Source organism: Arthrobacter rhamnosi, from assembly GCF_054510975.1.
In genome coordinates, this window is record NZ_JBTNDN010000002.1 from 507779 (window position 1) to 564438 (window position 56660).

52 protein-coding genes and 1 riboswitch (2 of these 53 running past the window's edge) are annotated in these 56660 nt (G+C 68.3%); of the genes, 20 read left to right on the forward strand and 32 right to left on the reverse strand.

Going from position 1 to position 56660, the window contains the following annotated elements:
• Window positions 1–1255, reverse strand: the 5' portion of a protein-coding gene (locus ACX80J_RS06740) for a DUF445 domain-containing protein (protein ID WP_459347231.1). It extends 5 nt beyond the left edge of the window; the window shows 1255 of its 1260 coding nt (coding positions 1–1255); the start codon lies at window positions 1253–1255; the stop codon falls past the left edge of the window.
• A 108-nt stretch (window positions 1256–1363) separates the two neighbouring features.
• Between ACX80J_RS06740 and ACX80J_RS06745 the strand changes: the two genes are divergently transcribed.
• Both ACX80J_RS06745 and ACX80J_RS06750 read left to right on the forward strand, forming a co-directional pair.
• Window positions 1364–2236, forward strand: coding sequence for a glycerophosphodiester phosphodiesterase (locus ACX80J_RS06745; protein ID WP_459347232.1), 873 nt, complete (start codon window positions 1364–1366; stop codon window positions 2234–2236).
• Between the two features lie 20 nt (window positions 2237–2256).
• A complete protein-coding gene (locus ACX80J_RS06750; RefSeq protein WP_459347233.1) occupies window positions 2257–4089 on the forward strand; it encodes a glycoside hydrolase family 15 protein in 1833 nt (610 codons plus the stop codon).
• Window positions 4090–4123: 34 nt separating this feature from the next.
• On the opposite strand, the gene ACX80J_RS06755 is transcribed toward ACX80J_RS06750, so the two are convergent.
• Complete coding sequence (locus ACX80J_RS06755; RefSeq protein WP_459344275.1) at window positions 4124–5314, reverse strand: zinc-dependent alcohol dehydrogenase; 1191 nt, start codon at window positions 5312–5314, stop codon at window positions 4124–4126.
• 98 nt (window positions 5315–5412) lie between these two features.
• Between ACX80J_RS06755 and ACX80J_RS06760 the strand changes: the two genes are divergently transcribed.
• Window positions 5413–6153, forward strand: coding sequence for an AzlC family ABC transporter permease (locus ACX80J_RS06760; RefSeq protein WP_459347234.1), 741 nt, complete (start codon window positions 5413–5415; stop codon window positions 6151–6153).
• Window positions 6150–6461, forward strand: coding sequence for an AzlD domain-containing protein (locus tag ACX80J_RS06765; protein ID WP_301224338.1), 312 nt, complete (start codon window positions 6150–6152; stop codon window positions 6459–6461). Before ACX80J_RS06760 ends, ACX80J_RS06765 begins: the two co-directional genes overlap by 4 nt.
• 46 nt (window positions 6462–6507) lie before the next feature.
• Here ACX80J_RS06765 and ACX80J_RS06770 read toward each other — a convergent pair whose 3' ends face one another.
• From ACX80J_RS06770 to ACX80J_RS06785, 4 genes are all read right to left on the reverse strand, one after another.
• Entirely contained in the window at window positions 6508–6846 is a 339-nt protein-coding gene (locus ACX80J_RS06770) for a YnfA family protein (RefSeq protein ID WP_459344277.1), read from the reverse strand.
• A 77-nt stretch (window positions 6847–6923) separates the two neighbouring features.
• Complete coding sequence (locus ACX80J_RS06775; RefSeq protein WP_459347235.1) at window positions 6924–8039, reverse strand: acetate/propionate family kinase; 1116 nt, start codon at window positions 8037–8039, stop codon at window positions 6924–6926.
• 55 nt (window positions 8040–8094) lie between these two features.
• The gene (gene pta, locus ACX80J_RS06780; RefSeq protein WP_459344279.1) at window positions 8095–10173 is read right to left on the reverse strand and encodes a phosphate acetyltransferase; all 2079 of its coding nucleotides are present in this window, start codon (window positions 10171–10173) and stop codon (window positions 8095–8097) included.
• A 149-nt stretch (window positions 10174–10322) separates the two neighbouring features.
• Entirely contained in the window at window positions 10323–11582 is a 1260-nt protein-coding gene (locus ACX80J_RS06785) for an MFS transporter (RefSeq protein ID WP_459347236.1), read from the reverse strand.
• A gap of 27 nt (window positions 11583–11609) precedes the next feature.
• Window positions 11610–11717, reverse strand: a riboswitch (TPP riboswitch).
• A 69-nt stretch (window positions 11718–11786) separates the two neighbouring features.
• Here ACX80J_RS06785 and ACX80J_RS06790 point away from each other — a divergent pair.
• Window positions 11787–12119 carry an ArsR/SmtB family transcription factor gene (locus ACX80J_RS06790; RefSeq protein WP_459344281.1) on the forward strand — a complete coding sequence of 111 codons (333 nt, stop codon included), beginning with the start codon at window positions 11787–11789 and terminating at the stop codon, window positions 12117–12119.
• A 12-nt stretch (window positions 12120–12131) separates the two neighbouring features.
• Entirely contained in the window at window positions 12132–12629 is a 498-nt protein-coding gene (locus ACX80J_RS06795; protein WP_459347237.1) for an SRPBCC family protein, read from the forward strand.
• Window positions 12630–12739: 110 nt separating this feature from the next.
• On the opposite strand, the gene ACX80J_RS06800 is transcribed toward ACX80J_RS06795, so the two are convergent.
• On the reverse strand, window positions 12740–13879 hold the full coding sequence (locus ACX80J_RS06800) for a fatty acid desaturase family protein (RefSeq protein ID WP_459344283.1): 1140 nt from the start codon (window positions 13877–13879) through the stop codon (window positions 12740–12742).
• A gap of 20 nt (window positions 13880–13899) precedes the next feature.
• A complete protein-coding gene (locus tag ACX80J_RS06805) occupies window positions 13900–15009 on the reverse strand; it encodes a ferredoxin reductase (RefSeq protein WP_459313210.1) in 1110 nt (369 codons plus the stop codon).
• A 98-nt stretch (window positions 15010–15107) separates the two neighbouring features.
• Between ACX80J_RS06805 and ACX80J_RS06810 the strand changes: the two genes are divergently transcribed.
• A complete protein-coding gene (locus ACX80J_RS06810; protein ID WP_459347238.1) occupies window positions 15108–16307 on the forward strand; it encodes a PucR family transcriptional regulator in 1200 nt (399 codons plus the stop codon).
• On the opposite strand, the gene ACX80J_RS06815 is transcribed toward ACX80J_RS06810, so the two are convergent.
• On the reverse strand, window positions 16304–17167 hold the full coding sequence (locus ACX80J_RS06815; RefSeq protein WP_459347239.1) for a DNA-3-methyladenine glycosylase family protein: 864 nt from the start codon (window positions 17165–17167) through the stop codon (window positions 16304–16306). The genes ACX80J_RS06810 and ACX80J_RS06815 overlap by 4 nt on opposite strands.
• A 372-nt stretch (window positions 17168–17539) precedes the next feature.
• Between ACX80J_RS06815 and ACX80J_RS06820 the strand changes: the two genes are divergently transcribed.
• From ACX80J_RS06820 to ACX80J_RS06830, 3 genes are all read left to right on the forward strand, one after another.
• Window positions 17540–17845 (forward strand): DUF4193 domain-containing protein, encoded by a 306-nt coding sequence (locus tag ACX80J_RS06820; protein WP_087072246.1) that lies wholly within the window; start codon window positions 17540–17542, stop codon window positions 17843–17845.
• Between the two features lie 149 nt (window positions 17846–17994).
• Window positions 17995–18636: an alpha/beta hydrolase gene (locus ACX80J_RS06825; protein WP_459344287.1), complete on the forward strand. Its 642-nt coding sequence runs from the start codon at window positions 17995–17997 to the stop codon at window positions 18634–18636.
• A gap of 28 nt (window positions 18637–18664) precedes the next feature.
• On the forward strand, window positions 18665–19591 hold the full coding sequence (locus ACX80J_RS06830; RefSeq protein WP_459344288.1) for an AEC family transporter: 927 nt from the start codon (window positions 18665–18667) through the stop codon (window positions 19589–19591).
• A gap of 84 nt (window positions 19592–19675) precedes the next feature.
• Here the strand turns inward: ACX80J_RS06830 and ACX80J_RS06835 are convergent, their stop codons facing one another.
• Window positions 19676–20872 carry a low temperature requirement protein A gene (locus ACX80J_RS06835; protein ID WP_459344289.1) on the reverse strand — a complete coding sequence of 399 codons (1197 nt, stop codon included), beginning with the start codon at window positions 20870–20872 and terminating at the stop codon, window positions 19676–19678.
• 141 nt (window positions 20873–21013) lie between these two features.
• On the opposite strand from ACX80J_RS06835, the gene ACX80J_RS06840 reads away from it, so the two are divergent.
• The gene (locus ACX80J_RS06840) at window positions 21014–21826 is read left to right on the forward strand and encodes a YsnF/AvaK domain-containing protein (protein ID WP_459344290.1); all 813 of its coding nucleotides are present in this window, start codon (window positions 21014–21016) and stop codon (window positions 21824–21826) included.
• Window positions 21827–21923: 97 nt separating this feature from the next.
• Here the strand turns inward: ACX80J_RS06840 and ACX80J_RS06845 are convergent, their stop codons facing one another.
• From ACX80J_RS06845 to ACX80J_RS06875, 7 genes are all read right to left on the reverse strand, one after another.
• A complete protein-coding gene (locus ACX80J_RS06845) occupies window positions 21924–22322 on the reverse strand; it encodes a VOC family protein (protein WP_459344291.1) in 399 nt (132 codons plus the stop codon).
• Between the two features lie 127 nt (window positions 22323–22449).
• A complete protein-coding gene (locus ACX80J_RS06850) occupies window positions 22450–22635 on the reverse strand; it encodes a hypothetical protein (RefSeq protein ID WP_459344292.1) in 186 nt (61 codons plus the stop codon).
• A 2-nt stretch (window positions 22636–22637) separates the two neighbouring features.
• A complete protein-coding gene (gene atzF / locus ACX80J_RS06855) occupies window positions 22638–24488 on the reverse strand; it encodes an allophanate hydrolase (protein ID WP_459347240.1) in 1851 nt (616 codons plus the stop codon).
• Window positions 24485–28216: an urea carboxylase gene (gene uca, locus ACX80J_RS06860; protein WP_459347241.1), complete on the reverse strand. Its 3732-nt coding sequence runs from the start codon at window positions 28214–28216 to the stop codon at window positions 24485–24487. The genes atzF and uca overlap by 4 nt, the downstream gene beginning before the upstream one ends.
• Window positions 28213–28878, reverse strand: coding sequence for an urea amidolyase associated protein UAAP2 (locus tag ACX80J_RS06865; protein ID WP_459344295.1), 666 nt, complete (start codon window positions 28876–28878; stop codon window positions 28213–28215). Before ACX80J_RS06865 ends, uca begins: the two co-directional genes overlap by 4 nt.
• Complete coding sequence (locus ACX80J_RS06870; protein WP_459344296.1) at window positions 28875–29750, reverse strand: urea amidolyase associated protein UAAP1; 876 nt, start codon at window positions 29748–29750, stop codon at window positions 28875–28877. The genes ACX80J_RS06865 and ACX80J_RS06870 overlap by 4 nt, the downstream gene beginning before the upstream one ends.
• 60 nt (window positions 29751–29810) lie before the next feature.
• Entirely contained in the window at window positions 29811–31307 is a 1497-nt protein-coding gene (locus ACX80J_RS06875) for an amino acid permease (protein ID WP_459347242.1), read from the reverse strand.
• A gap of 211 nt (window positions 31308–31518) precedes the next feature.
• On the opposite strand from ACX80J_RS06875, the gene ACX80J_RS06880 reads away from it, so the two are divergent.
• The gene (locus ACX80J_RS06880) at window positions 31519–32223 is read left to right on the forward strand and encodes a TetR/AcrR family transcriptional regulator (protein ID WP_459347243.1); all 705 of its coding nucleotides are present in this window, start codon (window positions 31519–31521) and stop codon (window positions 32221–32223) included.
• A 67-nt stretch (window positions 32224–32290) separates the two neighbouring features.
• On the opposite strand, the gene ACX80J_RS06885 is transcribed toward ACX80J_RS06880, so the two are convergent.
• The gene (locus tag ACX80J_RS06885; protein ID WP_459347244.1) at window positions 32291–33904 is read right to left on the reverse strand and encodes a phospholipase D family protein; all 1614 of its coding nucleotides are present in this window, start codon (window positions 33902–33904) and stop codon (window positions 32291–32293) included.
• A gap of 297 nt (window positions 33905–34201) precedes the next feature.
• Complete coding sequence (locus tag ACX80J_RS06890; RefSeq protein WP_459347245.1) at window positions 34202–34396, reverse strand: helix-turn-helix domain-containing protein; 195 nt, start codon at window positions 34394–34396, stop codon at window positions 34202–34204.
• A 257-nt stretch (window positions 34397–34653) separates the two neighbouring features.
• Between ACX80J_RS06890 and ACX80J_RS06895 the strand changes: the two genes are divergently transcribed.
• Window positions 34654–35955, forward strand: coding sequence for a hypothetical protein (locus ACX80J_RS06895; protein WP_459347246.1), 1302 nt, complete (start codon window positions 34654–34656; stop codon window positions 35953–35955).
• A 55-nt stretch (window positions 35956–36010) separates the two neighbouring features.
• Here the strand turns inward: ACX80J_RS06895 and ACX80J_RS06900 are convergent, their stop codons facing one another.
• The 5 genes from ACX80J_RS06900 to ACX80J_RS06920 all read right to left on the reverse strand — a co-directional run bounded on the left by ACX80J_RS06900 (window position 36011) and on the right by ACX80J_RS06920 (window position 44730).
• Window positions 36011–39196, reverse strand: a complete 3186-nt coding sequence (locus ACX80J_RS06900) for a glycoside hydrolase (protein WP_459347247.1) — start codon at window positions 39194–39196, stop codon at window positions 36011–36013.
• Window positions 39197–39236: 40 nt separating this feature from the next.
• A complete protein-coding gene (locus ACX80J_RS06905; RefSeq protein WP_459347248.1) occupies window positions 39237–41276 on the reverse strand; it encodes a beta-galactosidase in 2040 nt (679 codons plus the stop codon).
• A 177-nt stretch (window positions 41277–41453) separates the two neighbouring features.
• Window positions 41454–42806: an ABC transporter substrate-binding protein gene (locus ACX80J_RS06910; RefSeq protein ID WP_459347249.1), complete on the reverse strand. Its 1353-nt coding sequence runs from the start codon at window positions 42804–42806 to the stop codon at window positions 41454–41456.
• 38 nt (window positions 42807–42844) lie between these two features.
• Window positions 42845–43714 carry a carbohydrate ABC transporter permease gene (locus tag ACX80J_RS06915; protein ID WP_459347451.1) on the reverse strand — a complete coding sequence of 290 codons (870 nt, stop codon included), beginning with the start codon at window positions 43712–43714 and terminating at the stop codon, window positions 42845–42847.
• Window positions 43715–43791: 77 nt separating this feature from the next.
• A complete protein-coding gene (locus ACX80J_RS06920) occupies window positions 43792–44730 on the reverse strand; it encodes a carbohydrate ABC transporter permease (protein WP_459347250.1) in 939 nt (312 codons plus the stop codon).
• Window positions 44731–44825: 95 nt separating this feature from the next.
• Between ACX80J_RS06920 and ACX80J_RS06925 the strand changes: the two genes are divergently transcribed.
• Window positions 44826–45860 carry a LacI family DNA-binding transcriptional regulator gene (locus ACX80J_RS06925; protein ID WP_459347251.1) on the forward strand — a complete coding sequence of 345 codons (1035 nt, stop codon included), beginning with the start codon at window positions 44826–44828 and terminating at the stop codon, window positions 45858–45860.
• Window positions 45861–45900: 40 nt separating this feature from the next.
• Here the strand turns inward: ACX80J_RS06925 and ACX80J_RS06930 are convergent, their stop codons facing one another.
• Complete coding sequence (locus tag ACX80J_RS06930; RefSeq protein WP_459347252.1) at window positions 45901–46197, reverse strand: hypothetical protein; 297 nt, start codon at window positions 46195–46197, stop codon at window positions 45901–45903.
• A 266-nt stretch (window positions 46198–46463) separates the two neighbouring features.
• On the opposite strand from ACX80J_RS06930, the gene ACX80J_RS06935 reads away from it, so the two are divergent.
• Window positions 46464–47027 (forward strand): helicase associated domain-containing protein, encoded by a 564-nt coding sequence (locus tag ACX80J_RS06935; protein WP_459347253.1) that lies wholly within the window; start codon window positions 46464–46466, stop codon window positions 47025–47027.
• A gap of 64 nt (window positions 47028–47091) precedes the next feature.
• Here the strand turns inward: ACX80J_RS06935 and ACX80J_RS06940 are convergent, their stop codons facing one another.
• Together ACX80J_RS06940 and ACX80J_RS06945 are read right to left on the reverse strand one after the other, a co-directional pair.
• Complete coding sequence (locus ACX80J_RS06940) at window positions 47092–47904, reverse strand: hypothetical protein (protein ID WP_459347254.1); 813 nt, start codon at window positions 47902–47904, stop codon at window positions 47092–47094.
• 378 nt (window positions 47905–48282) lie between these two features.
• On the reverse strand, window positions 48283–49239 hold the full coding sequence (locus ACX80J_RS06945) for a manganese catalase family protein (protein WP_459347255.1): 957 nt from the start codon (window positions 49237–49239) through the stop codon (window positions 48283–48285).
• Window positions 49240–49608: 369 nt separating this feature from the next.
• On the opposite strand from ACX80J_RS06945, the gene ACX80J_RS06950 reads away from it, so the two are divergent.
• From ACX80J_RS06950 to ACX80J_RS06965, 4 genes are all read left to right on the forward strand, one after another.
• Window positions 49609–50181 (forward strand): recombinase family protein, encoded by a 573-nt coding sequence (locus ACX80J_RS06950; protein ID WP_459347256.1) that lies wholly within the window; start codon window positions 49609–49611, stop codon window positions 50179–50181.
• Window positions 50182–50389: 208 nt separating this feature from the next.
• Window positions 50390–51532 (forward strand): PP2C family protein-serine/threonine phosphatase, encoded by a 1143-nt coding sequence (locus ACX80J_RS06955; protein ID WP_459347257.1) that lies wholly within the window; start codon window positions 50390–50392, stop codon window positions 51530–51532.
• Window positions 51533–52357: 825 nt separating this feature from the next.
• A complete protein-coding gene (locus tag ACX80J_RS06960; protein WP_459347258.1) occupies window positions 52358–52918 on the forward strand; it encodes a hypothetical protein in 561 nt (186 codons plus the stop codon).
• The gene (locus ACX80J_RS06965; protein WP_459346305.1) at window positions 52918–53139 is read left to right on the forward strand and encodes a helix-turn-helix domain-containing protein; all 222 of its coding nucleotides are present in this window, start codon (window positions 52918–52920) and stop codon (window positions 53137–53139) included. Before ACX80J_RS06960 ends, ACX80J_RS06965 begins: the two co-directional genes overlap by 1 nt.
• A gap of 131 nt (window positions 53140–53270) precedes the next feature.
• On the opposite strand, the gene ACX80J_RS06970 is transcribed toward ACX80J_RS06965, so the two are convergent.
• Window positions 53271–53669: a hypothetical protein gene (locus tag ACX80J_RS06970; RefSeq protein WP_459347259.1), complete on the reverse strand. Its 399-nt coding sequence runs from the start codon at window positions 53667–53669 to the stop codon at window positions 53271–53273.
• A 655-nt stretch (window positions 53670–54324) separates the two neighbouring features.
• Here ACX80J_RS06970 and ACX80J_RS06975 point away from each other — a divergent pair.
• Entirely contained in the window at window positions 54325–54795 is a 471-nt protein-coding gene (locus tag ACX80J_RS06975) for a DUF1801 domain-containing protein (protein ID WP_459347260.1), read from the forward strand.
• Window positions 54796–54937: 142 nt separating this feature from the next.
• Here ACX80J_RS06975 and ACX80J_RS06980 read toward each other — a convergent pair whose 3' ends face one another.
• The 4 genes from ACX80J_RS06980 to ACX80J_RS06995 form a co-directional block, all read right to left on the reverse strand.
• Window positions 54938–55363 (reverse strand): hypothetical protein, encoded by a 426-nt coding sequence (locus ACX80J_RS06980; protein WP_459347261.1) that lies wholly within the window; start codon window positions 55361–55363, stop codon window positions 54938–54940.
• On the reverse strand, window positions 55353–55544 hold the full coding sequence (locus ACX80J_RS06985; RefSeq protein ID WP_459347262.1) for a helix-turn-helix transcriptional regulator: 192 nt from the start codon (window positions 55542–55544) through the stop codon (window positions 55353–55355). Before ACX80J_RS06985 ends, ACX80J_RS06980 begins: the two co-directional genes overlap by 11 nt.
• A gap of 147 nt (window positions 55545–55691) precedes the next feature.
• Window positions 55692–56144 (reverse strand): VOC family protein, encoded by a 453-nt coding sequence (locus ACX80J_RS06990; protein WP_459347263.1) that lies wholly within the window; start codon window positions 56142–56144, stop codon window positions 55692–55694.
• A 194-nt stretch (window positions 56145–56338) separates the two neighbouring features.
• A protein-coding gene (locus tag ACX80J_RS06995; protein WP_459347264.1) for a glycoside hydrolase family 26 protein crosses the window boundary here: on the reverse strand, window positions 56339–56660 show its final stretch. 854 nt of this gene lie beyond the right edge of the window; only the last 322 of its 1176 coding nucleotides appear in the window; its start codon lies beyond the right edge, outside the window — the gene reads right to left on this strand; its stop codon occupies window positions 56339–56341.

Here is a 56660-nt window from a genome sequence, read left to right on the forward strand (position 1 = left end):
CGAAGATCGCGTGGGCCACGGCGAAGATGAGCAGGCCGGCCAGTGAGCCGACCACGGTGCCGTTGATCCGGATGAACTGGAGGTCCTTGCCGACCTGCAGCTCGATCTTCCGCGAGGTCTCCTCCGCGTCCCAGCGGCCCACCGTCTCGGAGATGACGCCCGCGATCTCGCTGCGGTAGGTGCGGACCGCGTAGGACGCGCCGTCGGCGATCCAGCGGTTCACCTTGCCGGCCAGTTCCGCGTCACTCGTCAGGCGGGAGCCGAAGTCGCGCACGGCTGCCTTGAAGTTCGAGGTCAGCTCGCTCTGCGGGTCATTGACCGCCTCGAGGAGGGCCGACTTGATCGTGGCCCACGTGCGGGCCGTGAGGTCGCGCACGCGGGGGTCGTCGAGCAGTTGCCCCTTGATCTCCTCGGCCTTCGCGATGGTCTCCGGCTTGTGCTGGAGATCCTGTGCGAGGTCGCGGAGGTACCTGTCGATGGCGAGACGGACGTCGTGCTGGGGATCGTCCTGCACGGCCCGGATGAACTTGGAGAGCTCGGCGTGCACCCGGTCGCCGACGACGCCGTCCACGAGCCGGGGGACCCAGGTGGGCGAGCGCTGCGCGACGACCCTCGTGACCACGGCGTAGTTCGCGTCGACCCAGTCACCCGCGCGGTCCACGAGCAGGTCCACGAGGCGGTGGTGGTGGCCCTCCGCGAAGATGCGCTCCGCGATGCCGCCGATGGGCGGGCCCCACGGCGGATCGAGCAGGTGCTTCCGGACCATGGACTCGATCACGCCCTGCACGGCGTCGTCGTTCAGGACGGTGAACATGCCCCGGATCAGCGCGGCGCCCTCCACGGCGACGCGGTCCGCGCTCTCGGGCTTCTCCAGCCAGGCGCCCGCCTTCTGCGCGATCCGTGCGGAATCCAGCTTGGCGCGCACCACGTCCTCGGACAGGAAGTTCTCCTCGACGAACTGGCCGAGGGACTCTCCGATCTGGTCCTTCTTGCGCGGGATGATCGCCGTGTGCGGGATCTTCAGGCCCATGGGGTGCTTGAACAGGGCCGTCACGGCGAACCAGTCGGCCAGCGCGCCGACCATCCCGCCTTCGGCCGCAGCCCGGACGTACTGGAGCCAGGGATAGGCGTCCTGCAGGGCGAAGGCCACCACGAAGATGACGGCCAGCACCGCCAGCAGCCCGGTCGCCAGCAGCTTCATGCGACGGAGGGCGGCCGCCCGCTCCGCGTCGGGGCTGGTCATCTGAACATTCATCTCCCCGAGTCTATCGAGGCTCCGGCCTGCACCGGCCGCCGGGGCGTCGATGGTGTGCGGATCACGCTCTCACGTACCGTGATAGGGACACCACCGACGACCGAAGGGATGCCCGTGCCTCCTGTGATCTTCGCTCATCGAGGCAGCAGCGGAACCTATGCCGAGCACACGCGGGCGGCCTATCTGCAGGCGCTCGCCGACGGCGCCGACGGCGTGGAGTGCGACGTGCACCTGAGCCGCGACGGTCAGCTGGTCTGCATCCACGACACCACACTCGAGCGCACCACCAACGGTTCGGGTGACGTCGCCGACCTGACGCTGGCCGAACTGCAGCAGCTCGACGTGTCGTCCTGGAAGCGGACCGGCCTCCCGTCGGAGTACGGGGACGTGTCGGACCAGTTCCTCTCCTTCGCCGACCTCCTGCTCCTCCTGCGCCGGGCGGGCCGGCCGATCCGGCTCGCCGTCGAGTTGAAGCACCCCAGCCCCTTCGGCCTGCGGCTGGAGGAGGCCCTGATCGCCTTCCTCATGGATGAGGGCTGGAACCCGGAGTCGTCGATGCTGGGCAGTATCGAGGTCAGCTTCATGAGCTTCAATCCCGACTCCATGCGGCAGCTCGCGGAGTCGGTGCCGCACCATCTGCTGTGCCAACTCGTCTCCGACGTCCGGCCGCAGGAGGTCCGGGACGCGCTGCGCCTCGGCTCGATCGCCGAAGGAGCCCTCATCAACGTCCTCCAGAGGGCGCTGAAGGAGGGTGAGGAACTGATCGACCACCAGGAGGTCGGGATGGCGGGCCCGGGCGTGCAGTACGTGCGGGACCACCCCGAGCGGATCCGGCGCTGGATCCGGGAAGGGACCCGCGTCCGCGTGTGGACGGTCAACACCGTCGAGGACGCCCTGTTCCTCGCGGAACTCGGCGTGCAGGAGCTGACGACGGACTACCCGGCGCGGATACGTCGAGCCTTCGAGGGCAACGGCGAGTAACCGCACGTGCACGCCGGTCGTTGTGGTTGAGTGGGAAAATGCAATCGCCGATCGAGGATTACGCGCTCATCTCCGACCTCCATACCGGCGCGCTCATCTCCCGGCGCGGCAGCGTCGACTGGCTCTGCTTCCCCCGGTTCGACTCGGAGTCGGTGTTCGGCGCGTTGCTCGGAACGCCGGACCACGGCCGGTGGCTCGTCGCCCCGTTGTCGGACGACGCCCAGATCGTCGAGCGGATCTACATCTCCTCGACCTTCGTCCTCCAGACGCACTGGAGGACCGCGGAGGGAGAGGTGCTGGTCACGGACTTCATGCCGGTCACGGACCGCAGGGCCAACGTCATACGGCGCATTCAGGGGCTGCGGGGCACGGTCAGCGTGCGCCAGGAACTCGAGATCCGCTTCGGCTACGGCGACATCGTCCCGTGGGTCAGCCAGGGCCTGGAGGACGGCGTCCCGGTCCTGCTGGCCATCGCGGGACCCGACGCGCTGCTGCTCCGCGGCCCGCGGCTGAAGGCCGCCAACCACCGCCATGAGGGCACGTTCGAGGTGTCCGAAGGCGACGTCGTCGACCTTGAACTCGTCTGGTACCCGTCCCACCGGGGAAAGCCGCCGGCCCAGGACGTCGATGAGGCCCTCGACGGGGCCATCAGCTACTGGCGGGCCTGGGCCGCCAGCTTCCGGAACGACGGCGAGTACGCCGAGGCGGTACAGCGCTCGCTGCTCGTCCTGCGCGCGCTGACGCACGAGGACACCGGCGGCATCGTCGCAGCTCCCACCACGTCGCTGCCCGAGCAGTTCGGCGGTGCCCGGAACTGGGACTACCGCTTCTGCTGGCTGCGGGACGCGGCGCTGACCCTCGAGGCCATGATGACGCACGGCTATGCGGACGAGGCCCAAAGGTGGCGCAACTGGCTGCTGAGGGCGGTCGCGGGAGATCCCGAAGACCTGCAGATCATGTACGGGCTGGGCGGGGAGCGGAACCTGCCGGAGCGGGAGCTCCCCCACCTGCCGGGGTATGCGGACTCGGTCCCCGTGCGGGTGGGTAACGGCGCCGTGGACCAGTACCAGGCCGACGTGGTCGGCGAGGTCATGGTGGCGCTCGAGAAGCTGCGCGGCCACGGCGTCACGGAGGACAACTTCTCCTGGCCGCTGCAGCGTGCACTGCTGGGCTTCGCCGAGAACCACCTGCAGGACCGTGACCAGGGCATCTGGGAGATGCGCGGCGAGCAGCAGTACTTCACGCACTCGCGGGTGATGATGTGGGCCGCGTTCGACTGCGCAGTGCGGGCTGTGCGCGACCACGGTCTGACGGGGCCGCAGGACCGGTGGACGAAGATCCGGGACGGGCTGCGCGCGGAGATCCTGGAGCACGGCTTCAACAGGGAGTTGAACTCGTTCACCCAGGCCTACGGGGGCACGGAGGTCGATGCCGCCCTGCTGCAGCTGCCCCAGGTGGGGTTCGTCGACTTCGACGATCCGATGATGCTGGGGACCCTGGAGCGCCTGGAGCAGGACCTGCTGACCGAGCAGGGACTGCTGCTGCGCTACCGCACGGACATTTCCGACGACGGACTGGAGCCGGGGGAGCACCCCTTCCTCGCGTGTTCCTTCTGGCTCGTCGAGCAGTATGCGCACAGCGGCCGGCTGGACGACGCGAAGCGGCTCATGGACCAGCTCGTGGGTTACTCCAATGAACTCGGTCTGCTGTCCGAGGAGTACGACGCCGTCGCAGGCCGGATGGCGGGGAACTTCCCGCAGGCGTTCTCGCACCTGGCCCTCGTCCGCGCGGCCGACGCCCTGCAGATGGCCCGCGGCGAGGCCGGGTCCCACGAGTCGATGGCCCGGGAATAGTCCCGGGCCATCGACTCCTGGCGGTCGGACCGGACTAGACCGTGACGCCCTGCGGCTTGAGGACCACCTTGATGGCGCCGTCCGTCTTCTTCTGGAAGTTCCGGTAGGCGGCCGGCGCCTCGTCGATCGAGACCTGGTGCGTCATGAGATCGGTGACGCCCAGCGGGTCGGAGGGCTCCTCGACGATGGGCAGGAGTTCATCCGTCCAGCGGCGCACGTTGCACTGCCCCATGCGGAGCTGGATCTGCTTGTCGAACATCGTGAGCATCGGCATCGGGGTGGCCGAACCCCCGTAGACGCCGCTCAGGGAGATGGTGCCACCACGGCGGACGGCGTCGATCGCCGAGTGCAGGACGGCCACGCGGTCGCTGCCCCCGGTCTCCATGACCTTCTGCGCGAGCCTGTCGGGCAGGAAGCCGACGGCGTTCTGGGCGAAGGCGCCGACCGGCGAGCCGTGTGCTTCCATCCCCACGGCGTCCACGACCGCGTCGGGCCCGCGGCCATTGGTCATGCTGCGCAGTTCCTCCGCCGTGTCCTTCGTGAAATCGATGGTCTCGATCCCGTGGCGCTTGGCCATGGCACGGCGCTCGGGTACCGGTTCGACAGCGATCACGCGGTGGCCGAGGTACTTGCCGATGCGGGCGGCGAACTGCCCCACCGGACCGAGGCCGTACACCGCCAGGACGCCGTCCTGCGGGACATCCGCGTACTTCACGCCCTGCCAGGCCGTGGGCAGGATGTCCGAGAGGTACAGGTAACGCTCGTCAGGCAGTTCCGACCCGACCTTGACGGGGCCGTAGTCTGCGAAGGGCACGCGCAGGTACTCCGCCTGGCCGCCGGGGACGGACCCGTACAGTTCGGAGAACCCGAACAGGGCCGCTCCCGAGCCTTTGTCGTGGACCTGCGTGGTCTCGCACTGCGACTGCAGGCCCCGCGTGCACATGTAGCAGTAGCCGCAGGAGATGTTGAACGGCACGACGACGCGGTCGCCGACCTTGAGGTTGGTGACTCCGGCCCCCACCTCCTCGACGATGCCCATCGGCTCGTGCCCGAGCACGTCGCCCTTGTGCATGTACGGGCCGAGGACCTCGTAGAGGTGCAGGTCCGAACCGCAGATCGCGGTCGAGGTGATGCGGATGATCGCGTCCGTCGGTTCCTGGATCGTGGGATCGGGGACATTCTCCACGCTGACGTTGCGCTTGCCCTGCCATGTCACTGCCTTCATGGGGCACTCCTCCGTTTAGTAAGTAGGCTTTCCTTTCCTACTATTCACCCCTTCGACACGAATGGGAAGCGGGGCGCCGGGTCACCTAGCCTTGAGGGGTGGTTCTCACCCAGTCCCCCGCAGTGCGCGTCGCCCTGTCCGTGGCCATCGCAACCGGGCTGTACGGGCTCTCCTTCGGCGCGCTGTCCGTCGCCGCCGGGCTCGACCTGGCGCAGACCATGGCGCTGAGCCTCCTGCTCTTCAGCGGCGGTTCCCAGTTCGCGTTCATCGGCGTGATCGCCGGTGGGGGCAGCGGGATCTCCGCGATGTCCGCGGCGGCCCTGCTCGGGATCCGCAACGGCGTGTACGGGATGCAGGTCAACGTACTGCTGCGTCCCTCGCGCTGGCGGAAACTGGCGACGGCGCACCTCACCATCGACGAGTCCGTGGCCACCGCCACGGGCCAGACCGATCCGGACGAGCAGCGCCGCGGCTTCTGGGCCGCCGGCATCGGCGTGTTCGTGCTGTGGAACCTCTTCACGCTCGTCGGCGCGCTCGCAGGCAACGCCATGGGCGATCCCGCGCGGTGGGGGCTCGACGGCGCCGCGGTCGCCGCGTTCCTCGGCCTGCTCTGGCCCCGGATCCGGGCGAAGGAGCCGGCGGCCATCGCCGTCGTGTGCGCCGTGGTGACACTGCTGGCGGTTCCCCTCGTGCCGCCGGGTGTCCCGATCCTCATCGCCGCCGTCGTGGCAGCCACCCTCGGGCTCGCAGGTGTCGGCCCTGCGACGGAGGGCCTCGAGCCCGACGTGGAGCCGTACCACGCGGAGGCCGAGCACCGCGGGACCAAGGGGGCCGCGTGACACTCTGGGGATGGATCCTGCTGGCGTGTGCGGTGTCGATCGCCACGAAGTTCCTCGGTTTCCTGGTGCCCGCGAAGCTGCTCGACAACCCCAGGATGCTCAGGGTGGCCGGGTCCCTGACGATCGGCCTGCTCGCCGCGCTGACTGCCGTGAACACGTTCGCGTCCGGTCAGTCGGTGGTGCTCGATGCGCGGCTGGCGGCCCTTGCCGCGGCCGCCGTCGCGCTCTGGCTGCGGGCGCCGTTCCTCCTGGTGGTCGCGATCGGTGCCCTGGCGGCCGGGCTCGCACGGCTGCTCGGCGCGGCGTAGGGCCTCCCGGCAGCGACCGGGGTAGGGGGCCTCCCGGAGGGCTGGATCAGGTGGTCGGGCGCGGCACGAACATGATCAGGGCGACGCCCACGAGGCAGACGGCCGAGCCGACGAGGTCCCAGCGGTCGGGGCGGAAGCCGTCGGCAAGGACGCCCCACGCCAGCGATCCGGCCACGAAGACGCCGCCGTAGGCAGCGAGGATCCGCCCGAAGTTCGGGTCCGGCTGCAGCGTCGCCACGAAACCGTACGCCCCGAGCGCCACGATGCCGAGACCGGCCCACCACCACGGCCTCCCTTCGCGGACGGCCTGCCAGATGAGCCAGGCACCACCGATCTCTGCCGCCGCAGCCAGCACGAACAGGAGGGTCATGCGCAGGATCGTCATGGCCCCAGTCTGCCCGAGGGCGCAGCAGGGGCTGCCCTCCGGCGGCACCGCCGGGGCAGGACGGGCGAGGGGACGCGCTAGGACGTCCCGACGACGCCGGCGGTCGCCTCGGCGATGGCCGCCTCCTCGTCGGTCGGCACCACGAGGACAGGGAAGGCCGACGACGGCGTGCTGATCGCCCGGGCTTCCCTGCTGCGTTCGCCGTTCCTTCCCTCGTCGAGTTCGAGGCCGAGGGCGCCGAGTTTCGTCACGACGGCGCTGCGGAAGGCTGCCGCGTTCTCGCCGATGCCCGCGGTGAAGACGAGTGCCTGCGCGCCGCCCACGGCCACGTGGTAGCCGCCGACGTACTTCGCGAGGCGGTAGGAGGCCACCTCGATGGCGAGCTTCGCGCGGTGCCCGCCGGACTCGGCGGCCTCGGTCACCGAGCGCATGTCATTGGTGCCCGTGAGGCCTTTCAGTCCGCTGTTGCGGTTGAGGAGTGCGTCGAGGTCCTGCTCCGAGTACCCCTCCCGCATCAGGAACAGCAGGATCGACGGATCGATGTCGCCGGAGCGCGTGCCCATCACGAGTCCTTCGAGGGGCGTGAAGCCCATCGACGTGTCGACGCTCCGGCCGTCGCGCACGGCCGTCACGGAGGCGCCGTTGCCGAGGTGCGCGATAACGCCCGTGAACGTGTCCGTGCCGAGGAGCTCCGCTGCGGCGCGGGCCACATAGGCGTGTGAGGTCCCGTGGAATCCGTAGCGCCGGATGCCGAACCGCCGGTACAGCTCGTCCGGCACGGCGTACCGCCATGCGTGCTCGGGCAGGGTGCGGTGGAATGCCGTGTCGAAGACGGCGACCTGCGGCATGTCCGGCCACTTCTCGGTGATGGCCCGGATTCCCGTGACCGCTGCGGGGTTGTGGAGGGGAGCGAGTGGGTTGAGTCGCTCGATGGCGCGGGTGATCTCGTTGTCGATGCGCACGGGCTCGCTGAAGCGCTCCCCGCCGTGCACCACACGATGGCCGACGGCGTCGATGCTCCGCCCCCCGAGCGCCGCGGTGACCTCGCTGTCCACCTGGTCGAGGGCGGCCGCGTGGTCGGGCACCTCGGCTTCGCCGATGCGCTCCACGAGGCCCTCCGCCAGGACGTCGTCGCCCTCGCGTACCTGGTACTTGAGCGAGGATGAGCCGGAATTGATGACGAGGATGATCATGGGGTCCTGTCCTGGAAGAGGGGCGGAAGAGGGGCGAGCGGGGCGGACGGGGGAGCTAGGCCGGCTGCTGCTGGGCCTGGACCGCGGTGATGGCGACGGTGTTGACGATGTCCTCCACAGTGCAGCCGCGGGAGAGGTCGTTGACCGGCTTGCGGAGGCCCTGCAGGACCGGTCCGACGGCGACGGCGCCCGCGGACTGCTGCACCGCCTTGTAGGTGTTGTTGCCGGTGTTGAGGTCCGGGAAGATGAACACCGTCGCCTGGCCGGCCACCGATGAGCCAGGGAGTTTCGACGCGGCGACCGACGCGTCCACGGCGGCGTCGTACTGGATGGGGCCCTCGACCGCGAGGTCGGGTCGCTTCTGCCGGACGAGTTCGGTGGCGCGCCGCACTTCGTCCACGGCTCCGCCGCTGCCGGATTCACCCGTGGAGTAGGAGAGCATCGCGACACGGGGCTCCACGCCGAACTGGGCTGCCGTCTCCGCAGAGGCCACTGCGATGTCGGCGAGCTGCTCCTCATTGGGGTCGGGATTCACCGCGCAGTCCCCGTAGACGAGGACGCGGTCCTGCAGGAGCATGAGGAACACCGAGGAGACGATCTTCACGCCGTCCTTGGTCTTCACGAATTCGAGCGCAGGGCGGATGGTGTTCGCCGTCGTATGGGCGGCACCGGACACCATGCCGTCCAGCTTGCCGAGCTGCACCATCATCGTCCCGAAATATGCCCCTTCCAGCATGCGTTCGCGGGCCTGGTCGAGAGACACGTTCTTGTGGGCCCGGACCCGCGCATACTCCGCGGCGAATTCATCCCGCAGCTCGGAGGTCGCGGGGTCGACCAGGGTGATGCCGGTCAGGTCCACGCCCTGGCCCGCCGCCAGCTCCCGCACCCGGGCCTCGGGTCCGAGAATCGTGAGGTCGCAGACATCGCGGCGGTGCAGGATCTCGGCGGCCTTCAGGACACGGATGTCCTCGCCCTCGGGCAGCACGATGTGCCGCCGCTCGGACCGCGCGCGCTGGATCAGCTCGTGCAGGAAGCGCAGGGGGGTCATGCTGACGGGCCGGGGGAGTTCGAGCCGCTCCAGCAGTTCGCTCTCGTCCACCTGCCGCGACCAGGCGCCGAGGGCTGCCGCGGCCTTGCGGCGCAGTCCGCTCGCGATCTCGCCCCGCACCTCGCTCACGCGCCGGGCGGCGGTATAGGTGTCGTCGTCGAGCGCGAAGACGGGGAACGGCGCCTGCGCGAGGAGGGCGAGGATGTTGGGGTCCGGTGCCAGACCGCCGGTCAGGAAGAGGGCCGACGGCACCGGGAATTCGGGGGAGAACGACGACGCCAGGGTCGCCACGAGGACGTCCGCCCGGTCGCCCGGCACGATCACCAGGGCGCCGTCCCTGAGCAGGTGCAGGAAGTTGCCGACGTTCATGGCGGCCACGCGCACGCTGGTGACGTCGCGCTCGAGGTTGGAGTTGCCGGCGATCTGGCGCGCGCCCAGTTCCGTGGCCACCTCGGAGACGGTGGGCTGGGAGATCTCGGCCAGTTCGGGGATCACGTAGACGGGGCGGCCGGAACGGCCGGGCCGTACATGCTCGCTGATGGCGGCGACGGCGTCATCGGCGGCCCGGTTGACCATGATCGCGAGGAGGGACACCTTGGCGGCGTCGAGTTCGCGGCGTGCCACGTCGACGGTGTCCGCCGCCTCGTCGACCGACATGTCCTTGGCGCTGATGACGGCGAGCACCATGGCGCCGAGGTTGTTGGCGAGGCGCGCGTTGAGGTCGAACTCGACGGCCGCGTCGTTCCCGGAGAGGTCCGTCCCCTCGACGATGACGACGTCGCACTCCGCGGCGATCTCGCTGTAGATCGCGACGCAACGGGCGTCGATCTCGGCGCGGTCGCCGGTGACCAGCAGGGCTCGGGCCTCGGCGCGGGTCAGGCCCCCGCGCGCACGGCTGTCCGGGAGGTCGAACGCGCGCTGCATGAGGCGCACCATCGGATCCGCATCGGGATCGTCACCCTCCACGATGGGCCGGAAGAATCCCACGCGGTCGGCGTGCCGGTACAGCATGTCCGCAAGCCCCAGGGAGATCAGGGACTTGCCGGAGCCGTTGGTCATGGCGCTCACATATATTCCGCGGGTCATGGGCCCAGTCTTGCAGGGTCGCCGGACCCCCGCCATAACGGGTGTCACGCCGTCGGGGCGGGTTCCGCGCCGTCGGAAAGGCAGGGATAACCGGTCCAGGGCGTACGGGGACGCCTGTTCTGCCGTCTCGGTAGGCGGCCTCCGCGCCCTCAGCCGAGGGGTGCGCGCGTGTCCGTCTCCGGGCCCCATAGTCCGCCCGCTGCCACCAGCAAGCCTGCGAGGACCAGCAGGGCGGCGATCGGGGCGCAGGTGCCGAAAGCAGCCTGGAGCGGAGGCAGATAGTAGGGGTAGAGCGCAGGCACCACGATGGACAGGCTGTACCCGAGGCCGTAGCCGCTGGAGCGGACGCCGCCGGCGAAACGTTCCGAGAGGTACGCGCCGACGGGCCCGTACACCGATACGGTCACCACCTGCAGGGCGGCGCAGAGCACGACGACGGCTACCGGACCCTCCACGGCGAAGATGGACAGGAAGCACACCGGGGCCAGAACGGCGGCCAGCACTCCGAAACCGACGAAGAAGCGCCGTCGTCCGAGAAAGGTGGACAGGTGTCCGCAGAGCGCCATGGCGACGGCGGAGACCGCGGTGGCGCAGAGCAGGGCGAAGGTGACGCCACGTCCGTCGAAGGTGCCGGCCCTGGTCAGTTCGGCCGTAAGGGTCGGGATCGCCATATAGGTCAGCAGCCAGAGTCCGGTCATCAGGGTGAAGGTCTGCAGGAACACCCGACGGTCGGGACCGACGAGGACATCCCGCAGGGGGAGCGGCACGGCGACCCGGGCGACCGGAGCGTCCGCCACCTGGCGCCGGTAGTACCCGAGCATGACGAGCGCCAGGATGCCGCCGACGACGAAGGGCACGCGCCAGCCCCAGGCCGCGTAGGACCCAGGACCGAGGACGGCCAACAGCACGAGGACCAGGGCCGCGATGGTCGCATTGGCCACGGGGGACATCGCCATGATCAGTCCGCTGGCAAGCCCTCGCCGTCGGGGTGCGGACCACTCCATGGCCAGCGGGACGGCAGAGGTGTACTCGCCGCCGAGGAAGACGCCCCCGAGGAACCGCAGTGCCAGGATGAGCGCCACCGTTCCCCAGCCCAGGACCTCGTGACCGGGGACGGCGGCGATCAGCAGGGTGGTGGCGGCGATACCGGCCAGGGCCACCTTCGTGACGGCGGTGCGTCCCACCCGGTCGGCGATGGGGCCGAAGACCGCAGCGCCGAGGGGGCGGCCGATGAGCGTCGCGGTGAAGACGAGCCCGGCGGCCGCGATGACATTCTCCGCACCCAGCAGGGTGCTCGCCGCGGGGGCGAGGGCGATGACCGGAAGGAAGATGTCGAACTGGTCGACGAAGTTCCCGAGGATCCCGCCCCGGACGGCGTGGCGCGCCCGCCGTTCGTCAGTGGTTCGCATCGTGGCCGGGGATGCCATGGAGGGATGGGGCATTGCATTCTCGCTTCCTTCGCCGGCATGATCCGGGGCAGGTTCGGCGGTCGAAGCTGCAGCAGCTTCCTCTCAGCCCTTGCCGGGGCTCCCGCGGGAATAGGTGGCTCCATCCTGCCATGCCGCGGTAAGAGCCCTTGACCTTCGTGCTCACCGGGCATAACGTACAACCACATGGTTGTAAATCAGATGAGTGAGGACGAGGTGGACCGCCTGTTCCAGGCGCTCGCCGACGCGACACGGCGGGATATCGTGGCGCGCGTCCTGGTCGCCGAGTATTCGGTATCCGGCCTGGCCGAGCAGTACGACATGAGTTTCGCAGCGGTACAGAAGCACGTCGCCGTGCTCGAGCGAGCCTTTCTCGTCACCAAGGAGAAACGCGGACGGGAGCAGATCGTGCGGGGACAGGTCGACGGCGTGCACAGGGCCCGCCGCCTGCTGGACGACTACGAAAGGATCTGGCGACAGCGGGTCGAACGGATCGAAGAGATTCTGGATGAGGACTAGGAAGGCATCATCATGACGGTCATCAGTACGGAGAAGGACACCGAGGCACTCAACTTCCGGCTGGTCGCGGAGTTCGACGCGGGGGTGGAACGCGTCTGGCGGATCTGGGAGGATCCGCGGCAGCTCGAGCGGTGGTGGGGACCGCCGACGTGGCCCGCGACCTTCGACTCCCTGGAGTTCGTCCCGGGCGGGCGCGCGGCCTACTACATGACCGGTCCCGACGGCGAGAAGGCGCGGGGCTGGTGGCGCATCACCGGCGTCGAGGCACCGCACCGCCTGACGTTCGACGACGGGTTCGCCGACGAGGACGGCGAGCCGGTGGCGGACATGGGCGAGACCCACGCCGAAGTCACCCTCGAGGACCTCGGCGGGCGGACGCGCATGACGATGACGACCTCGTTCGAGTCCCTCGAACAGCTCGACCAGATGGTCGCGATGGGCATGGAGGAGGGCCTCAGGCTCGCCCTCGGGCAGGTCGATGCGCTCCTCGCGGAGGACGCCTCCGTCTGATCCGGCCGGGCTGCCCGGTGCCTCCGGTAAGGCACCGGGAGAACAGGAAGGACCGCCGAAAAACGCTTTCGGCGGTCCTTCCTGTCGGCTCGGCGGAGTGCCAGGCGCCCTTACGCGGTCCGAGGCTTGCGGTTGGGCAGTGCGAGCTTGAAGATCTTTCCCCAGGTGGAGGCGACCTGCTTGGGCAGGGGGCCGGTGGTGTAGGGCAGGTTGTAGCGCGAGCAGATGTCGCGGACCTTCACGGCGACCTCGGCGTACCGGTTGGACGGCAGGTCGGGGAAGCAGTGGTGCTCGATCTGGTGCGACAGGTTGCCGGTCATCAGGTGCATGAACTTCGAGCCGGAGATGTTGGCGGAGCCGATCATCTGCCGGACGTACCAGTCGCCGCGGGTCTCCCCCTCGACCTCCTCCTCCGTGAACGTGTCCGTGCCCTCGGGGAAGTGGCCGCAGAAGATGACGGCGTGTGCCCAGAAGTTGCGGATGGCGTTGGCCGCGAGCGTCCCGTAGAGGGCCTGCTTGCCGGAACCCGTCAGCATGGCGACGGCCGGGGTGGCGGCGTAGTCCTTGGAGAACTGCGTGAGGACCTTCTTGCCGACGGCCTTGAGGTCGCGGTTCATGTCCTCCTTGGACTTCAGGCCTTCCTTGTACTCGGGGATCTCGAGGTCGTACAGGGCGATGCCCCACTCGAAGACCGGCGCCAGGATGGCGTTGTACAGGGGGTTGCCGAGGTTGAAGGGGCGCCACGGCTGGTCGGGGTCCATGCGGAGCAGGTTGTATCCGACGTCCCTGTCCTTGCCGATGACGTTGGTCCAGCGGTGGTGCAGGTCGTTGTGCGTGTGCTGCCAGGAGCGGGCAGGGGTCACGAAGTCCCACTCCCACGTGGTCGAGTGGATGTCCGGATCGCGCATCCAGTCCCACTGGCCATGGAGCACGTTGTGGCCGATCTCCATGTTCTCGAGGATCTTGGCGACGCTCAGCATGGCCGTGCCGGCGACCCAGGCGGCCTTGTACTTGCTGAAGAGGAGGGTACCGCGGCCTGCGAACTCGAGACTGCGCTGGACCTTGATGACGCGGCGGATGTATGCGGCGTCGGTCGCCCCCCGCTTGGCGAGGATCTCGTCACGCACGGCGTCGAGCTCGCGGCCGAGTTCCTCGACCTGCTCGTCCGTCAGGTGCTTGGCGGCGTCGGGGCGGACCAGGGGGTGGCCCGACGCCGCAAGGGCGCCCGGGCGGGTCAGCGTGGTGGTCATGGGGACTCCTCCGTTGGGGGTTAAAGGTCGAGGTTCACGGGCCCGGCGGCCGCCGAGACGCAGGTCTGGATGAGCTGGCCGGGTTCGTTGTGCAGTTCACCCGTCCGGAGGTCCCGGACCTGCCCGGCACGCAGCGGGATGAGGCAGCTGTGGCAGATGCCCATGCGGCAACCGCTCGGCATGAGGATGCCGGCATCCTCGCCGATGTCCAGCAGCGGGGTGTCGCCGTCGGCCTGTACCTCGCGGTCGGACTGCTCGAAGGTGACGAGGCCGCCGTCGTGCCCGGCGCCGGCGGTGAGGTCGGTGGTGAACCGCTCGATGGTGAGGGTGCCCGTGCTGGCCTGCGCCTCGGCTCCGGCCGTGATGCTCGGGGCGGTGCGGGCGGTCTCGAGGGCTGCCTCGCGGTTCCAGAGTTCCTCGGCCGAGTTGAGGAAGCCCTCTGGGCCGCAGGCGTAGGCGGCGCGGGACCGCCAGTCCGGGCAGAGGTCCGCGATGGTCTTGGCCGTGAACTCCAGCCTGCCACGGGCGCTCGTGAACCAGTGGCGGACCGTGAGGTTGGGGAACTGGTCGGCGAGCTCGTCCAGTTCCTCGCGGAACAGGCTCTTCTCCGGCGTGCTGTTCGAGTTGATGAGCACCACGTCGGCGTCCGGGCGTCGGGGGACCAGCGTGCGGATCATGGACATGACCGGAGTGATGCCGCTGCCCGCCGTGAGCATGAGCAGGGACCGCGGGTGCTCGGGAAGGACGAAGTCGCCCTGCGGCGGCGCGAGGAACAGGACGTCCCCGGGCTTGGTGTCCCGGACCAGGACGTGCGACACCGCGCCGGCGTCCTTGACCGTGATGGCTGGATCGTGCCCGGCGGCGTTGCTCAGCGAATAGGAGCGCCAGTGGCGGACGCCGTCCAGTTCGACGCCGATGCGCGCCCACTGCCCGGCCTGGTGGCCGTGCCAGCCGTGGCCGGGGCGGAAGTAGATCGTGGCGGAGTCCTCGGTTTCGCGCACCACGCGGGTGACGACGCCCCGGAGCTGGCGGGAGGAGTACACCGGATTGAACAGGGCGAGGAAGTCTTCCGGCGTGAGCGGGGTGATGAGCGCGGAGGCTACACGCGCCAGCTTCGTGAACCGGATCATTGCACCAACGATATAGCCTCTCCCGCTAAAATTCTTCACTCTTCGCATACAGTTGACGGAGTTGCATTGTCGTGGAGAGATAGATCGGGGCCGTCCGGATGAGTTCTGACGAGGTTGTGGGAACTCCTCCCGAGCCGCCCTGGCTCGCCCTCCCGCCCCAGGTGAGCGACCGCCTCCGGCCGCTCACGGGCGATCTGGTCGAGGCCATCATCCAGACCGTCCCCCAGCTGGTGCCGGCATATGCGCGTCCGATCGAAGGGGGCTTCGGCCACGCACTGCGCCTCGGGGTCGCCGTCGCCCTGGAGCGGTTCCTCGAGTTGCCGGGCACGAGCCTGCCCGCACTGTCCGACCAGAGCCGCCAGCTGGTGGCCGGCCTGGGCCGCGGCGAATTCCGCCAGGGACGCAGCATGGATTCGCTGCTCGGGGCCTATCGGATGGGTGCGCGCGTGACCTTCCGGGAGATGTCGCGCCGCTCGATGGAGGAGGGCCTGGGCTCCGCGGTGGTGGTGGACCTCGGGGAATCGATCATGGCCTACATCGACGAACTCTCCGCGGTCAGCGCCGAGGCCTACGCCTTCGAGCAGTCCGAACGGGCCGGGGCCGTCGACCGCCGTCGTGCGGAACTGCTGGAACTGCTGCTCCTCGGGCAGGCGGACGAGACGTCGCTGCGGCAGGCGGCGTCGCTCGCCGACTGGGCCGTGCCGGCCCAACTCGCCGTCGTGACGCTGCCGCTCGAGCGCGCGCAGGGACTGCGCCAGAGGCTTGCACCGGGTGGGATCGTCATCGAGCGTGAGACGGACGCCGTCGCCCTGGTCCCCGAGCGGGGGGTGGCGTCCCGCGCGGACCTGCAGCGGGTCCTGACCGGCAGGAGTGCGTCCATCGGACCGGCCGGCGGGCTCGAGCAGGTCGCCGATTCGTTGCGGCTGGCGGTCCTGGCGGCGTCCATGTTGCCGCCGCGCGAGGGCGAGGACGACCCTCCCGTCTGGGCCGACGAGCACCTGACCGAGGTGGTCCTGGCCGCGGAGCCGTCCGCCGTGGGGGAGCTCGCCCAGCGGAGGCTCGCACCGCTGGCCGGGCTGCCGGCCGGTCAGCGCGAGAAACTCGAGGAGACCCTGCTCGCCTGGCTGCGGCACTGGGGCCAGCGCGCCCCGATCGCGGACGAGCTCGGCATCCACCCGCAGACGGTGGGGTACCGGGTGCTCCAGCTGCGCGAGCTGTTCGGTGAGGACCTCAGGAACCCGAAGGTGCGTTTCGAGCTGGAGATCGCGCTGCGCAGCGGCCGGACAATTCCCGCCTAGGCCCCGCGGTAGGTCGCCGCCGTCCAGAGGTGGAAGAGGGCGTAGGCGCGGTAGGGGCGCCAGGCCCGGGACAACCGGTCCGCGTCCCGGATGCTCGGGTTGCCCATCGCGCGCCGGGCCACGAGGTCGCCGGGCGTAAAGGCGTCCGGGTCCCGCAGGACGCGCACTGCGAGGTAGTCGGCGGACCAAGGGCCGATACCCGGGATGGCGAGCAGTTCCTTCCGCAGCTGCACGTGGTCGCCTCCGGGGTCGAGGGACAGGCCGTCGACGACGGCGCGCGCGACGTTCTGCACGGTTGCGGCGCGTGCGCGGGTCACGCCGACGGCGGCGCGCAGTTCCTCCTGCGGAGCGTCGGCGATGGTGCCCGGCGCAGGGAAGACCGTGAGGCCGGAGGGCGACGCCGTGCCGTACGCGGCCGCGAGCCTGCCACCGAAGGTGCCGCCCGCGGCCACGGACACCTGCTGCCCGAGCACGGTCATGATCGCCGCCTCGAAGGCGTCCGGGTACCCGACGGCCCGGAGCCCGGGGCGACGGCGTACCAAGGGTCCGAGGACGGGATCTCCCCCGAACGCACGCGCGACGGCGTCGACGTCCGTGTCGAGGTCCAGCCAGCCGCGGGTCGTGTGTACGAGCTGGGCGAATTCGTCGTCGTCGTCCGTGTCTGCGGTGAGTCCGACGCCGTCGGGCCGTATGGTGACGGTGATCCGGCGCGATCCGCCCGGCGTCGCCAGCAGGCGCGAATGCGAGTGCCCGGTCCGGTCCGCCACCTCGCAGCCCGGGATGGCGTGGTTCGCGAGGATCGCCGCCATCGGGCCGGCGTCCAGCAGGCCGTTGGCGCGAAGGACCGCGGTGCGGCTCATGGGCGGACGGCGTCCGCCGCGGGCAGGACGCCGGTCGCCGTCGTGCCGCGGCGGCCGATAACGGGTGCCATGGAAGCTCCTCGGACGTCCGGACAGGTCGGACCAACCCTACGACGGCACCGTCCACGAACCGGGATTCGATGGTCAGGGGCAGGGGCGGCGTCGGGCGACGACCGGTCCACGCCATCGGACGAATGGGCGCCTACCATGCCGACGCCCCGCGTCACAAAGAGCGGGGCGCTCCGGAAGGATGCAGAAAAACATCCGTCGGACCGGGTATATTGCTCCCGGTATATGGAATACTTCCGCCTCTGCCGAGGTTGAGAGTGGCATCTGGGCGTAATACCCGCCCACAGAAGGAGATCTACCCCCATGGCAACCGACTACGACGAGCCACGCGTTCGCCCGGAAGACCAGCCGGCCAACGAGTCCCTCGAGGCAATTCAGGCACAGCGCAGCGCGACCACGCAGACTGCGCTGATCGACGTGGAGGACGGCGAAACCGCCGAAGGCATCGACCTTCCCGGGGCCGACCTCTCGCACGAGGAGCTGCTGATCCAGGTGATCCCGCAGCAGGAGGACGAGTTCACGTGCATGTCCTGCTTCCTGGTGCACCACCGCAGCCAGCTCGCGCGCGAGAAGAACGGTGACAAGTTCTGCACCGAGTGCGAGGGCTGACAGGCCCTCAGCACGACGACGCCCCTGGCCCCGCCGGGGGCGTCCTCGTTTAACCGGCGCGTGCCGGTTCTCCTGCACGCGTAGGCCAGGGCTTCTCCCCGTCCACAGTCCTGCAGCCCTGGCCGACGGCGCCACAGTACGGTGGTGACATGGAGTCCTCGCATGTCATCGTCCTGCCCGGAGGCGGCTACACCATGCTGTCCGACAACGAGGGCGAGGTCGTGGCCGCAAGGCTGCGCTCCTTGGGCCTGTCGGCCGGCGTCTTCTCCTACCCGGTGCAGACCCGGCATCCCGCGCCGCTCGACGCCGTACGCGCCGAGATCCGCCGCGTCCGGGCCGCCGGTGTCGAACGGCTGGCGGTCCTCGGTTTCTCGGCCGGAGGCCACCTCGCAGGGCACGCGGCACTTGCTCCGGGTGCCTCCGATGACGAGCGCGTCGACGCGGCCGTCCTCTGCTATCCCGTAGTGTCCATGGAACTCGCGACGCATCGCGGCTCACAGGACGAGCTGCTCGGGCCCGACGCCGGAGCGGAGATCCGCGCGGAAACCTCTTTGGACCGCCTCGTCTCGGCTGATGCTCCTCCGTTCTTCGTCTGGCACACCGCCGCGGACGAGGCTGTCCCCGTGGAACACGCGTACCTCCTCGGGCAGGCCCTCGCCGCGCAGGCGGTCCCCCACGCCCTGCATGTCTTCGCCGAGGGGGAGCACGGCCTCGGCCTGGCCGAGGGGAGCGGCGCCGCGGAACAGTGGAGCAGCCTGGCCGCCGAGTGGCTCCTGGCGCGGGGCTGGTGACCCGGCTCCTGCCCGCCGGCGCGGCCCGGTGATCGCCCAGACCCTCGTGGCGCTCGGCCCGGTGATCGGCCTGATCGCCCTCGGGTATGCACTCCGTGCCCGGAGCTTCCTGGTTCCGGCCTTCTGGCCGCCGGCCGAGCGGCTCTGCTACTTCATCCTCCTGCCGGCGCTGTTCATCCACGGCACGTCGACGGCGGACCTCGGGGGCCTGCCGATCGCGCTGATGGCACCGATCCTCGCCGGACCGGTCATCCTGACAGCTGCCGGGCTGGTGATCGCCCAGCGCTGGCTCGACCTCGACGGACCGGCCTTCACCTCCGTCCTGCAGGGCAGCATCCGTTTCAACAACTACCTCGGGCTGTCGATCGCCCTGGCCCTGTTCGGGTCCGACGGCGTCGCACTCGCCGCCATCGCGAACACGATCCTCGTCCCGCTCGTGAACGTTCTCTGCACGCTCGCCTTCGCGCGCTACGGGGCGGAGAGGCTGACGGCGGGTGGCACCATCCGGACCATCGTCACCAACCCGCTGATTCTCGGCTGCGTGGTCGGGATCCTCCTGAATGTCACGGGTGCGGGATTGCCGCCGGGCATCTCCGACTTCGTGCGGACGCTCGGCAGTGCGTCGCTGCCGCTCGGCCTCCTGTGCGTGGGAGCGGCACTGGACCTGCGGAGCATGGGCTCCAACCTGGGGGCCGTGCTGATCGCCACCGGAGTCAAGTTCGCGGTGATGCCCGCCCTGGGGATCGCCGGCTGCGTGCTGTTCGGCCTCACCGGCGAACCCGCCGGGACCGTGATCCTCTTCCTGTCCCTGCCCACGGCGTCCTCCGCCTATGTCATGGCCCGGGCGCTCGGCGGCGACTCGAGGCTGATGGCCTCCACGATCACCCTGCAGACCGTGGCCGGGGTCCTCTACCTGCCGGTGGTGCTCCTCGTCATCCAGGTGCTCACCGGCTGACGGGCCGAGTGCCCACGGCCTGGACCACCGACGCGATGGGCTCCGCCTCCTCGCTCCGGCACGACTCCTCGATCCCGCCGTGGGTCACCGCCGGGCGCGGACCCTGTCCCGGGTCTCGGCATACAGGGAGCTCTCCGCCGCGACGAGGACTCCCGTCACTCCGGCGGCGAGGGCCAGCGCCCCGAGGGGTGCAAGCTGCGCGGCGGCCGGCAGAAGCAGGAGCAGCGCACCAGCACCGCCGAGCCGCCATTTCTTCCAGCCGCCTCCCACCCGTCGCCAGAAAGCGGCGCCGCCCAGCAGATAGAGGGCGGTGCCGCCGAAGAGCGCGAATGCGCCGAGGATGCCAAGGCCCTCCGTCTCGTCGACGTGTGCCAGGACGTCCTCGATGCCGAGCGCGGACAGCACGATGCCCGCCACGAGCGGCAGGTGCAGGTAGGTGTAGGCATCGACGGCGGCGGAGGCACGATCCCTGCCGCGTAGCGTCGCGAAGCGATGCTCGGCAGCGATGGCCGTGACATCGAAGTAGAGCCACCACAGGCAGATGGAGAGGGCGATGCCGCACATGGCCCCGAGGAGGATCGGGATGCTCACAGGTTCCTGGGATGCGCCCACCCCGATGGCCACGATCGACTCGCCGAGGGCCAGGATGACCACGAGCCCGTAGCGCTCGGTCCAGTGCGCCGCCGAATGGACCCGCCAATTCCCGCTCGCGGACGTGAGGTAGGTGAGTGTGACGTCGACGGTCAGCCCTGCGAGCCAGAACCAGGTCTGGGAGGCGCCGCCGATCAGCGCGCCCATCACGATGAGTACCGACCCCGACACCATGGCGACCGACGTCGTGAGGACCTGGCGCTGGAGCGGCTTGTCCTCCATTGCCGCGTAGGCATACAGCACCAGGTGCAGTACGCGCACGACGACGTAGGCGAGCGCCAGGACGAGGGGGCCGCTGAGGCCGCCCGCGAGGTCCTCGAACGACTCCGGGATGGCGAGGGAGGCGATGAACATGGCGATCATGACGGTGGACAGCCCGAGGCGCATGATGCCTTCGTCCACGTGCGTCTGGTTGGCGAGCCACGAATAGCACACCCAGGACCACCACAGCATGCCGAGGATGATCATGCCCTGAAGGATGCCGGGGAAGGAGTGCGCGTGCGCCATGAAACCGGTGACCTGGGTGAAAGCGAACACGAAGACCAGGTCGAAGAAGAGCTCGAAGGTGGTGACGCGGTGTGATTCGTCGGAGACGCGCACGGCGCGGATGGGCCTCGGCAGGAGTGGCATGGGGACAGGATAGGGCCGTCACGGCCGATCACCGAAGGGCCAGGAGGGCGCGCCCGCCGACCCCCGAGTAGTAAGCATGCTTGCTATCCGGTCGGGTGGGACCTACGGTGAAGGGAAGTCAACCTCCTCGAAAGGGCAACCATGATCTCGCTCGACCAGATGAAGGACTCGATGAACGCCGGCGCCAACGTGCTGAGCGAGGACGGAGCCGTCCTGGGCCCCATGGGCCAGCTCTATGTCGACGACGCCACCGGGGAGCCCAGCTGGGTCACGGTGGCCACGCACAAGGTCGGGAACCCGGAATCCTTCGCTCCCCTGAACGGCGCCACCCTCGAGGGTCGCGACGTCCGCCTGCCCTACACCCACGCCAAGGTCTACGACTCCCCGAAGATGTCCCAGGACGGGCACCTCAGCCCCGAGGAGGAGCAGCACCTGCTCCGCTACTACGGCCTCATGGCAGCGAAGGACGACGACGTCGCGACCGACGGGCGCGTCTCGGACGCGGCCCCGGTCCGCACGCAGTCGTCGCGTCCCGAGGGCGACTACGCGATGACGCGCTCCGAGGAGCAGCTGCGCGTGAGCACGGAGATCCGGGAGACGGAGCGCGTGCGCCTCGTCAAGCGCGTGGTCACCGAGGACGTCACCATGACGGTGCAGATCCGGCGCGAGGAGCTCGTGGTCGAACGAGTGCCCGTCAAGGACGGCACGCCGTTCTACGACGACGGCAAGGGATCGTACACGGACGCCGAGCGGGAGCGGCTGTACTCGGCGGTGGAGACCGCCTTCAACGGCGACACCGTCGAGGTGGTCCTCTACGAGGAGAAGCCGCGCGTCGAGATGGACGTCGTCCCCATCGAGCGTGTCCGGGTGAGCCGCGAGGTGCACACCCAGGACGAGGTCGTGGGCGGACAGGTGCGCAAGGAAGTCATCGAGACGGAGCGCGTCGAGCTGTAGTCCGGCGCCGGCCTGCTGGAGTCCGGACCGACCAGATGACGGAAGATACCGCGACGGCGACCCCGGAGCGGTATCTCCCGTCGTCCGGCGCGGAGTTCTAGTACTCCCGCGACGACAGCACGCAGAACTCATTCCCGTCGGGGTCCGCGAGGACCTCCCAACTGACATCCGGACCCTGTCCGATGTCGATGCGCTTCGCGCCGAGGGAGATGAGCCGCTCGATCTCAGCGTCGCGGTCCTGGCTCGTGTGCGGAGCGAAGTCGAGGTGCAGGCGGTTCTTGCCCTGCTTCTCGTGCTCCACGGGCACGAAGACGAGGCCCGGCGGTACCTGCTCGAACCTGAGCGTCGGACCGAGGTCGCGCGCCCATGGCGGCACGGCCACGGCCTCGTCGTCGGTCTCGAACATGATGTCCCAGCCGAGCGCATCGGCCCACCAGTGTGCCAGGGCCCGGTGGTCCGTGGACTCGATGACGGTTGAATACCAGCGCAGTGTCATGCCCTGATTGTGCCCCGAGGGGGCCTCCCGCGCTCGCTGTCCCGGACAGGAAGTGTCCGCAGAGGGAACGACGGCACGAGGGCAGCCGTCGGCGCCACCCCGCGATCGGTTCGCCGACCCCGCTCGGTCAGGTCTCCTCCCGGGGAGTGGTCCTGCCCGGTATCGGGCAGACCACGTCACCGGGCAGGAGCCAGGAATAATGCCAGTCCCCTGCGTCGTCGTTCCCCGCGGGCCGTACACCCCACCACCGGGTCCGCCACCCGGTTCCGGTCGTCCCGTCGTCGATGCCGTGCGTGCCCGCCGAAGACGCCACGGCTACTGGCGCCCGACGTCGGCGTAGCTGCCGCGCCCGAGCGCGGTCACGAGGAAGTCCCGGACGGCGCCATGGGACCGCTGTTTCGTGGCTTCCGTTCCGGAATCCTCCGGTCCGGGCGGGGCCGTCGCCGCGAGCCAGTCGCCGTAGTCCGTGATGTCCCTGCCCGTAGCGGCGGCGATCGCATCGCAGGCGAACCCGACGGCGGTCGTGCCGTCGTTCAGGACGACGGATCCGAGCAGCATGGGCTCGGGCAGCGCCGCCAGGAAGCGTCCGAGTGCCGCCTCGGAGAGGATCCATCGCTCGGCCACGAGTTCCGCGCCGTCGTCCGAGCGGTACACGCCCGGTTTCGGCGGCTGGGTGTCCAGTGCCACCATGCGGTAGCGGGCGGCCGTGCGGACCGGACCGTCCCAGAACCCGCCGAGTTCCTCGAGGTCCCGCGCGAGGACCTGGCCGCGGCGGTGCGCGCCCACGACGACGAGCGGGACGCCGGCCGCTCCGGCTGCCAGCGGCCAGGGCTCCGCGGTGTCCATCGGGCCGACCGCTCCGGGGGCGAACAGCGCGGGAGGAGCCGGTGTCCGTTCGGTCCGGCGGGCGATGTCCGCGACGACGGCGTCGTCGAAGGTGCGCCCGACGACCGTCACGCCGAACTGGGCTTCCTCTACCTCGCCCACCGGCACGGCGACCGCGCACATGTCGAAGAGGTTGCAGAAGTTCGTGTACGTCCCCATGCGGGAGTTGACCCCGATCGGATCCGCTGCCACCTCGGCGAGGAGGGGATGCAGGGGAGCCGTGGGCACCAGGAGGGCGTCGAAGCCCTCGAGCTGCGCGAGCGCGGCCCGCTTGAGGTCGGCCAGCCGGCCGGTGTCCGCCACGTACTCGTGGGCAGCCAGGGTGCCGGCGCAGCGGATGATGCCGGCGACGGTGGGATCGAGGCCTGCGGGATTGCCGTCCGCAGTGGCGCTGTCGACGAAGGCTCCGACGGCGGCATGGCGCTCCGCCACGAGGGCCCCGTCGTAGAGCAGCCGGGCGGCCTGCAGGAATTTATCGATCGGAAGGGGCTGGACGTCGACGCCGGCCGCCTCGAGCCGGGCGACCTGGCGGCCGAATTCCACAGCCCAGGCCGGGGACAGCTCGGGCAGCTCGGCCGGGTAGGCGACGCGGGGCCGGCTCGGGGCCGCGAGGCGTACCGCGGACGGCCACGGGCGCGCCCCACCGGCCATGACACCCATTGCGCGCTCGGCCGTGGCGAGGTCCCGCGCGAGGATCGTCACGGCATCCCAGGAGCGGCAGGCGGGCACCACGCCGTCCGTGGAGACGACGTGCAGCGTGGGCTTGATGCCCACGATGCCCTGGAGCCCGGCGGGGACTCGCCCGGATCCGGCCGTGTCGGTGCCGATCGCGATGTCCGCGAGGCCCAGTGCGACGGCGACAGCCGAGCCGGAACTCGATCCGCCGGAGATGTACTCCGGGCGGCGGGCATCGCGCACCGCCCCGTACGGGCTGCGGGTTCCCACGAGTCCGGTGGCGAACTGGTCCAGGTTGGTCGCACCCAGTACCACGGCGCCCGCGGCCCGCAGCCGGCGCACTGCTTCCGCGTCCTCCTCCGGGAGGTAGGAGAAGCCCGGGCACCCGGCGGTGGTGGGGATTCCGGCCACGTCCACGTTGTTCTTCACGGCGAGGACGAGTCCCGCCAGGGGAAGCTCCTCGCCGCCGCTCACCCGGGCGTCGACGTCGGCGGCCTCGGCGAGGAGGTCCTCCGCCGTGCGGACCGTCACCCAGATCTCGGGCCGGTCCACGGCGTCGAGGGCCGCGAGTGCGGTGCGTACGCGGTCGGTTGCCTGGGTGCTCATGCAGCTACCTCTTCCGTTGCGCTTGCTTCGGGTTCCGGGGTGGACGACGGATGGGGCTCGAGCTCCGGCGATGCGCCGAGGACCACCAGTGCCTCGCCGGCCACGACCTGGGACCCGGCGACCGGCAGGACCTGCAGCACCAGTCCGTCGCAGGGTGCGGTGAGGACGGTCTCCATCTTCATGGCCTCGAGCGAGACGAGGGGCTGTCCCTTCAGGACGGTCTCGCCCTGTGCCACATCCACTTTCCAGACGCTGGCGGCGAACGGCGCGGAGACCAGGGACGCGCCGTCGGGCACCACCAGGTCCTCCGTGTCCGGAACGGTGGCGGCTGCGGCATCGGCGCGGTCGAACTCGCCGGCGTCGGCCCATGCCTGGCGTTCGACGGCGAAGGCGGCGGACTGCTGCACGCGGAACTCCGCGATGGATGCGCTGTTCTCCTCGAGGAAGCGTTCGTGCTCGGCGAGGGAGAAGGTCCCCTCCTCGATCTCGACGCCGCGCCCGCGGCCTGCCGCCATGTCGGCGCGCAGGTCGAGCAGTTCCTCCGGGCTGACGGGGTACCAGGAGATGCGGTCGAAGAACCGCAGCAACCACGGGGATCCCGGCTCGAACGGTGCCGAGTCGGCGTAGCGCGACCAGACCTGGGTGGTGCGGCCCACGAACTGGTAGCCGCCGGGTCCCTCCATGCCGTAGATGCACATGTACGCGCCGCCGATACCGACGGCGTTCTCCGGCGTCCACGTCCTGGCCGGGTTGTACTTGGTGGTGACGAGGCGGTGCCGGGGATCGAGGGGCGTCGCGACGGGCGCGCCGAGGTACACATCGCCCAGGCCGAGGACGAGGTACTCGGCGTCGAAGACGGTGTCGAAGACGTCATTCACCGAGTCCAGTCCGTTGATACGCCGGATGAATTCGATGTTCCACGGGCACCAGGGGGCGTCATCGCGCACTCCGGCCATGTACCGCTCGATCGCCTCGCGGGTCGCGGGGTCGTCCCAGGACAGGGGCAGGCGCACCGAGCGGCTGGGCACCACGAGTTCCGAACTGGCCGGCAGGGCGCTCTCGATGTCCTGCACCACCTCCAGCAGGCGGCGGCTGGACAGGACGGAGGGGTCCACCTTGATCTGCAGGCTGCGGATCCCCGGCGTCAGGTCGACGACGCCGGCAAGCCGCATCTGCTCGATGGCCTGGTGCAGGGCGTGGACCCGCGCCCGGAGGCCGAGGTCGAGGACCATGTCGCCGTACTCGACGAGGAGGTTGTCGTCGCCGGACCGCCGGTATGTCACGGCGGGCCTGCCCGGTTCCTCCGCCACACGTGCCAGCACGCCGTCGTCGCCGTATCCGCCGCGGACCAGGTGCTGGTGCAGGGACGAGGTGCCCGCGCCGGACGGGAGTTCGGGGGCGTCGGGCAGGATCAGCTGCCGCCCGGGACCGAGGTCCCGCAGCGAGGGCGCCTGGACGGTGCGGACCGGCACGAAGCGCACGGTGTCGCCCGGGCGGAGCTGCCCGAGCTTCCAGCGGTCGGCCGCCACGACGGTCACGGGGCAGACGAACCCGCCGAGGCTGGGTCCGTCCGGTCCGAGGAGGATGGGCGTGTCCCCGGTGAAGTCCAGTGCGCCCACGGAGTAGGCGGTGTCGTGGATGTTGGAGGGGTGCAGGCCCGCTTCGCCGCCGTCGTTCCGCGCCCAGCGGGGCTTGGGCCCGATGAGCCGGACGCCGGTGCGGGCGGAGTTGAAGTGCACCTCGTAGTCGGTGGCGAGGAGATCGTCGATGTCTTCCCTCTGGAAGAACTCGGGCGCTCCGTGCGGGCCCTCGACCACCGTGAGCTCCCACCGGGACGTCAGGGCGGGCCGGGCGTCGAGCGCCACCGGGGACGATCCCGTGGGCGAGTCCGTGGGCACGGTCCTCAGGACGTCACCGGTGCGGAGGACACGCCCGGCGTGCCCGCCGAACTGGCCCAGGGTGAACGTGGAGGCGCTGCCGAGGTACAGCGGGATGTCGAGGCCCCCCGCGAAGAGGATGTAGCCGCGCAGGCCGGCGCCGTCCGCGCTCCCGACGTCGAGTGTTCCGCCCGCGGGAACCGTGACCGGCTCCCAGGCCGCGACCTCGGCGCCGTCCACCGTCACCCGGACCTCTGCACCGGTCACGCACAGGGTCGTGGCGTGCGAGAAGGTCAGGCTGGGCCCGGTCATGGTGAACTCGAGGCCCGGAGCGCCCTCCGGGTTCCCGAGGGCCTGGTTGCCCAGCCGGAAGGAGAGGTCGTCCATCGGGCCGCTCGGCGGGACGCCCACCTGCCACAGGCCCGTGCGGCCCGGCCAGTCCTGCACACTCGTCTGCAGGCCGGGCCGCTCCACCGTGATGCGTGGTTCGGGATCACCGACCGTATCGAGGGTGCTGGTCGAGTGTCCGGCCGCGCGGACGACGTCGAGCGTGCTGACGGCGCGCAGCATGCCGAGGTTGGTCTCGATGCCGTCGATCCGCGTGCCGGTCAGCGCGCCGGCCAGCCGGTCGAAGGCCTCGCCGCGGCTGGTGCCGGAGGCGATGATCTTCGCCAGTAGGGGATCGTAGTTGGTGGAGACCTCGCTGCCGGTCTCGGCCCAGGTGTCCACCCGGATGGAGTCCGCCTCCGGGTAGGCGGCGTTGGTGATCGTGCCCGCGCTGGGCTGGAAGCCGCGGGCGGGGTCTTCGGCGTAGACCCGTGCCTCGACGGCGTGGCCCGCGACCGGGACGCTGTCGGGGACACCGGCGAGGACGGCCGCGGCGTCGGGCCCGCCCTGCGCGAGGCGGAGCATCCACTCGACCAGGTCGACGCCGGTCACGGACTCCGTGACCGGGTGCTCGACCTGCAGGCGCGCGTTCACCTCCAGGAATGAGGCCTCCTGGCGGACGGAGTCGTAGACGAACTCCACGGTCCCGGCGGAGCGGTAGCCCAGCGATGCGCACAGCGCGCGCGAGCTGCGGTGCAGTTCCTCGCGGAGGGCGTCCGGCAGGTCCGGCGCGGGCGCTTCTTCAAGGACCTTCTGGTGCCGGCGCTGCAGCGAGCAGTCGCGGTCGCCCAGGCTGACCACCCGGCCTTCGCCGTCGCCGAAGACCTGGACCTCCACGTGGCGGGCGTTCTCCACGTACCGCTCCGCGAAGACGCCGGCGGTGCCGAAGCTCGCTCCGGCGAGGCGGGCCACGCGGGGGAAGCTCTCCGCGAGTTCCTCCTCGCTGCGGCAGACGGTCATCCCGATGCCGCCTCCGCCGCCGGTTGCCTTCAGCATGAGCGGGTACCCGATGGCCGCCCCGGCTGCCAGGGCGTCGTCGACGCCGTCCAGCAGTCCGGAGCCCGCGATCATGGGGACGCCGGCGGCCTGCGCGGCGTCGCGGGCGGTGTGCTTGGTGCCGAAGGTGCGGAGCTGGTCGGGCGTGGGACCCACGAACACGAGCCCGGCTGCCTCGACTGCCTCCGCGAAGTCGGCGTCCTCGGACAGGAAGCCGTAGCCGGGGTGGATGGCGCCGGCACCGGTGGACGCCGCGGCTGCCAGCAGGGCCTCGACGCGGAGGTAGGACTCCTTGGCGGGTGCCGGGCCGAGGAGCACGGCCTCGTCGGCGAGCCGGACGTGGCGGGCGCCGCGGTCCGCCTCGGAGAACACGGCAACCGTGCGCAGGCCGAGCGCACGGGCCGATTCGATGATGCGGCAGGCGATCTCTCCGCGGTTGGCCACCAGCAGGGTGTCGAAGCGGTTCATGCGGCAGTCTCCGGGCGTGTGACGATTATGCGGACGGGTGTCGGATTGAAGCCGTTGCAGGGATTGTTGACCTGGGGGCAGTTCGAGACGAGCACCAGGGTGTCCACCTCGGCCCGGAGGGCGACGCGCTTGCCGGGCGCGGAGAGGCCGTCGACGATCCCCAGGGCGCCGTCGGGATCGACGGGGACGTTCATGAACCAGTTGATGTTGGAGACGAGGTCCCGCTTGCCCAGCCCCCAGCGGGAGCCCTCGATGAGGAAGTTCTCCACGCAGGCGTGCTGCTCACGCGTGTGCTGGCCGTACCGGAGGGTGTTGGATTCCTGGGAGCAGGCGCCGCCGATGGTGTCGTGCACGCCCACCTCGTCCGCGACCACCGTCATGAGGGCGAGGCTCGTGTCGGCGCGGAGCACGGAGCCGGTGGTGAGGACGATGGAGCGCTGCTGCGCGATGGTGACCGGCGCCGAGTACCGGACCGTGGTGTCACCGGCGGCGTAGAGGAGGCAGTCGACCGCCTGGTTGCCGTCGAGGTCCACGATGGTGAGGACGTCGCCCGCGGAGACGACTGCGGACCACGGTCCGCGTGCTTCGACGTACTCGTCGAGGACCACGGCTCCCGGGACGAGGGCGGCGTCGGTCGCCTGCTGCGGAAATGTAGTGCTCATCGGGTGCTCCTTGCGGCGAGGTCGTGCTCGGTGTTGTCGAGGGCCTGGAGGTGTTCGGGCGCCAGCGGCCCGATCAGGCGTCCCTCGGCCAGTGCGGCGAGGTCCTCGGGCGCCCGCCATGCGGTGATCCCGACGGTGCTGCCGGTGAAGTCGGCACGCGGGTCGAGCGGGTGTGCGGTGTTGGCCAGCACGACGACGGCGTCCAGGTGCAGCAGCAGGTCGACGTGCGCTCCGGGGCCGGCGCTGCCGGTGAAGCGGATCCCGCCGTCCGGGTCCACCTGGATGCCCTTGAAGAGGGTCAGCGACGGGGCGACATCCCGTGGGCCGAGGCCGCTCTTCAGTGCCCCGAGGGTCAGCAGTTCCCGTGCGGCGGGGGAGTCGCTGTGCGCCGTCCCGGCCCCGTAACGGGCGGTGTTCCCGGCCAGGGTGGTGGCGCCCGTCAGGGCGTCGTGGCTGCCCGAGGTGTCCTCGACGATCGTGGCCAGGACGCGGCCGGCGTCGGACAGGAGGGGGTGCCCGGTCCCGGGGTAGGCCTGCCAGGGCACCTTGACGGTGTCGGCCGCATTGAAGCGTTCGTGGAGGGCGCCGGCCCGGTACAGGAGGGTGTGCACGCAGGCATCCCCCGTGTCCGTGAGGCGGAGGCGCGTGCCGCGGGCGAGGTGCAGCGTCGTGTAGCGGCCGAAGGCCAGCGCCTCCGACCAGACCAGGCGGTCGGCGGCGCCGTCGGGCAGTACGTCCGTGAGCCGGGAGGGTGCGGTGGCCACCGGGATGTGGCGCATCGTGTCCGCCGTGCGGCGGTGCTGGTCGCGGGCGTGGGCGCGGGCTCCGGCCGTGGTGGCCGTGCCTGCCGGTGTGTCGGTGGTCTGTGTCATGTCGATCCTTGTCGATCCTGGTGGTCGGTGCGCAGTCTGCTGCGGGGTGCGGGCGGGGTACTAGGAGGTCCTGGCTGCGATGCTCCGGCGGATCCAGAGACCTCCGAGCAGCACGACGGTGACCATCAGGGGGGCGGAGTAGAGGAGGATGCCGTTCTCGCCGGCGGGGTCGTAGACCTCGGGGCGGGGCCAGGACAGGTTGACCACCATGACGGCGCCGTAGAGGACGGCGAGCACGTTCACGGGCAGGCCCCAGCGGCCCAGGGAGAAGAGGCCCGACGGCATGGTCTGGCCCACGCGGTCCCAGTCGCCGCGCAGCCGGTTGATCAGATGCGGGACGGTGACCAGGAGGTACGCGATGTACACCATGACGATGCAGACGCTGGTCAGGGTGGTGAAGAGGGCTGCGTTGCCCACGTTGATGGCCAGGACGCCGACGGCGAGGGCGCCGATGGCGATGGAGGGCCACATCGGGGTGCCGCGGCGGGGGTGGACGGTGGAGAGCAGGGTCGAGGCGGGGAGCTTGCCGTCCCGTGCCATCGAGAAGACCAGGCGTGAGCCGGCGGTCTGGATGGCGAGGGTGCAGACGAAGATCGCGATGGCGACGTCGACCAGGAGGACCTTGCCCCAGAAGGTGCCGAGGACCGCGGTCAGGACGTAGGGGAGCCCTTCGGTGGCCAGGCGGCCGTCGTCGAGGCTCGGTGCCGCCATGAGCGCGGTGATGATCATGAGGGCTCCGCCGACCCCGGAGATCGCCAGGGCGGAGATGATGGTGCGGGGTGCGGTGCGGCGAGGGTCCTTGGTCTCCTCGGAGAGCTCGCCGGCCGAGTTGAAGCCCACCATGACGTAGGCGGCCATGAGGCCGGAGACGAGGAACGCCCCGACGGCGCCCAGGTCCGAGCCCTGCAGCGCCGTGGTGTCCAGGACCACGTCGGGCCCGCGCTGCGCCGCGGTGAGAAGGGCGAGGACGACGGCGATGACGCCGACGATCTCGCAGGTGACGCCCACCGAGTTGATGTGGGCCATGAGCCGGACACCCATCGCGTTGATGACGGTGGTGGCGACCAGGAGGATGGCGCCCAGGACGACGGCGTTCGCGGCGCCCGTGACGGTGTTGAGCGCAGGGTCGCCGCCGACGAGCTGGAAACCGCTCCACAGCTGCGGCAGCACCACCTGCAGGGCGATGGCTGCGGCGGCGGCCGTGACCACCTGTGCCACTGCCATGAACCAGCCGGCGAACCAGCCCACCGTCTCGCCGCCCACGCGCCGTGCCCACTGGTACACCGCGCCCGACAGCGGATAGCGGGCTGCCAGTTCGGCGAAGTTCAGGGCCACGAGCAGTTGGCCCACGAGGACGATCGGCCAGGTCCAGAAGAACGCAGGACCGGCGAACGAGTACCCGAAGGCGAAGAGCTGGAAGATCGTGGTGAGGATGGAGACGAAGGAGAAACCCGCCGCGAAGGACGCGTAGCGGCCCAGCTTGCGGTGCAGGGAGGGCTCATAGCCGAGGGAGGTGAGGTCGGCGTCGTCCGGGTGGGTCGAGGTGGGAATCGTCATCGGAGGTCTCCGTGGTTCGAACGGGATGGGTGCCGGTGCAAGCGATGGGGTACTGCGTAATACCGGTCACTTGATAGTTTTCCAATCCGAGGTCCCGCTCGGGTTTCACGGATGTAAAAGGCTCGTGAGCAGGTTATTTCCGCTATGTTTCGGCGTTTCCCGCGGGCGGTACCGCGCCGGGAGGGGTTCCTCCGGGTGCAAGAATGAGGCCGTGACCCTCACCGGACCGGGACGTCCCCGTACGCGCCAGTCGACCCGCCCCGGGGCCACGGCCCGTGAGGAGATCCTCGACGCGGCGGCGGAGCTCTTCACCACGCAGGGCTACGCCACCACCTCGACCCGCGCCATCGCGGACGCGGTCGGTATACGGCAGTCCTCGCTCTACCACCACTTCGCCACGAAGGACGACATCCTCGAGGAGCTCCTGACCGGAACGGTGGCAGGGGGGCTGGTCTTCGCCCGTGCAGCGTCCGCCATCGGGGACGGCACCGTCTCACCCGCCGCCCGGCTCCATGCCGTGGCGTTGTTCGACGGGACGCAGCTGTGCAGCGGGCGGTGGAACATCGGGGTCCTCTACCACCTGCCCGAAGCCCGGGACGAGCGCTTCCGCTCATTCCTCGCCGACCGCGGGGAATTGCGCGGCCTCTACCGTCGGCTGGGCTCAGCCGTTGTCCCCGCACCGCTCTGGTCCGGCGATGCCCGCCATCACGGCGAACTCGCCTTCCGCCTGGTCGAATCCCTCGTGAGCCTTCGAGCCGACGGCCAGGTCACGCCCGACTCGCCACTCCAGGTGGCCGACGCAGCCATGGTGCTGTGCGGCGCCGGCAGCTCCCTCGGGACGATCCGGGCGGAGAGCCTCGCGCTCATCGAACGGATGGCGCGCGACCTGCCGGACCCGGGGGCCGGCGCGCGCTAGCCGGGAGTTCAGCGCCGATAGGCTGTATCCGTGGACACCGCGGCGGTAGAGCGGTGACCTGGCTTCCCTAGAACTCGGACGTGCCGCGTGATCGGCGGGGACGGCCGTCCGGGTCGACGACGAGGCGGCTGAGGGGCTCCGCCCAGAGCCGTTGGAGGGGCGACACGGGTGCCGGGGTGTGGCGCCGTACCTGCCCTGGAGGACGGGGTGCGCGGCGGCCGGCATCATGCCACCGGTCCAGAGCCTCGGCTGTGCTGTTCCACAGATCGAACCCGGCTGCCGGGTCCTGGAGGCGGGGGTCGTCCTGGTCCAGGCCCAGGTGTTCGGCCCAGAGCTGAAGCCGGAACTCGCGGGCCAGCGGACTGTAGGAGTCCTGTCCGGGGTCTGTGCTGGTCGTCTCCGACGTGCCGGTCGTGGTGTCGAGTACGGCGCAGGTGAGCTCGCTGTCCGAGGTCCACGACCGACGGTTGAAGTTGTCCGAGCCGCAGGCGAACCAAACGTCGTCGATGATGCAGATCTTGGCGTGGACGTAGATCGGTGTTCCGGCCGTGTTCTCCAGATCGAACACGCCGACCCTGCCGGGCGCAGCCCGGTGCAGTATCCCCATGGCGCGCACCTGCCCGATCCGCCTGGGCGGCCCTCCGAGGAGGCCGTCGGAGTCCGGGTACCGGGGTACGACCGCGATCACCTTCAGATCAGGATTGCGTTCAAGGGCCGACGCGATGCCGGCCGCGCCCTCTGTGGACCACAGGTACTGGTCCTCGATGTAGATCAGCGAGCGGGCACGGGAGAAGGCTTTCGCGTAACCACGGGCAATGCTCCGGTCCCCGTCGGGTGCGAAGGGGAACGGAGGATGCTTCACGCCGTAGGTGCGCAGCAACTGTACGGCGTGGGGGCCGGCCGGTGGTGGGGGCGGAGCAGTGGCCGGAAGAGGTTTGGGGTGCCGGGGCATGCGGGCGAGGCGATGCAGCAGCATGCGGTACGGGGTGCGATGGTCCAGGGGATGGGGATCGTTCCACCGTTCGGCGAACAGTGCGAGCACGTCTCCCACCACAGGCCCGCGGAGCTCGAGGGCGGCATCGTGCCACGGCGGCTGTTTCCCGTACCGGGGATCCATCGTCACTGCCTGCGGATCTCCCGCGTGGCCGGCATCGTCCCGCCTGCTGTGGGAGAGGTCGATTCCACCCACGAACGCGACGTCGCGCGACGGGTCGTCACGACGGCGGATGACGAAGAGTTTCTGGTGGTGCGAGCCGAAGAGGCGGACACGCTGATCCAACAGCACCTCTCCGCCTGCGTCGTTGACCTGGCGGCTCATGAGTTCGTTGGACCGGCCGCTGATCGGCGCCGACACGCGCTCTCCGTGGGATCTCCAGATCAGGCCCCGTACTTCCACACCCTTGCGGGCCAGGTCCGCAAGCAACGCGCCGATCGGCGGGCCGTCCTCCGTCAGCCGCTCGTCGCCGTCACCGCGCCAGTCGGTGAACCACACGCGGTCTCCCTCGCGCAGGGCCGTCAGCTCCTCGTGCAGACGGGCGAAGTAGGTGGCTCCATGAACGAGGGGCCGCACGAGGTTGCCCTCGGACCAGGACGGCGACCCGGCACCGCCTGCGTGAACCTCTGTCGCCAGATTCCCCCGTTCGTCGCGGCCCAGGAACCAGTTCTCCGCACCACCGTCCACTCGATGCTCCTTTCGGGGCCCGAGGCGAGGCCGCTAGTACACGGTCTCCAAACTAGCCGACGAACACGCCGATTCAGGGCATTGGACGGGGTCCAGCCGCGCACTCCAGCCGAAAGGAGCCGCCGGGACAGGTTTCCGGCTGCGCGTGAGGCCGGCGTGCGGCAACGTGCCGGACGTGCAGGAGGAAATCCACGGCGTCACCGGCAGCGGCAGGACAGTGGACTCACGACCGCCAGCAGTTCACCTCCGGCGGGGTCCCCCTCCGTGCGCGTGCCCGAATCGGCGACGAGCGGTGGGTCAGTGCCGTGAGTTCACGGAGTCGAGGTACTGCTGCACGGCCGTTTCCGGCACGCGGTAGGAGCGGCCGAACCGGATACCGTGCATCGCACCGGACTGCACCAGGCGGTACACCGTCATCTTCGATACCCGCATCTGGGCGGCTATCTCCGCAACCGTCAGTAGGTTCTCCGTCATGGGGTTGTTATGCGCCATTGCTACCTGCTCCTTGAGACCCGTTCGCCACTCCTGCGTCTCTGCTAACAGTGACCGGCCTCGGTGGACGGCGCACGAGTAGTCACTACGTGTTTCCCATCGCTCGAGCAGCAAGTAGTGGGGCGGCGCTCGCCGATGGGTTGCCACAATTTGGGGGTTGTTTCTGATGCTTCGACGCTCGACACTGGAAAAGCCTGGGGAGGATGAAGATCACTCAACCCGGGGGGGCAATGATGCTGGATTTTCCATCTTTTTCCATGGGCAGGCGTGACAGAGGCCGCAGGGCTTCGTCGCTCGGCGCCCTGCTGACAGCGCTGGTGCTTGCGCTGGGTGCCCTGGTGGCTCCGGTCGCGGCGTCGGCTGCCACCGGTGATGTCGGCGTTCAGGGTCCGTCGCACTCCGGAACGGGCACGCCGACGGGTACGAAGCGGGCGACGAACGCCCTGTGGTTCAACGACGGTATCTGGTGGGGGAACCTGTGGGACACCGCCAGCTCTGATTTCCACATCTTCCGGTTCAACGCCGCGACGAGTCCGACCTCGTGGGTCGATACCGGTGTGGCGACGGAAACGCGCGGCAGCACCCATCACGACGTCCTGTGGGACGGAAAAACCCTGTACGTGGCCAGCTACCGGTTCGTCAACGACGGCCTGCCGGCCGAGCCGGGCTTCCCGACGACGATGCGCCGCTACAGCTACAACTCGAGCACGAAGACCTACACGTTGCTCAGCACCACCCAGATCAACAATTCCAAGGTCGAGGTCCTGACCATCGACAAGGACTCGACCGGCCGGGTGTGGGCCACCTGGCAGCAGGGAAACCGGATCTTCCTGAACGTCACCGGCACGGACGGCAAGACATGGGGGACGCCGTTCGAGCATCCTGCGCGGCCAGGAGTGTCCGTGGATGACACGTCGGCGGTGATCGCCTTCGGCGGCAACAAGATAGGTGTGATGTGGAGCCGGCAGGCCAAAGACGCCACCGACGGCTTCTACTGGAGCGTCCACGTCGATGGAGCGTCGAACACCTCCTGGACCACTCCCGTGGCCGCGACGTCGGGCCTGAAAAGCGGTGATGACCACATGAACCTGAAGTGGCTGGATTCCTCCGGTGGCCGGGTCTTCGCCGCGGTCAAGACGTCCTTCACCTCCGCGTCCCAGCCGCTGATCCAACTGTTGGCATTGAGTGGTTCGACGTGGTCGAAGCACACGATCGCCACCCAGGGCGAGTGCCCGAACCGGGTGATCGTCCTGATCGACGAGAGCACCCAGATGCTGCGGACCTTCGCCACTTATCCGAAACCCAGCGGCACCACGAACGCCGGTGTCTGCTCCACCTCGGGGGGCGCGATCTATGAGAAATCCGCGCCGCTGAACGACCCCGGCAAGCTCGCCACCGCCACGAAAATACCTCGCATCGTCGACGCAGACCAGTACGTTCACAACGTCACCTCGACCAAGCAGAACCTGAACAGCACGCGGGGCACAACCGGCAGCGGTCTGCTGGTGCTCGCCGATGTGAATGCCACCAGCCGGTACTGGCACTACTACAGCCGGTAGACGACGACGGGGCGCCCGCTGCCGCGGACGCCCCGTCGTACCGTGTCGGAGAACCCTACTGCGTGATGTCCACCCGGTAGGTGCTCGTGGCCGAACCGTCCTCGCTCGTCACCGTGACAACGGCGGTCCGGTCAGCGCCCGAGGGCTGCGTCACGGACACCGTCGCGTACGGGTCGGCCGGAACGGCGGACAGGGCGGGGAGCTTGCCCCGCGACGCCACCGAGTAGGAAGTCACGGCGGGATCGAAGCCGGCCACGGGCGTCCCGTCGACGCTGATCGACGCGAGCGCCGCATCCGACGATTCCGCAGGAACGGCACCGAGGACCTCGATCTCGCTGACCACCATGTGCGTCTGCGAGCGGGCCGTCATCACCACGCGCACGCTCGACGCCGTGATGCCGTCGAGCGGCAGGGTCACCGCCGGGGCGGGAGAGCCACCCGGGACGCTCACCGGACCGCCGGCGTTGGTCCACGCACCATTCGCGCCCTGGACCTGCAGCTGCAGGGTCTGCGCGTAGCTGTCCGACGATCCGTCGCGGAAGAAGTGCACGACCACGCCGCCGAGGGTCTGCGCCTCGGGCAGCGTCACGGTCAGGGTGTCGGCGGCGTTCTTGGTGCCGGAGCGCCAGTTGGACCAAGCCTTGTCGCGGGTGTCGCCGTTGAACAGGCCGGCCGTGCCGTAGCCGGGTTCGGTGTAGGTGGCGCTGGCGGTAGTGCCGCCGTCGTCGGCCACGTTGTCCAGCGTGCCCGCGGTGACCTGGATGCGGACGGTCGCCGGGAGCGTGCCACCGTTGCCGTCATCGGCCGTGCCCGCCAGTTCGTAGACGCCGGGAGCGGGGTAGCCGACCGGGGTGCTCCAGGTCACCGGGCGCTCGGCCGTGCCGCCCTGGCTGCCGACGGCAGTCACGGTGGCGGGCAGTTCGGGCAGCCCGTTGACCACGGCCTTGGCGCGGGCAGGCTGCGTGGAGACGAGGGTGTCCACGGTGACCGTGAGTTCCACGGGGAACTGCGTGCCGGTGATGTCGGTCGCGGTGCCCTTGACCTTGACGGTACCGGGCTTCTTCCAGCGGTTGTCGTTCGGGATCTTCCACTCGACAGGGATGGTTCCGCGTGCGCCGTCGCGGTAGACCGGCGTCACGGTCTTCGGCAGGACGGGTGCGGTGCCGGGGACGGTGAACGCGGTGGCATCCTGCACGGAGAGCACGGTCTCGTCGATCAGTGTCCAGCGCTGGTTGGCTCCGGAGTTGGCGACATAGAGGGTCACGGGAGCTCCCTCGGAGGTCTTCCCGCCGCCCACCTCGAGCAGCAGGCCGGTCTCGGCGTTCACGAAGGTGTACGTGCCGTCGCCGGTGGTCGAGGCGATCCAGGCCGCGCGTGGGTCGGCTCCGACGGGAGCGACGACGGCGGCGCCGCCTGCGTCCGCGAGTTGCGAGGCGCCGTCGAGCGTGGTGATCGAGTAGCGCTCGCGGTTCGTGTTGTCCTCGCCCAGGCTGGTGAAGCGGAACAGTTGGCCTGCGTCGGCGGGGTCGCTCGCGCTGATGACGGCGGTGTCGCCGGTCGGCTCGATCGACTTGCCGCTCTGCACGCCCTGCAGCCGGTACACGTGCCCGTCCTGGAGGGCCGCCGCGTCCTCGGCGACGCCGGAGACGCCCTCGACCACGAAGGTGGTGACGGACCGGGCGGGCGCGGTGACGACGGCGGAGCCGCCCTCGATCGCAACCGCTCCACCCTCTACGAGGGCACCGTTGGCGTCGCTGACGACGGGGGTCACCGTCGCACCGGGTGCGACGGAACCGAACTTCGAGAAGTCGAGGACCACGGGCTTGGCATCGGCGGACTCGTTGATGTGGACCACGGCGGCACCGGTGTCGGTGATGGCGGCGGTGGTGTCGTCGTCGTTCACCTGCACCAGGCGGTCGCCGGGCTGGATGTAGTGCGTGTAGTTCCGCACGGTGTCGAACTTGGTGTTCGTGTAGATGGGGCAGCTCTCGAGCGTGTCCACATCGGTGCAGTCGAACGGCATCTGGATGCTGCCCCAGTTGGCGCCGGCCGCGCTCTCGCCGCCGGGCTTCATGTTGTCGTAGTCCTCGACGGGCTGCCAGAACACCCAGGCGCTGGGTTCGAGCTCGCGGAGGTCGTCCGTGATGCGCTTGGCCATGCCGAGGCCCGGCTCCATGCTGGTGAAGCTCTGGCCGTTGCCCCAGGAGCCCTCGACCTCGCTCATCCAGAGGGGCTTGTCCTCACCCTTGGCGATATCCCTCACCGTGGTGCGCTGGCCGGTGCCGTAGGTATGGACGTTGAGCTGGTCCACCAGGTCGCGGACCTCTGCCGGATAGCTGTTCCAGTTGGTGGCGAAGATGCCGGGATTGGTCTCGTCCATCGCGGAGATCGTCGCGTCCGTACTGGAGTCGTCGAGCTTCGGCGCGAGGCTCTTCAGGACCTGCTGCTGGAGCTGCGGGCTGATGTGCGCACCCTCCTGGCGTCCGCCGACGGGCTGTCCGCCGGCATCCAGACGCGTGCCCCAGTAGTTGGTGTTCGGCTCGTTGAACGGATCGAGCGTGTCCACCGTGATGCCGTGGGCGTTCTCGAGCTCCTCGACCACGCGGACCAGGTATGCGTTGAAGTCGTCGATGCTCTCGGTCTTCAGCTGGTCCTTGGTCGCGTCGAAGCCGCCGGAGACGTAGCCGCTGACGGTCTGGAACCAGGGCGGCGAGTTGCTGAACGCCTCCCAGTGGGTGATGTCCTGCTTGATGCGGTCGATCCACCAGCGCTGTGTGGCATCCGCCTCGAGGTTCCAGTCGGCGGGATCCTCCGGGTCGAACCAGTCGGTATTCGCGCGCGTGGTGCCCTCGGGAGCGTTCCACCAGCCCTCGACGGCACCGCCCGGGCGCAGGTAGTCCTTCACGTCGGGTGCGTTGCCCCCGCCGATGTTGTAGCGGGCGATGTTGAGGTTGAGGCCCTCGGGGCCGAACACCAGCTCCGCGAGGCGGTTCCGGATCTCGTCTGGGTAATCGCCCGTAGCGTTCGCGAACCATACGAGGCTCGTACCCCAGCCCTCGAACTCATCGCCCTGATAGGAGGGGTCGGGGGTGAGGGTCAGCGCGCCCTCCGGGACGGCCGGCGGTGCGGGCAGGGCCGGGGGCGCGGCCTGCGCCGCACCCCCGATCAGGGAGGCGGCTGCCAGGACGGCGGCCACCCCCGTGGCTGCGGCCTGAGTGGCGCGCCTGGATCGATTCGTCATTGAATGTGTTCCTTCCAGCAAGGTGGATACTGCGGTGGTCCTAGGTGGTGCGCGAGACCTTCCTCGTGAGGACGGCGACCGAGCGGGGAGCCAGCTTGGACTCCTCGCCCGTGAGGGTGTCGCCGTCGACGCCCGCGATGTCCACGGGCTCGTCGGTGCGGTTGATGAGGAAGACGTAGTCGGCGTCGTCGTCGGTGCGCAGCACCTGCTCGACGGCGCCGCGGAGTTCGGCGGGCAGCTCGCTGGCGATCCCGGCGCGGCCGGCGAGACCCGCGAGGACGGGCTCGAGGCCCTGCGCGCCGAGACGCGCGCCCAAATAGGCGGCGCTGCCGGAGCCGACCTGACGCCGCGTGACGGCCGCATCTCCGGCGTGCTCCCCGGTGATGTACCGGGCGAGGACCTCGACGCCGTCGGCGCGCGGCAGCACGCGGTCGGCCCAGCCCGTGGCGGTGGTGCCGTTGTCCAGCTGGACGGTCTCGCCGTCGAGCAGCGGGCCGAACTCGTCGATACGCACGCCGAGCAGGTCCGCGAGGGCGCCGGGGTAGCCGCCGAGCCAGATGTGGTCGTTCTCGTCGGTGATGCCGCTGAAGTAGCTCGCCACGAGGTGCCCGCCGCCGCTCACGTAGTCCTCGAGCCGCGCCTTCAGGGCTGCCGGGACGGTGTGCAGGATGGGCGCGACGACGAGCCCGTAGCCGGCGAGGTCGGTGGCGGAGGGGACGACGTCGGCGCGGATGCCGAGCGCTAGGAACGCCGAGTACCAGTCGAGGGCCTCCTGCTTGTAGCGCAGGCGGTCGGACGGGTGGGAGTCCTGCTCCGAGGCCCACCAGGAATCCCAGTCGAAGAGGATCGCGGCCGGTGCCGCGCTGCGGCGGGAACCGACGACGTCCGACAGCGAGGCGAGTTCCCGGCCGAGGTCGACGACGCCGCGGAAGATCGGGCTGTCCTCACCGGCGTGGGGGACCATCGCGGAGTGGAACTTCTCGGCGCCGGCCTTGGACTGCCGCCACTGGAAGAAGCAGACGGCGTCGGCGCCGTGGGCCACGTGGGTGAGCGAATCCCGGCGCAGTGCCCCGGACTTCTTCGGGGTGTTGACGGGCTGCCAGTTCACCGCGCTGGTGGAGTGCTCCATGAGGAACCAGGGCTTCCCGCCGGCGATGTTGCCCGTGAGGTTCGCGGAGAAGGAGAGCTCGTCGACGGCCTGCGGGCCGGGGACGAAGTAGTGGTCATTGGCGACGAAGTCCAGTTCCGCGGCCCAGTCGGCGTAGTCCATGCCCTTGGTCTCGCCCATGACCATGAAGTTGGTGGTGATGGGGATGTCCGGGGTGATGCTGCGCAGGATGTCGCGCTCCTCGCGGAGGTACTGCTTGAGGGCGTCCGAGGAGAAGCGCTTGAAGTCGAGCTGCTGGGTGGGGTTGGGGTGCGAGGCGGCCTGGCGCGGGGGCAGGATCTGCTCGAAGCGGGTGTAGCGCTGGGACCAGAAGTCCGTGCCCCACGCGTCGTTGAGGGCGTCGATGCTGCCGTAGCGGTCGGTGAGCCAGGTGCGGAAGGCACGGGCGGCGTCGTCGGAGTAGTCGTAGATGTTGTGGCAGCCGAGCTCGTTGGAGATGTGCCAGGCGCACACGGCCGGGTGGTCCTTGTAGCGTTCTGCCATACGAGCGACGAGCTTCAGGGCGTGTTCCCGGAAGACAGGGCTGGTGGGGCGCCAGTGCTGGCGGGCGCCGGGCCAGAGGGTGCCGCCGTCCTGCGTGACGGGGAGGATCTCGGGGTGCTCGGTGGCGAGCCACGGCGGCGGGGAGGCGGTCGCGGTGGCGAGGTCGACGGCGATGCCATTGGCGTGCAGGAGGTCGATGACCTCGTCGAGCCAGGCGAAGTTCCAGCTGTCCCGCTCGGGCTGCAGGCGAGCCCAGGAGAAGATCGCGAGGGACACCACGTTGACGCCGGCCTCGCGCATGAGGCGCACGTCCTCGTCCCACGTCTCGCGCGGCCACTGCTCGGGGTTGTAGTCGGCGCCGAAGGCCATGCGCCTGCGGTTCGGCTCGGACGGCCAGCGCAGCCAGCGGTGGGGAGTGGGTGTTGACACGGTGGAGCTCCTTGGCGGTGATTCTCGAGGCGTTCGGGCGCGGTCGCGCCGCCCGCCGTCGTCGTGCCCTTCCCGTATCCGGGCGAGGGTCGACGACGGCGGGTACAGCTGGGGATCGAACAGGGTGGAACGGGCCGGGCGGATGCGCGAGGGCTCCCGTCCGGTCCGGGTCTGGTGCTACTCCGAGACGGTGAAGCCCTGCTCGGTGCCGTACTTGATGCTCGCGTCCTGCCAGCTCTTCAGCCCGTCCTTGAGGGGGGTGTCGGAGACGTAGGCCTGGCCCACGGTGTCGTTGAAGATGCTGTTGGCGTAGACCTGGAAGGGCAGGTAGGACCAGCCTTCGGGTACATTCCGAGCGGACTCGGCGAAGATTTCGTTGGCCTTCTGGCCGCCGAAGTACTCGAACTCGGAGTTCAGGAACTCGTCCGATTCGAGGGCCGCCGACGTCGCGGGGAACGCGCCGCCGTCGATTCGGGTCTGGACGCCGTCGCCCACGTTGGCGTAGTCGAGGAAGGCGTACGCGAGGGCGCCCTGCTCGCTGGCGGTCGGGATGGTCAGCGAGCTGCCGCCGTTCTCGGCGCTCGCGGTGCCGCCCTCTTCCCACTGGGGAAGCGGTGCCGCACGCCACTTGCCGGCTGCCGTGGGGACGCCGGAGGTGAAGTTGCCGGGCATCCAGGCGCCGGTGGACAGGGTGGCGATGGTGCCGTTGCCGAGGCCCTGGTACCACTCGTCGCTCCAGGAGCTGATGGGTGCCAGGAGGTCCTCGTCGAGGAGCTGCTGCCAGGTCTCGGCGAACTTGGTGGAGCCCTCGTCGGAGAAGTCGATCTTCACGTCGGTGCCGTCCACCGTGTAGGGCTTGCCGTCGGCCTGCCAGATGAGGCTGGTGGCGAAGCCGGCGTCGCCCGTGTCATTGGCGATGTACACCTTGGGGTCCGCCTTGTGGAGCGTCCGGGCCGCCTCGATGTACTCATCCCAGGTGGTGGGGACCTCGACGCCGTACTTCTCGAAGACCTCGGTGTTGTAAAACAGGGCCATGGGCCCGGAGTCCATGGGCAGGCCGTAGATGCCCTCGCCCGCCTGGACGGAGCTCCACGGGCCGGGGCTGAAGGTGTCCTGCAGGTCGCCGGCGCCGTACCCGCTGAGGTCCTGCACGGACTCGGCGAGGGCGAACTGGGGGAGCGCGTAGTACTCGACCTGCGCGACGTCGGGCACGCCCGAGCCGGCGGCGATCGCGTTCTGCAGCGCCGTGTACTGGTCGTTGCCGGTGCCCGCGTTCACGAGGTCGATGTCCACGTTCGGGTACTCGGCCTCGAAGTCCTCGACGACCTTCTCCAGCGTGGGCTCCCAAGCCCAGACGGTGAGGTCGCCACCCTTCTCGAGGGCTGCCTGGACGTCGTCGGCGCTGACCTCTGCGGGTGCCGCACCGCCGGCGTCGTTCCCGCCGCCGCCACCGCAGGCGGTGAGGGCGAGGGCTGCCGCGAGGGCCAGTGCCGAACCGCGCAGCACCGCCGGGGAGATTTTGCTCTTCATGGGGTTCCTTTTCACTTCATCGTTTTTCGGAAGGGGCTTTACTCTTTGACGGCACCGGCGCTGAGGCCGGACTGCCAGTAGCGCTGCAGCAGCAGGAACGCTGCGATCAGCGGGAGGATGGTGAGGAGGGAGCCGGTGATGACGAGGTTGAAGATGGCCTCGCCGCCGGCCGTCGAGGCCTGCGCGTTCCAGGCGTTCAGGCCCAGGGTCAGCGGGTACCAGGCGGGGTCCTTGAGCATGATCAGCGGCAGGAAGTAGTTGTTCCACGTGGCGACCATGGTGAACAGCAGCACCGTGACGATGCCCGGGCCCAGGAGTGGCAGGCAGATCTGGAAGAACGTGCGGAACTCGCCGGCGCCGTCCATGCGGGCCGATTCCAGCAGTTCGGTGGGGATGGCCTCGGAGGCGAAGGTCCACATCAGGTACAGGCCGAACGGCGAGATCAGGGACGGGATGATCACCGACCAGGGGGTGTTGGTGAGGCCCATCTCGCTGAACATCAGGAAGGTGGGGACCGCCAGGGCGGTGCCGGGGACGGCCACAGCACCGATGACGACGGCGAACACGGCCTTCTTGCCCGGGAAGGTGAACTTCGCGAGGGCGTACCCGCCGAGGACGGCGAGGAACGTCGCCCCGCCGGCCCCGAGCACCACATACAGCACCGTGTTGAGGAACCAGCGGCCGAAGATGCCGTCGTCGTAGGCGAGGGTGTCGCCGATGTTGCCGAAGAGGGCGAAGTCGCCGCTGAACCACAGGCCGAACGAGGTGAACAGATCGGCCTGGGTCTTGGACGAGTTGATGAACAGCCACACCAGCGGGATGAGGCTGTAGATCAGGACGATCCCGGTGAGGACGGTCAGGAGGACGCTGCGCCTCGGATTGTCGACGCCGCGGCGTGTGCTCTTCATGCGCACGTAGCCGGGCTTCGTCTTGTGCTTGGTCCTGTTCTTGTCCGTGCGGGTGGGTTCGACGGCGACGCTCATGGTCAGCTTTCCTTCCGCATGCCGCGCAGCTGCACGGCGTAGGCGATGACCATGGTGATGACACCCATGATGATGGCCACGGTGGCGGAGTAGTTGTACTGCTGGCCGGAGAAGCTCAGCGAGTAGGCGTACAGGTTCGGGGTGAAGTACGTGGAGATCGAGTTCGGCGCGAGGCTCTGCAGGATGGCGGGCTCGTTGAAGAGCTGGAAGCTGCCGATCACCGAGAAGATGCCGGCCACCACGAGGGCTCCGCGGATGGCGGGGAGCTTGATGGCGGTGACGAGGCGGAACTGGCTGGCGCCGTCGATCTCCGCGGCCTCGTAGAGGGACTTCGGGATCACGCGGAGGGCGGAGTAGAAGATCAGCATGTTGTAGCCGATGAACTCCCAGGTGACGATGTTGCCGATCGAGGCGAGGATCAGCTCGGGGGAGAGCGGGTTCGGCAGGTTGGTGCCGAGGGCGTTGTTGATGTTGCCCACCAGCCCGAACCGCGTGCCGTACATGAAGCCCCACATGAGGCTGGCGACGACGGCGGGCACCGCGTACGGCAGGAAGATCGAGATGCGGAAGAAGGACTTCCCGTACAGCCGGCCGCTGTCCAGGGCCAGGGCCACCAGCAGGGCGATCAGCAGCATCACCGGCACCTGCACCGCGAGGAACAGCGTGACGCGGAGGAGTGAGGACCAGAACTGGGGGTCCTGCAGGGCCTGCGAGTAGTTGGCGAAGCCTACGAAGCCGTTGCCGCCCACGAGCTGGTTGCGGAAGAAGCTGAGGAAGATCGAGTAGGCGATCGGTGCCAGGAAGACGAGCGCGAAGACCGCCATGAACGGGCCGATGAAGAGCCAGCCGGACCAGGAGCGCTTCTGGGGGCGCTTCTGCGCTCGCTGGGCGGGCTTCGGCAGCGTGCCGAGCGTGGCCGGTGGGGGTGACGCCGTCGTCATGGGTGGTTCCTTCTGACTCTGTCGGTGATGTTTGCGTAAACATAGCAGGGTGGGCGCTTGAATGTTTACGTAAACATTGTTGTTACGATGGTCACATGTCTCCTCCATCGCGTCAACACCTCCTCAAGGAGGATCGGCGCGTCTCCATGTCCGACGTCGCCCGGCTGGCCGGCGTCTCGGCGCAGACGGTGTCGCGGGTGTCCAACGGCAGTCCGGGTGTCATCGAGTCGACGCGGCAGCAGGTCATCGCCGCGATGGACGAGCTCGGCTACCGGCCCAACAGTGCTGCGCGCGCCCTGAAGCGGGGGAGCTTCCGGACCCTCGGCGTCATCCTGTTCACTCTCTCCACGACCGGCAACGTCCGCACCCTCGAGGCCATCGCGGCCCGCGCCGCGGAGGAGGATTACGCCATCACGTTAATCCCCGTCTCCGCGCCGACGCAGGCAGGCGTGCGGGGTGCGTTCTCGCGCCTGAACGAGCTGGCGGTGGACGCGATCATCGTGATCATGGAGGTCCACCTGCTCGACGCCGCCACCGTGTCCCTGCCGCCGGGCGTCCATGCCGTGGTGGTGGACTCCGATGCGAGCGACGGCTACAGCGTGATCGACACGGACCAGGCCGACGGCGCGCGGAAGGCCGTGGAGCACCTGCTGGATCTGGGGCATCCGACGGTGTGGCATGTGGCGGGCCCGTCGGCGTCCTTCGCGTCGGAGCGGCGCGTCAATGCGTGGCGCCAGACCCTCTCGGCGCGGGGCTGCGCCGAGCCGCCGCTGCTGCGCGGGGACTGGTCGGCCGACTCGGGGTATCTCGCCGGGCTGTCCCTTGCGTCCTCCGACTGCACCGCGGTGTTCGTGGCGAATGACCAGATGGCCCTGGGGGTACTCCGGGCATTCCACGAGAAGGGCATCCGGGTGCCGCAGGACGTCTCGATCGTGGGCTTCGACGACATCCCGGACAGCACCTCCTTCAGCCCGCCGCTGACCACGGTGCACCAGGACTTCGCGGAGGTGGGCCGGCGCTGCGTGGACAAGGTGCTGAAACAGATGCGGGAGAATTCGACGGAGCCGGGGCGGGAGCTGGTGCCGACGCGCCTGGTGGTGCGGGAGAGCACGGCGGCGCTGAAGGGCTAGGCCCGCCGACAGGGTAGTCGGGTCCGCGATCCACTCCCGCTCAGGCGGTCCAGCCCAGGAATGTGCCGCCGACCCACATCGCGCCGAACCAGGTGACCATCGCCGTGACAGGTACAAGGAGCACCCCGTAGGACTGGTGTGATGCCAGCTTCACGCCGACGTAGGTGAGGATCAGCCACCATACGAGGAACGATCCCACGGCCCACAGTGGAGCGGCGAGACCGCTGACCAGGTAGAAGTATCCCGCCACCAGCTGTGCGGCGCCGGCAAGTGCGGTGACCACGATGTAGAGCACGAGCCTGGCGCCGTGCTTGGCAGGGCGCGGGGGATGGCGCATGTGTTCAGGGTATGCGGGGGTGCGAAGCGGTGTCACTCACCGCACCCGTCCCGGGCGCTGGATCCTGAACAGTGGTTCGGCCAGGCCGATCTGTACCGCCGCATCGGTCACCAATCGTGCGCCGTCCCGCCCTCAGTCGGCCACGCTGCTCTCAACGTCCACTGTGCCGGCTGAAGCCGTGACGCGTGCCGAGGGGCTGTGAGGTTTGATGACCTGATTCTGCCGGTGGGGGAGTACCCGAATGGTGCGTGTGAGAACAGGCAGGAATGGTTGCTCATGTACTCCCGGGGTGTGCCGGCCGGGGGATCACCGTGCGGTGCAGGGTCGATGTCCGCCGCGTCCACCGCGCCGTCGACAAGCAGGTCAGCCGGCATCCGAGGTGGTTCGGCCGGTGCTGGCGGATCCACGACCAACCCGCACCCGCCAGGAACACGCGGCGCTATGTGAGGACCCGGGGGCAGCCGTGGTGGGAGCATTACGACGACGTCGCTGCGTACATGCGCGAACGCGGTGGTGCGGTGCCGGCGCAGAATGACAGTCCGAAGGCGCGGGTGCTGTACCGGTGGATCGAAGCCCAGCGCCGGCAGTACGACACCGGCACCCTCGCCCAGGGCAGGATCGACGCGCTGGACGGGTTGGGGGAGTGGGTCAGTACCAGGAAGGGCGTGCACCTACGTTTTGATACACCTTCCGACAGCGGCAGATCTGGGCCAGCAACGGCCTCCTCGCACTCACCGCTCCCGCCTCCGAGTGCCCTCAATAGCGGGTCCGTTACTGGACGATCACGCAGGTTTGAGAGCGGATCAGGGACCTATGAGTCGCAGCGATGAATACTGACTCCTCCAGCAGTTGAGCCACATCTTCTCGGATGGGACGGGTCTTTCTGGGCCAGGGCTAGCGGGGGAGAGTCTTGATCCATTCCGAGAAGTAGGTGAGTTCGATTCCGGTGAGCACGGCGGCGGGGCCGCGGTCCATGGGGTCGGCGAGGAGGGCCAGTGAGTCGGCCGGTAGGTTCTTTGTAGACTCCCAGACAACCGACGACGGTGACGCTGCGTCGGGCCAGCACAGGAAGACGAGGGGATCCGAGGTATCGGACTCCACAATGCCGATCCGGTGATTGAGCAGGTTGATGAGCTCGCTCGTATACATGCGCCCGGCCACCTCGCCAGCACTGAGGAGAACGCCCGACTCCAAGGTGCCCTTGCGCCCGCGGGGAAGCGGGATCCACTGGGCTCGAAGGGTTGTGCCCTGCCAGGGCTCGACGTCGCTGGGCGCCGCAGGGTTGGGGGTCTGCTGCCGGGGGAAGCGCTCCTGCAGATACGCGACGATGTTGTCGTAGCCGATGCTGATCTTGGTCGCAGTGAAAAGCGTCCTGCCATTCGCGTCTTTCACGTCGATTCCGTCTAACTGGTTGAGGGACGGGCCGATTGACCCGATCTCGGTCAGTGGGACGACCCGCATCGCTCGGAACCAGGGACGGACCGTCAGGTGCTTGTCGAACGCGTCTACTCGGAACCGGCGAATCCCGAAGGCGAGGACGACGAAGAGAGCTCCTGCCACCGTGATCGCCGCCATGGAGATGAGGGGACCCGGCCCATCCATCTGCTCGGATTCCACAACCGCGACGAGCGTGAAGAAACCGCCAATGACCAGGAAGACGATGCCGACCACACGGAACAGGACCGACTGCCAGCGACGATTCTTCACGACGAACAGTGCCCCCGCGTCTGGGTTCGGGCGAGCCCCCGCGCGACCGTTCCGGTCACTTCGGCGGACGGCCGCTCCGACGATCATGGGAATCACGACAGACAGCAGAACCGCCACGACCACAGGAAACGCGAAGAGAGACACTTACCGAATCTACTGCCTCTCCTGCACATGCAATGCCCGCAACGCGTCCGAGCAAAGGATGCCTTATCGGGATTGCCGGTGTTCTGGTTCTACGCAAGACCATCTGCGTTTGGCTTAACTTGCCTAGGTCAGCAACCGCCAGCCAAGACACGTTACGCGCTGAATGAGGGGGCCAGCCTTCTTAGGGCTGGCTCCCTCATTCGCAGTTCATCTGCTTACGACATACCTGTCGGCCTACTTCTTGGTCATAGGGCCGAACGTTGCGTCGATGTCCGCCATCTCCATGTCGGCCGTGGCCTGAATGAGCCCGAGCAGCTCAGGATCCAGCCCAGGAGCGAACTCCTCCAACCGTTCCGGCGCGATCTCCGACGGCACACCCTCAGGGGCCTGCTCACTGGCGTCGAGGGTCGTCCCGTCATTCGAGGGCGAGAGGCCCTGGTAAATCTTCCCGGCCTCCGACTGTCCCTTGAGGTCGAAGGTGTACTGCTTGCTCTGCAGTCCGAGGTCCAGGAGCTTCTTGACCTCTGGGAACTGCTCGGCGTTGGTCTTCGGGATAGGTAGCAGCGACTTCCAGTTCACACCGAGGGTCTCGAGAGCCTTGGCGTATCCGTTCTCGTGGGCCTGGTCGCGGACGATCAGGTAGGAGATCGTGGAGCGAGCCGTCTTGTTGTCCGTCATCTCGTACATGCGGCACTTCTGCAGCCGGCCGGTCGCCTCGAGCATCAGGTTGTAAAGGAGGTCCAAGGGCAGGTTCCCGGAGTTGTAGACGTAGCTGCCGCTCCACGGGTTGCCGGCCGAATCGACCGGCAGAGCACCCTGCGCACCGACGAGGTAGTGGTGGATATTGCTCTGGGACAGGGCCAGGTTGAGCGGGATCGCTCCTCCCGCGCCAGGTGTGTCGAGCGGATCGTCGAGCTTGCCCTGGTAGCGGGGTGAGCCATCGAGAAGACGGGAGATAGTGGTACCGATCAGCTCCACGTGACTGATCTCCTCCGTGCCGATGCCCTGAATCAGGTCCCGGTACGGTTTCGCGGCGGCGCCGCGGAAGTTCATGCTCTGGAACAGGTACTGCATCATGGTGCGCATCTCGCCGAACTGTCCGCCCAGACCCTCCTGCAGGGCGTTGGCCGCCGCGGGATCCGGCTCGTCGGGGATGATTTCGTTGATGAGCTGCTGGACGTGGAAGAACATGGAACCTCCTGGTAACGAACGGCAAAGAGGTAAGCCGCCTTACCTTCACCCTGTCACTGCTCGCCTTCGCACCACAAGAGTGCAGCGATTAGTTGCTGCCGAACTTCCTACGCTGCTAGTCGTTGTGCTTCCCGAAATTTTGGTACCACTTGCGCTCAAATCGGCTGAGTCTGACTGTTTGAACTGAGGGTGACGCGTCTCGGTAAAGGATCCCTTGATTGGACGCGGCGAGGGCTCGGGCACGGGGCCGGAGGAGTCCAGCATCTCCAGGGATTCCCGCCTCCGAGTGTTGTCTCAGCAATGTGTCTTGCATCGGCTATTCTCAACAAAGTAGAAGCATGCCTTTGATGAGCTTGAAGGAGAGTTGGGGTGGGAAGCATCGGGTACGCCAGGGTCAGCACTCTGGAGCAGAACGCGGATCTTCAGCATGCGGCGCTCACAGCGGCGGGGTGCAACCGGATCTTCACGGACCACGGCGTGAGCGGTACGACGGCCAGCCGGCCGGAGCTCGACAAGCTTCTTGATCATCTGCGTGCTGGTGATGAGGTCGTGGTGTGGAAGCTGGACCGGCTGGGACGTAATACCCGCAACCTGCTGGCACTCATCGATGACCTGGAACAAAGAGGTATCCACTTCCGTAGCGTGACCGAGGGCATCAGCACCACCGGGCCGATGGGGCGGGCCATGCTCACTGTCATGTCCGCGTTCGCCCAGCTCGAGCGTGACCAGCTCGCCGAGCGGACCAGGGCAGGTATGGTGGCGGCCGCGGAACATGGGCGGAAGGCCGGCCGGCGGGAAGTGACTACTGACCACGCGAAGGTCAGGCGTGCTCGAGACCTAAAAGCACAAGGACTCGCGCCGGCTGATATCGGGAAGATCATCGGCGCCAGCCGTGCGACCGTGTACCGGTATCTCAGCCTTGGTACCAACGACAGGCTCTAATGCGCCGGGTGGAGCATGACATCGCGGGAACGCGCTGGTTTCAGGACCGCGTTCATCAAAGCAATCACCGTGCAGACCAGACCAGCCGCGCCTCCTTGGGGGCTGGCACGACAGATAGTAGGAAACGTACGTGAACGAGCCAGTGCTGGAGCTTCCTCCGGGCCCGCAGTACCCCCTTCCCCGGGATGAGCTTGGAAGGCTGAAATCCTTGGATGACACCGGACTGCTCGACACCCCTGCCGAGGAGGGTTTTGATCGAATCACCCGGTTGGCTCAACAGCTCTTCGGTGTCAGCGGCGCTGCGGTGTCCCTCATCGCCGAGGACCGGCAGTTCCTCAAATCCGTGGTGGGGGATCTTGAGGTGAGCAGCCCCCGGGAGGCGTCCTTCTGCACGCACACCATCCTGACCCCGGACACCCTCGTCATTGAGGACGCCACCAGGGATGGCAGGTTCAGGGACAACCCGGCGGTTTTGGGCGGGCCCGGCATCCGCTTCTACGCAGGGCAGCCCCTGCAGGGACCCGGCGGACACAATATCGGTTCGCTGTGCATCGTCGATCAGGAGCCGCATGCGTTCGATGCCACACAACAGCAGGTACTCAAAGACCTCGCTGCGATCGTCCAGCGCGAGATCACCGTCCGCGCGGACCTCAAGGGCGGCGCCAAGATTCAACGGGCACACCTGCCCGAGCAGGTCCCGTCCCTGCCCGGATACACCATCAGTGCCGCGTCCCGGCCTGCTGGTGAGCTTTCCGGGGACTTCTACGACTGGGAGATCATCAACGGGACCTTCCGCTTCACCCTGGCAGATGTGATGGGTAAGGGGACCGGTCCGGCCATCCTGGCCGCGACAATCCGTGCCGGTCTTCGTGCAGCCGCCGGTCGCGACCCAGCGGGGGCGTTGACAGTGATGTCTGAGGAGATGCTGACCAACCTGGCACGGACCGATTCCTTCGCCACCGCTTTCCATGGCGATCTTGACCCGGCCACCGGAACCATCGGTTATTCCGACGCCGGGCACGGGCTCGCACACCATATACCGTCCTCCGGGTCAGCGCCGGGGACGGCCAGGAGGCTACCCACCAGCAGTGCACCCTTGGGGATCATGCCCGGGATGCGGTGGGACACTCATACCCTCACCTTGGGCCCCGGGGATGCGCTGATCGTCCCCAGCGACGGCGTCCTGGACCTGCTCGGTGAGGACCTGGAGGAACTGGCTGGAGAATTGGAGGCCCTGGCAGCCAGTACGGACCTTCCCGCCGACCTGGACCGGTTGGCCAGCCGTAAGGGCCCCGCCACCGATGACGTGACCGTCCTGATAATCCGCAAGAACCCCGACAGACTCTCCTGACGCCAGCGGTACGACAAGAACAGAGAGGCGAGGTCCTCGAGGCCTTGCCGGCCGGTGATGCCATGCGGGTTGGAGCGGGCGCCCGTATAAGGATTTGCAAGCGCGAACATTCGAATCACGGAAAGCAGGACCGCTATGGGGGAACGCTCAGCCAATCAGGGCCCACTTACCTCAGCTCGTGCAAGGCCCCCGGGCAGGACCTGGGGTCGGAAGTATGCTGGTCCCGCAGTCCTGGTGGTCATCGCACTTGTGATCATTGGATTCGTCGTGGGGAACAACACGACCAGGACCACGACGACGACCGTCTCCCCGGATTGCGCTGAAGCTTTCGAGGTGATGCGGGTGCAGTACGACAGACTGTACGCACGGGGCGATTACACGAGTGAGGAACAAAACGCTCTGGAAGTACCACCGTTGAACGCGTGCACCACGGCTGAGGAATGGATTGCCGCCGGCCAAGCCAATCCCGCTGCTGTGGGAATGACCGACGCACGGGACGTAGACGAGTCATCGCTCGCGATCAGATGCCACATAGCACCGGAGACGTCCGCATGTAGATAACGGCACAAGGCCTCGTGAGTCAGCTGACCTGAAGCTCCGGCGACCCACCGCCCTGTCGAACGACGTGCAAGAACACCGCGACGTCGGAGGAATCCCAACGTGGATCACCTCTTGATTTTCGATTGCTTCACCACTAGCTTATCGACTATCGGTAACATCGATAGTCGATAACCAAGTGGAGGAATCATGCGTCGCATCAAGAGAACCTCTCGCACAGCACCAGAGGGCAAGAAAATCCTTTCCACAGGGGATGCTCGGGCCCTGATGATCCTGACAGCCATCGCAGCTGTCATCACGACGACGGCGACTGTTTCCGGCATCGTCACCGCTTCTACGGGTCCTGCCACCCTCACTCTTCCGCTGGCGACCGCGAAGCAGACTCCGACGGGTCTTCCTGGTGGAGTGGAGGCGCACTTCACGACGATTGAAGCGACCATGCCTACGCTTCCTTCCACAGAAGCTGCCCTCCTGGCATGGGCAGGGATACTGAACCAGATTGGCGTCCTGGCGGTGCTTGCTCTGCTCTTTCTGCTCGCGTTCCGGCTACGCAGGGAGAACCTCTTCACCACCGGATCGGTATGGATCATCGGGGTCTGCGGGGCCGTCCTGGCCGTGGCCGGCACCACCGGGCAGATCCTCGATCAGATCGCCCGCAACCGGCTGGCTGAAGCGATCGGGGCGAACAAGCGCATCCCGGGGGAAACGATCATCTTCGCCGGCGATCTTCCCTTCGCACCCGCAGTGGCCGGGATCGTCCTCATCCTCGTCGCCGGGGTCTTCCAGTTCGGCCGCCGCTTGCAGAAAGACACCGAGGGCCTTGTCTGATGCCGGCTGACGATGTGACAGGCATCCACTGTCGACTCGACGAGCTCCTGGAAGCACGGAACATGACCCTGACCGAGCTCAGTAAGCGGGTCGGAGTGAGCCTGGTGAACCTTTCTGTCCTGAAGAATGACCGAGCGAAAGCGATCCGGTTCTCCACGCTCACCGCGATCTGCCGCGCGCTGGACTGCGAAGTCGGAGACCTCCTGATCACCGAACAATGACACAGACAATGACACAGACTCCGGGAATGACGAATCAGACACTGTTCTAAGCTCATCAGAGTCCCTCCGGCGGTGCAGCACGTTATGAACGGTGGTCTCACCGGGTCGCTACCCCTCTACTTACACGCTGATCAGATGAGTGTCGCGCGTAATGGCTTGTGCGGCGGCTGTCCGATCAACGGTGTGTAGCTTGTGTGGTGGAAGGTGGCGAAGGCATCCTTGAAGGCGGCGGCTTGTCCTTGGAGTTTCCGCACGAGCGGTCCGGGTGGCGCCGATGCCATTGGGTTGTATGCCAGGGCGCGGGTTGCTGAGCTCTGCAATTGAGCTGCGCCTGCCATGGCGGCGCTGGCTTGCAGGCTCAGTAACGCCGTAGTGAGTTCTTCGTCGTCGTGGGCTTTGAGGGCTCCTTCGATCCGCCGGATGCGATCGGTCAGCAGTGACTCGAAAGAGTCCAGGAAGTCGGACGCGATGCGGGAACCAAGGTCATCGGCGAGTGATTCGAAGACTGTTGCATCAAGGGGAGGAAGCACACCGTTTCTTGGGTGCATTGTCGGAATCGACCTGTTATGCCCCATGACACCCCTGCCCCCTGTGCCACTGTGGCGACCCCTTTAACAGTGATCACTTCTCAGGGCTTCCACACGAGTAGGAACTACCTGTTTCGCCGGTTCCTTCGGGCGACCAGGCGGGGAGTGGGCTCGCTTCCTCGCGGCAATGGCTTCCCTCATTGACGAGTAGCCCGTCACTAGGAGACCTGTGGGCAGGCCACCATCCGCCTTCCCGCCGTTCTGGAGCGCGCCAGGGCGCGCCGACCTCGCGCACCAGCCGGCTGGCCAGCACGATGAGGTAACCCGCGGACAGGTAATCAATGGTGGCGTCCAGGCTAGCCGCGGACGCACTGACTGCCGGTGATGCCCCGTGCCGGCGCTCCTCGAACAACTCCACTAACCTGTGCGCCTCGAGCGCCCTCAAGTGGTAGTTGACCTTTTGGTATGCGATGCGGCCAGGGCGGCGAGCCCTGCGGCGGAGGCCGAGACGGCCAGCTCGCCAAGTAGTCAAGCCCGGACCGGATCCAGCCGCGGCTGCTGCCTCCACACCTTCGATGACTTCGACGTCCTTCATGCTCGTTCAGGTTTGGTTCTCACGATCGACGCCGATAACGGGGCGGGGTGCGATACTGCGGTCATGGATGACCCTGTACTGCGTCCGACACTTGCTGATCCGCGGGAGTTCGTCGCTGCCGTACCGCACCCGGTCCGTAGGGCCGACGCGGAGGTTCTTCTGGAACTGATGCACAAGGTGTCGGGACGACCGGCGCGGATGTGGGGCCCGTCGATTGTCGGTTTCGGCCAGTACCACTACAGGTATGCCACGGGCCATGAAGGGGATGCGGCAGCGGTGGGCTTTTCACCCCGGAAAGCTCACCTGGTGCTGTACGGACTGACCTACGGGGACCACGCGGAGTCGCTGCTGGAGAAACTGGGCAAGCATAAGCGCGGGGTCGGCTGCCTGTACGTGAATAAGCTGGCAGACATTGACCTGGCCATCCTGCAGCAGCTGATCCAGGAGGGGTACGACCATATGACTACCGTCGTGCACAGTCCCGCGCCAGACCCACACGACACCCGACAGGACACCCGACAGGACACCCCATAGGACACGGAGCGCGGCCGTTCTTGGTTCCGGAATTGCCGTCGGCAGCCTGCTGACACGGATTCCCGGTGGTCCGCAGGTGAACGGAAAGCTCAGAATCCGCGGTTTTCCGGTGCTCCCGGGGGATGTGTATTGAGTTCAAGTTTCAGCTTCGGTGGTTGAACATCGCGAATGAGGAAACCCCGATCACGAACAGGGTCCCCATGAGGAGGGTCATGACCATCGGTGCGTCCACACCGAATCCGATGGCAAGAGTGGCGATGCCGGTCAGTGGAAGGGACACCAGTCCGACGACGGCTAGGGCGCGGGTGAGAAGTGTGTCCTCACGCTCGTCCCCCGTCTGGGTCCATGCCCGCTCGAAAGTGGACGCCTGGTCCGGTTGGCGGAGCACCCGCCAGGCCATGACCAGGGCGCCGGCGATACCGAGGCCGAGCCCGACGAGGAACCCTGGCACCATGTTCCCCGGTGCGTGCTCGCGCAGGAGCACCACGGTGATGGTCACCAGCCCGAGGATCACCGCGAGGATGCCCAGGGCCAGCGCGGTCCGTCGCGCGGGGATGTCAATTTGCATGGAATATCTCCTCAACTGGGCGCTGGAAGTAGCGGGCGATGGCCAGAGCCAGGGAAAGGGAAGGATCGTAGCGGCCCGTCTCGATCGAGTTGATCGTCTGACGCGAGACGTTGAGTTCCTCGGCCAGCTCTCGTTGCGAGATGCGGGTTTCGGCGCGGACATCGCGGATGCTGTTCTGCACGCCACCCCTTGATGTAAAGCGTCCTTGTCACGACAAGGGTGCTTTACATCAAGGGCGGTTGTCAATGCTCCGGGCGATCACGCTCTTAGGTGCCCCAAGGAGGTTCTTCACCCTCCGGTGGTGGTCCTGCGGGGGAGGGGGATGAGTCTAGGTGGCTAGACGCGCTCCCCATTCGTGCGGGGGGACTGCTCGGGTTTGCTGGGAGAACTCCCAGCGGTGGCCTTCGAGGTCCTCGACCGTGTATTGGCGTAGGCCCCAGGGTTTGTCCTCGAGTGGCGCGATGATCGTGGCGTGGGCGGCCAGGCTCCGCTCGTGATGGCCCCGGACGTCATCGACGAGTACGACAAGTGCCGAGCTGGTTCGCCCAAGCGTCAGAGGGCTGGGCTGGTCCTCGGTGGCGCCGGCCAGTTCCACGAACCCGTCACCGATGCGCATCTCAGCATGTTGGATCACGCCTTCGGACGATGACCACCGGAGGTGCTCGGTGAAACCAAAAACGTCGCGCAGCCAGTCAAGGGCCTTACCCACGTCGTTGTATCGCAGGGACGGCATGATTCGGGGAAAGCCGTCAACTGGATCGTAGGAGTGTTCGCGGGTCATGGCCCAGTATTGCGGTGACCGTAGCTCCGCGACAAGAACCCTCGGCTGGATGTACGGCAGACCCAAAGCGCGCTTGGTCACCCTCGACGCCGCTTCCACTCCAGGTGGCCCGCACCTCCGAGCACAAACGGTCTACCTGACCGAGTAGGCACAGGGGCGGCTCGTGCGGGGCTTAGGCCTCGGGCATGCGGGTCTCAGGTTTCGGGATCGACGAGGGGTTCCCCACAGGTGGGGGGTTTGGCTGCGAAGCGGTACCAGTCCGGCAAGGCTTTGGTGAACTCGGTGCGGATGGTGGGGTCCTCCAGGACGGTCCAGTCCACGGGGGCGCCGACTTCGGGTTCCATCTTGTTCCACTCGAACCAGTTGATCATTTTCAGGTGCGGGAACCACTCGTGCACGGTCGGGTCGAAGACCTGCTTCCACCAGGCGCGCTTGATGTTCAGGCTTCGGAGTTCGCCGATGTCGTCCTGCACGAGGGAGGCTGTCTCCGGGATGGCGACCGGTTTGCCGTGATTG

Bases quoted from the DNA above. Each gene is read 5' to 3' on its own strand.
- ACX80J_RS06800 (WP_459344283.1), bottom strand. From the start codon at position 13,879: ATGACCACCACGCTGACCCGCCCGGGCGCCCTTGCGGCGTCGGGCCAC.
- ACX80J_RS06935 (WP_459347253.1), top strand. From the start codon at position 46,464: ATGGTTGCTCATGTACTCCCGGGGTGTGCCGGCCGGGGGATCACCGTG.
- ACX80J_RS06870 (WP_459344296.1), bottom strand. From the start codon at position 29,750: ATGACACAGACCACCGACACACCGGCAGGCACGGCCACCACGGCCGGA.
- ACX80J_RS06930 (WP_459347252.1), bottom strand. From the start codon at position 46,197: ATGCGCCATCCCCCGCGCCCTGCCAAGCACGGCGCCAGGCTCGTGCTC.
- ACX80J_RS06835 (WP_459344289.1), bottom strand. From the start codon at position 20,872: ATGCCACTCCTGCCGAGGCCCATCCGCGCCGTGCGCGTCTCCGACGAA.
- ACX80J_RS06845 (WP_459344291.1), bottom strand. From the start codon at position 22,322: ATGACACTGCGCTGGTATTCAACCGTCATCGAGTCCACGGACCACCGG.
- ACX80J_RS06900 (WP_459347247.1), bottom strand. From the start codon at position 39,196: ATGACGAATCGATCCAGGCGCGCCACTCAGGCCGCAGCCACGGGGGTG.
- ACX80J_RS06840 (WP_459344290.1), top strand. From the start codon at position 21,014: ATGATCTCGCTCGACCAGATGAAGGACTCGATGAACGCCGGCGCCAAC.
- ACX80J_RS06960 (WP_459347258.1), top strand. From the start codon at position 52,358: ATGATCCTGACAGCCATCGCAGCTGTCATCACGACGACGGCGACTGTT.
- ACX80J_RS06865 (WP_459344295.1), bottom strand. From the start codon at position 28,878: ATGAGCACTACATTTCCGCAGCAGGCGACCGACGCCGCCCTCGTCCCG.
- ACX80J_RS06795 (WP_459347237.1), top strand. From the start codon at position 12,132: ATGACGGTCATCAGTACGGAGAAGGACACCGAGGCACTCAACTTCCGG.
- ACX80J_RS06980 (WP_459347261.1), bottom strand. From the start codon at position 55,363: ATGCAAATTGACATCCCCGCGCGACGGACCGCGCTGGCCCTGGGCATC.
- ACX80J_RS06925 (WP_459347251.1), top strand. From the start codon at position 44,826: ATGTCTCCTCCATCGCGTCAACACCTCCTCAAGGAGGATCGGCGCGTC.
- ACX80J_RS06975 (WP_459347260.1), top strand. From the start codon at position 54,325: ATGGATGACCCTGTACTGCGTCCGACACTTGCTGATCCGCGGGAGTTC.
- ACX80J_RS06745 (WP_459347232.1), top strand. From the start codon at position 1,364: ATGCCCGTGCCTCCTGTGATCTTCGCTCATCGAGGCAGCAGCGGAACC.
- ACX80J_RS06945 (WP_459347255.1), bottom strand. From the start codon at position 49,239: ATGTTCTTCCACGTCCAGCAGCTCATCAACGAAATCATCCCCGACGAG.
- ACX80J_RS06775 (WP_459347235.1), bottom strand. From the start codon at position 8,039: ATGATCATCCTCGTCATCAATTCCGGCTCATCCTCGCTCAAGTACCAG.
- ACX80J_RS06810 (WP_459347238.1), top strand. From the start codon at position 15,108: ATGAGTTCTGACGAGGTTGTGGGAACTCCTCCCGAGCCGCCCTGGCTC.
- ACX80J_RS06755 (WP_459344275.1), bottom strand. From the start codon at position 5,314: ATGAAGGCAGTGACATGGCAGGGCAAGCGCAACGTCAGCGTGGAGAAT.
- ACX80J_RS06965 (WP_459346305.1), top strand. From the start codon at position 52,918: ATGCCGGCTGACGATGTGACAGGCATCCACTGTCGACTCGACGAGCTC.
- ACX80J_RS06825 (WP_459344287.1), top strand. From the start codon at position 17,995: ATGGAGTCCTCGCATGTCATCGTCCTGCCCGGAGGCGGCTACACCATG.
- ACX80J_RS06770 (WP_459344277.1), bottom strand. From the start codon at position 6,846: ATGACGATCCTGCGCATGACCCTCCTGTTCGTGCTGGCTGCGGCGGCA.
- ACX80J_RS06990 (WP_459347263.1), bottom strand. From the start codon at position 56,144: ATGACCCGCGAACACTCCTACGATCCAGTTGACGGCTTTCCCCGAATC.
- ACX80J_RS06895 (WP_459347246.1), top strand. From the start codon at position 34,654: ATGGGCAGGCGTGACAGAGGCCGCAGGGCTTCGTCGCTCGGCGCCCTG.
- ACX80J_RS06920 (WP_459347250.1), bottom strand. From the start codon at position 44,730: ATGACGACGGCGTCACCCCCACCGGCCACGCTCGGCACGCTGCCGAAG.
- ACX80J_RS06790 (WP_459344281.1), top strand. From the start codon at position 11,787: ATGGTTGTAAATCAGATGAGTGAGGACGAGGTGGACCGCCTGTTCCAG.
- ACX80J_RS06815 (WP_459347239.1), bottom strand. From the start codon at position 17,167: ATGAGCCGCACCGCGGTCCTTCGCGCCAACGGCCTGCTGGACGCCGGC.
- ACX80J_RS06910 (WP_459347249.1), bottom strand. From the start codon at position 42,806: ATGAAGAGCAAAATCTCCCCGGCGGTGCTGCGCGGTTCGGCACTGGCC.
- ACX80J_RS06890 (WP_459347245.1), bottom strand. From the start codon at position 34,396: ATGGCGCATAACAACCCCATGACGGAGAACCTACTGACGGTTGCGGAG.
- ACX80J_RS06785 (WP_459347236.1), bottom strand. From the start codon at position 11,582: ATGCGAACCACTGACGAACGGCGGGCGCGCCACGCCGTCCGGGGCGGG.
- uca (WP_459347241.1), bottom strand. From the start codon at position 28,216: ATGAACCGCTTCGACACCCTGCTGGTGGCCAACCGCGGAGAGATCGCC.
- ACX80J_RS06915 (WP_459347451.1), bottom strand. From the start codon at position 43,714: ATGAAGAGCACACGCCGCGGCGTCGACAATCCGAGGCGCAGCGTCCTC.
- ACX80J_RS06875 (WP_459347242.1), bottom strand. From the start codon at position 31,307: ATGACGATTCCCACCTCGACCCACCCGGACGACGCCGACCTCACCTCC.
- ACX80J_RS06820 (WP_087072246.1), top strand. From the start codon at position 17,540: ATGGCAACCGACTACGACGAGCCACGCGTTCGCCCGGAAGACCAGCCG.
- ACX80J_RS06805 (WP_459313210.1), bottom strand. From the start codon at position 15,009: ATGATCCGGTTCACGAAGCTGGCGCGTGTAGCCTCCGCGCTCATCACC.
- atzF (WP_459347240.1), bottom strand. From the start codon at position 24,488: ATGAGCACCCAGGCAACCGACCGCGTACGCACCGCACTCGCGGCCCTC.
- pta (WP_459344279.1), bottom strand. From the start codon at position 10,173: ATGACCCGCGGAATATATGTGAGCGCCATGACCAACGGCTCCGGCAAG.